Consider the following 57,671-nt stretch of genomic DNA (forward strand, 5'->3'; position numbering starts at 1 on the left):
ACGAACTTAAAAGTCTAAACAGTCTTGCTTCCGATTCGATTAAAACCAATCAAAAATTGGCCGTTTCTGCAAAAAATGCGGTTAGTCAAAAATCAGGAGTAGCCAGTTCACCCCCAGTAAAAACAGCAAATACGAAAGTTACCACTGTACTAAAGGAGACTTCTTCCACTAACTCATGGAAGAATGCCGTTGCAACAACTGTGAAGCCAAAAGAGTTGAATCTTCCCTCTAAAAAGGTATTACTTAATGCCGTCGAAGTTTCACTTCCACTTTTGGATACACCGTATGTTTGGGCTGGCGCAACTAAAGAAGGCTTCGATTGCAGCGGGTTCATTTATTATGTATTTAACGAGGCAGGACTTACTATACCAAGACTAGATACAATTGGTATGCATACCAATTCTTTTAATGTGGACAAGCCTATACCGGGCGATTTGGTGTTTTTCGCAAATACATACCGTAGTGGCATTTCGCACGCTGGAATTTATTTAGGTGAAGGTAAATTCATCCATGCCGCTACGCAAAAAGTTGAAGTTTCTTCAATTGATTCAGTTTACTGGAAAGACAAATTCACAGGCTTCAAACGATTTAATCAGCTTAATTGATAGTTAACAGCTTTCCTATTAGTGGGGAAGCTGTTTTTTTACATTGCGTTAGTGTCGTAAAGTTCCACATTTCTGCCGTACAGTTCATCCTTCTTCTTGCACAATCTTCGACTTTTTTCATCCCATCGAAAATTCTATCTATTCCCTAAGCCAAATGTAAGTTATAATCGAATTGACACCTGTCAAGACACACCATTATACATTGTGTCGTTCTGGGCATATGACTCATACGATAAAAAAAGGGGGAACTAATTCATGAAGAAAAACAGCATGTGGTCGCTTAACTTCACGACTGCCGCACTCGTCCTTATTCCAGCAGCTATCGGCATCAACTACCTTGGAAAGTTGTTTGCTGGTCTGCTTAAATTGCCGCTATGGCTCGATTCAATTGGCACAGTGCTTGCTAGTATGCTAGCAGGTCCGATTATCGGTGCCATTGCAGGGATTGTGAACAATATTATTTACGGCTTCACTGCCGATCCGATTTCATTCGTCTATGCAATTACATCGGCAGTCATCGGTCTTGTCGTGGGAATCATGGCGTATAAAGGATGGATAGCAAACGTAGGAAAAGCACTTGTCCTCGGACTTGTCGTCGGCTTAATCGCCGCCACAGTCTCAACTCCGCTTAATATCATGTTTTGGGGTGGGCAAACCGGGAATGTATGGGGTGATGCACTATTTGCAACAATGATGGCACAAGACATGCCGCTTTGGTTTGCATCATTCGCAGACAGTGTTGTCGTTGACGTGCCTGATAAAATGGCGACGGTTCTAATCAGTTTCCTTCTCTTCAAAGGATTGCCTAAAAATTTGACGCATATGTACGACAACCGTTCGGAAATAGAACGTCTTTAAGGACTACGTAAGCGGCCTGCTTCACTGGGCCGCTTACACTAGATTATACTGTTAGGAGGATTCCCGTGAAAAACATGACACTGTATGTAGATAAAGATTCGTTCATCCACAACATCGATCCGCTTACTAAGCTCTTATTCGTCTTCATATCAATCGCATTGACATATATCCTCCCGACTCATTTATTCGTCATCTGTGTCTTGGCATTTACGCTTCTTCTTCTACTTACCGGCAAAGTGTTCAAGTACATTTTGCCGGTTATTGGTGTCAGCCTACTGTTGATTGTTTCTATCATCATTGTTCAAGGTTTCTTCCATCCCGACCGTGCTACACTTCTTTTTGAAATTGGACCTCTTCCTATTTATAAGGAAGGATTCGCATTCGCACTGCTACTTACCCTCCGTATCATTAATATGGTGTGTGCGTTCGGTGTTCTCATTTTGACGACGAAACCAGATGACCTTGTCGAATCACTTATCAATAAGGGAATGTCTCCTAAAATCGGCTACGTTTTTCTATCAGTTTTACAGATTATCCCACAAATGATTGCAATGACTAGTAAAATTACCGATGCTCAGCGGGCACGTGGAATGGAAACAGAAGGGAATTTACTTACGCGTATCAATTCATTTATCCCGCTTCTAGGTCCAGTTGTTCTCAATTCATTAAACGATACGCGTGAAAGGTCTATTGCGCTTGAAATACGCGGCTTCAATGCCAAAGGAACAAAAACATTTTTGAATGAATCCTTTCATTATAAATACGGTCTCCTCTTGAAAATTATACTTGTCATCCTATTGATCGCCGCTATCGTCTGGAGGGTTGCCTTATGAACAGTATCCGCGTCGAAAATCTAAAATATAAATACCCGAACACCGATACTTTCGCGCTTGACGATATTTCATTCACAGTTAAAAAAGGAGAATTCGTTGGCATAGCCGGCATGAATACCGCTGGAAAAACGACACTATGTTATGCACTCAGTGGCCTGGTTCCCCATTTCTTCAAAGGTGCGTATGGTGGGGATGTTTTCATTGGCGACATGGACGTGCTTGCACATGAAATCAGCGACATTACAGCGAAAGTTGGACTCGTTTTTGAAAATCCTTTTTCACAAATGACAGGTGCAAAATTCACGGTTTACGATGAAATCGCCTTCGGACTCGAAAACTTGGGCATCCCTCGTGACGAAATGCATAGGCGTATTAAAGAAAGTATGCAGTTCCTCGATATCGAAGCATTACGGGATAAAAATCCGTTCTCCTTATCTGGCGGGCAAATGCAACGTGTCGCAATCGCCAGTGTTATCGCCATGAAACCGGATATTTTAATACTTGACGAACCGACATCACAGCTCGATCCTCAAGGTTCTGAGGAAGTTTTCCGCATCGTTGAAAAACTGTCGAGAGAAGGTATGACGATACTAATGGTTGAGCAGAAAATGGAGAAACTTGCCGCCTATTCCGATCGTATTTTTCTCATGCACGAAGGTAAATTGATAGATTCTGGACCGCCTGCTGAAATCTTTTCACGTGATGATTTACAGACTTTCGGAGTCGAACCACCTGTTTATACTTCAGTCGCAAAAGCGCTTCATTTAAAAAACGAGTTGACTGGCCTCTATCCGATTTCACTCGAAGAAATGCCTGTAAGTGGAATTACTATTGGGGATATACGGGCAGTCACCGAATCCTCAACTTCAACAAAAATGGCTAGTCCTGAAATCTCCGTAAAAGATCTCCAGTTCAGCTATAACAAGAATACCCCCATTTTGCGCGGAATTAGCGTGACGTTAAGTGGTGAACCTACAGCCATTATTGGACAAAACGGTGCAGGAAAAACCACTTTCGTCAAATTATTGAAAGCTTTATTAAAGCCAAATGCTGGCGAAATCATCATAAATGGCACGAATACGAAAGACACGACCGCGGCAAAACTTGCGGGCACTATCGGACTCATTTTCCAAAATCCAAATGACCAGATTTTCAAAAATAATGTCTTGGATGAAGTAATGTTCGGTCCGCTCAATGTTGGACAAACGCCTGAAGTTGCACGCTTGAATGCCGAGAAAATGCTTAACCGCGTTGGACTATTAACTAAAGCAGAAGAAAATCCATATGATTTAAGTCTAGCCGAGCGAAAAATGATTGCTGTTGCATCCATTCTTGCAATGGATACAGACATCGTTATTTTCGATGAACCGACAATGGGGCAAGATGCAAGCGGTAAGGCGATGCTAAAAGAAATTATCCATGAGTTGCATGCGCAAGGTAAACTTGTGCTCTGTATTTTGCATGATATGGATTTTGTCGCTGAAACATTTGGTCGAACGATTATAGTGAGTAATGGACAGTTGTTATTTGACGGCCCGACTCGTATTGCTTTTTCAGAAGTGGCTATTCTCCACACTGCTCGTCTTGAACAGCCCCATATTACCCAACTTGCTCATAAGATGGGCTATGATGAGATTTTATTAAAAGAAAATGAATTGATCAACGAATAAGTAAAAGACCGCGTCGCCAACTACTAGGCACGCGGTCTTTCACTTTATAATCGGAATCTTGATATCGTTGCGTTCAAATCATCGGTTAGTTCGCGAAGGGCTGTCACCTTGTCCACTACTTTCCCTATAGACTCTAGTTGCTCTTCTGCTGAAGCGGAAATCTCCTCACTACCTGCCGCCGTTTGTTCCACAACCGCACTAATGTTTTCGGTATTCTCAAGCACCGTAACATTGAACTGCTTCGAATTATTCACGCCTGTAACGAGCTCTGTCAACGCTTCCGTAATATTTCCCATTTTATCTTCGATGTTTGCAAATGTATTGAGTGTTCGGGTTACATTGCCATCTTGCGCTTCGGCAATTTCAACACCTTTTCCAACTGATTCAGAAATTGAGCCAAGTCCGCCTTTGATTAGATTAACCATATCGAATATCTGTGAAGTTGCAGTTGTTGATTCATCAGCTAGTTTCCTTACTTCCGAGGCAACTACTGCAAATCCTTTCCCCGCTTCCCCCGCACGCGCAGCTTCTATTGCAGCATTCAGCGCAAGTAAGTTTGTCTGCGAAGCAATGTTAGAAACCGCCTTAGCCATATCTTCGATTCTTATTGCATAGTGCGTAAATTGCTCAGTCGCATCTTTAATCGATTCCGATGCTACATTATTGCTATCGATAAGTTCCCGCTGTTCATTGATGGCGCGACGCCCTTCCACAATTGCCTCGTTAGCCATAGCTGCAGAATCAGCCGAATTTCTTGCCCGGTCGACATTAAATTCGAACTCCTCATTCATCTGCTCTATGAGCTCAACGGAATGTTGCAAGTCCTCGGAGATGCTTTGGGTTCCCTTTGCAAGCTCTTCCGTCGATAATGTCACCTGGTTGCTCGCTTCGGTAAGATAACGATTTTCCACCTCAAGCTCTTTTGTGTAGTCATCCACTTTTCGGCTTGCCCCGTCAATGGATTGCAATAATGTCCGTAGATGATTGGTCATGGATGTAAATGAGTGATTCAATTGCCCGAGTTCATCTTTTTTATCATACTTAATCGGCTCGACGACCAAATTGCCCGCTGCAATTTCCTCGGCGTTCATCGCCAGCTTCTTAAGTGGATTTGTAATTGCGTTTGCCAGTCGGATAATGATTACCATTGTCCCCATTATGACAAATACGCTACCTATTATTGCGAATGTAATGATGCCTTTAATTTTAGCAGCGAGTGCTTCTTGTAAATAGTCATAATGGGCAGATGTATAGAGATCTACCATATAAATATCATTGACAATCCCCACGTTGCGAAGCGATTGTCGATTGATTTCCGCTGAGTTATTTTCCTCAACAGCTGCAAGTGCTTGCTCTTTCAATAAATGAAATTTCTCTTGTGCCTTCAAAAGTATTGCCCGCGGCTCTATCTCCTTAACAAGGCTTTTCGCAACGGAGAACTTTTCAGCAGTCGACTCCAGTTGTTGACGAACATTGTCTTTATTAGCGTCCGTCATGTTATAAGCAAGTGTATTCAAACTTTGCATCGACGCTTTGGTTTCTGCATTCACTTCATGAACAGCTAACAGCACATTCAGGTAATCGTTACTCGTATTTTGAATCGCCAGCATTCTGACAATAATAACTGCGATCATCAGAATTGATAGGCCAAGCATGAAAAGTGAATTGATCACTATTTTTTTCTTTATTGTCATTTCAACTTTCCCTCCTATCATTTCAGTCCTGATGCGGCTTGTTCAATGAGCGCATCTAACTTACCTTGTTCAACGTCCGTCAGTTCTAGCACTCGAAATGGAGCAAGACCTACTCCGTTTTCCGCCAGCCCCAGTTCGACATGACCGGATTGGATTTCTCCCGACTCCTTATAGGAAAGGATGATATCAAACAACGCACTATCAATATTTTTCATCATGGATGTAATGACGGCCTGTTCTGCATAAAAGTATTGATCACTATCTACACCGATTGCGTAGATACCCCTTTTTTCAGCTTCCTCCAGCATGCCCACTCCTGTGAAACCAGCAGCAGCGTAAAGAACATCCGCCTTGTCGTCAATCATCTTCGAAGCAATCTCTGCTCCTAAGCCATCGTCATCAAAGTTATTGGCATATTCATTGAGAATAACAATATCAGGGTTAACCGACTTCGCTCCTTGGATGAACCCTTGCTCAAACCGTTGAATAACTGGGACCTCCATACCACCGATGAAACCGATTACCTGTGAATTTGAAACAGTTGCCGCTACAATTCCAGCAAGCATACTTCCTTCGTCTTCCTTAAATGTAATCGATGTGATATTCGCAGCTTCCGAAACCGCATCAAAGAGAACGAATTTTTGATCCGGAAAGTCCAGAGCTACCTTTTCCAACTCCTGCTGACCGGTGAACCCTAGCGCAAATACTAAATCATTACCACTTTCCACAAGTTCTCTAAATCCTTTTTCATAAGTCCCTGTTTCCGCAAGTTCCAAGTATTCGACAACAATATCCTCTTCATCCCGCGCCTTCGTCAAACCCTTGAATGCCAAATCTGAAAATGACTGATCTCCAAGACCATTTTCCGAAAGCATAACACCCACTTTCACTTTTCCATCAAGCGGATTTTTTTCCTCAAGGCCACAGCCTGTAAGTATGAGTAAAGCTGTCGTAAGAACAATCAGTAGTTTTAATTTCATCCCTATCACTCGCTTTCATTTACCTTTTCCCTTATATTACATCGGATATAATTTTGATTTGTTGATAAAAAACAGCTAATGTCGTCTGATGTCTTACAACTGCATATTTTCAGACTATACCAGCGAACAATAGCGTGGTGCGACCTACTGTATGTAAACGCCGAACGAGCATATATCTCGCTAAACAAGCAGAAGCACAGCACGAACAATCATATATCTCGCAAAACAAGCATAAGCACCGCACGAACGATCATATATCTCGCAAAACAAGCATAAGCGCCGCGCGCACGATCATATATCCACCCCAAAATCGCGGAATTTCAGCATCCGATGTTTCTCCATTGTCCAAGCACTTTATAATTTCCTACTACAACGAAAAACAGACCGTCACGGATTAAATCCATGACGGTCTGTTTTATTTCCTATATACATACGCTTCATTAGGGAAGTTATCTAGCAGAGTATCCGCCATCAATAACAAGTTCTGCACCTGTAATGTATGCAGCTTCGTCTGATGCCAAGAAAAGTACCGCATTTGCAACGTCTTCAGGTTTTCCAAGACGGGCAAGTGGTGTCATTCTCACAAGTGCTGTTACTACATCTTTTGACGATTCAAGACCTTTCGTCATCGGTGTTTCAATGATTCCTGGGAAGATGGTGTTAACACGTACACCAAATTGTCCGAAGTCCGCTGCAGCTGCTCGTGAAATTGCGCGAACTGCTCCTTTTGATGCAGAATAAGGGTTCAATCCCATTCCGATAAGTGCTGTATAGGAAGAGATATTGACGATTGAACCTTTAGTTGCTTCTTTCATATAAGGAAGTACATGTTTCATACCAAGGAATGGACCGAAACTATTGATATCCGACAGCCTGCGCCAGTCTTCAATTGTAATTTCATTCATTCCTTTTTCCGTAGAAATACCAGCATTGTTAATTAAAATATCGATTTTCTCAAGTTTAGCAACCACTTTTTCAACGGCCGCTTTCCACTCTTCATCGGAAGTGACATTCAATTTAACAGTCATAACTTTTTCATTGTTGCCCCACTTTTCTTCCAGTGCTGCTTCATTAATGTCTGCTGCAATTACAGTAGCACCTTCAGCAGTAAACATTTTGACCATCATTTCGCCCATACCTGACGCGCCACCTGTTACGAATGCAACTTTATCTTGTAATCTACCCATTATGACCACTCCATTTCAATATAGTTTAACGTCTAAACAATAATCCCTTTTAGATCCACTTGCAATCTATTTGCTTTAGTAAGTATGTTGAATTCTGCACATCATTCTTTTCATTGAATACATCTGTACGAATCTCAAACCCTTGTTACTACAGCATTTTAGGAATACACTAGAAAGAGGAAGTTTTTGTATTAAGATCCTGAAAGAAGTGAATCGAATGTTCAAGGATAACCGATATCTTGATTACAATGGAGCCGGATTCCGCAAAGATCTGATTGCAGGAATCACTGTTGGTATTGTAGCCATTCCGCTCGGGATGGCTTTTGCAATTGCTTCAGGTGTCAAACCAGAATATGGACTTTATACAACAATTATCGCTGGGCTTATCGTTGCATTATTAGGCGGATCTCGTTTTCAAATCGCGGGACCCACTGGAGCATTCATCCCGATATTGCTCGCAATTGTTCTACAATATGGCTATGAAGATCTGCTTATTGCTGGATTTCTAGCAGGTATTTTCCTCGTTATTATGAGTTTTCTCGGTGTAAGTAATCTAATTCATTTCGTCCCAAGATCTGTAACCATAGGCTTTACTACGGGGATTGCGGTCATTATCTTTACAGGCCAACTAGGTAATTTCTTTGGAATTACCGGCTTAGAAAAAAAAGAGTTTTTTCACGAAAACATGATTGATCTTGTCAATCAGTTTCACACGGTGAACGTCTTCAGCATAGTCACCGCCTTAATCGGGCTCATCGTACTATTCATATTGCCTAAAATAGCGCCGCGTGTCCCATTACTGCTTATTGCACTACTTATTCCGACCCTCATTTCGATTTTTCTATTTCCGAGTAAAGTTGAAACGATCGGGACAGCCTTCGGTGGTATTCCCAACTCACTCCCGAATTTTCATTTTCCACAAATCACATTGGAGAAGTTGGTCAATTTGTGGCAACCCGCCCTTATTATTGCCGCACTCGGTGCAATTGAATCATTGTTATCTGCTGTTGTTGCAGATGGTATGAAAAGCGGTGAAAAGCATGATTCGAAACGTGAGTTGTTCGGTCAAGGGATCGCCAATATGATAACGCCATTATTCGGCGGTATCCCTGCTACAGGAGCCATTGCCCGTACAGCTACCAATATTCGATCTGGAGCAGTCAGCCCAATATCAGGAGTCGTACAAAGTGTTTTCGTTCTTGCCTTTTTGCTCCTTTTCGCACCGTATGCCTCTTACATTCCATTAGCTGCAATGGCGCCGATTCTTATGTACGTCGCCTGGAATATGAGTGCACGCAAATCATTCACGCATATTTTAATGATCCGGTCGGGGGATTCTCTGGTTTTATTAACGACGTTCCTTTTGACGATTTTCATCGACTTAACGATTGCCGTTCAGGTGGGGATTTTGCTTGCTGCCCTGTCGTTCTTACGTAAAATGAGTGGTAAACTCGATATTAAAGAAGCGACCCTTTCCGATGTTGAAATTATTAAGTTCAGTGATAGCGATACATCTTCATTAGCAAAATATACCGTGGACGGCCCTATTTTCTTCGGTACCGCAAAAGTATTCGAAGACAAATATCCTGCAATTTTCCTAACAGGCGCGAGGAAAATCATTCTCGATTTGGAACACCTATCCGTTATCGATGCGACAGGTGAAGCAGCGCTCTATGCACTACTTGACGATGCCGATAAAGCGGGTATCCAAATTATTATCAAACGCTTGCCCAAAGAAAAGTTGCCCCTGTTCAAAAAGAGCGGATTGTATAACCGAATTGGCGAGGCTAATTTTTTCATGTAACTATCCACAAATCAAAAACATCGCATTGGGCGATGTTTTTTTGTTTAATCATTTAACATAATTAAACCAATTTTCCCAATTAACGAAACTTTATCAATGCGAAGTCGTAGAAGTAGTAGTAGTAGTAGTAGTAGTAGTTTCATATTTAACTTTTGGCTAAACGTCGAAGAACAAGTTAAAAAGGGGAGGTATCATTATGAATCTTAGATTTATTAATAACTATTCTTCATTCCTTGTTAAAAAGAGCGTCCGACGGAAAATTGAAGTCATTCTCTTTGTTATTCTTCTTAGTTCGTTGGTTACGGGCTGTTCTCAAACTGAATCCGTGGATAAAAATGTTGTTGCGATTCAAACTGTTCTTGAACATGAATTTAATGCACCCGATAAAGAGTATATTCGAATGAAGAACGACCCAAGTAACATGACAATTGTAGACCAAAACGGCCTAGTGTCAGCTCCAGAAGAAGATAATGAACTCGAGATTTACCTGGAGGATAATTTCAGGCCTTATTTCACTGATTTTGGATATAGTGGCAAGGTTCTCTTCCTAACTTTACATTCACCGGCTGACGACAACGGCTATCAAATCACCGTCGACAAGATTAATGTGGAACCAGTCGATGGTAGACCGCGGGATTATGACTTTACCGTTCATGTCACGTATCAAAAAGACGGTGGCGATAAAATGAAAGCAGAGATAACGGGTCTCGCAACTTGTCCGGAAGAAGGGAAAATAGGGAAAATCCGCTACAATAAAGATCATTTTCTATTTGGAGAAATTTTAAGAGGCCAATAAAAATAGAAATGGATAATGTGAAAAAAGAGCTAAAACCATTATGGTTTTAGCTCTTTTTTTATTGATTCTAAACGGCGAGCATTTTGGGATTATCTCTTCAGGTCTTTTCTTCTGAACAATTACGGGCGATACTCCCCGATTCAAATTTATTGTTTAAAAACTATTTTAAACACTTAGTTTGACGCCCGTCCCTAAATTCATAGCTCGAATAGAATGTTAGTGAAAGGCAGTGAAAATATGAAATTTTACAACGACATTAATCATGAATGTTATAAATGCAAAAGCGATTGTTGCTCTTGTCAAAAAAAATGTAGAAAATGTTGCAAAGGTGACATCGGGCCGACTGGGGCTACTGGGGCTACTGGGGCTACTGGGGCTACTGGGGCTACTGGAGCTACCGGAGACATCGGACCGACTGGGGCTACCGGCGCTAACGGAGACATCGGACCGACTGGGGCTACCGGCGCTAACGGAGACATCGGACCGACTGGGGCTACCGGCGCTAACGGAGACATCGGACCGACTGGGGCTACCGGCGCTACGGGTGCTAACGGGGACATTGGGCCGACTGGGGCTATCGGTGCTACCGGAGACATCGGACCTGCTGGGGCTACCGGCGCTACTGGAGACATTGGACCGACTGGGGCTAACGGTGCTACTGGAGCTACCGGAGACATCGGGCCGACTGGGGCTACCGGCGCTACTGGAGCTACCGGAGACATCGGACCGACTGGCGCTAACGGTGCTACCGGGGACATCGGGCCTACTGGCGCTACTGGAGACATCGGACCGACTGGCGCTAACGGTGCTACCGGAGACATCGGACCGACTGGCGCTACCGGCGCTACTGGAGCTACCGGAGACATCGGGCCGACTGGTGCTACCGGCGCTACCGGAGACATCGGGCCGACTGGCGCTACCGGTGCTACCGGAGACATCGGGCCGACTGGCGCTACCGGCGCTACCGGAGACATCGGACCGACCGGCGCTACTGGAGCTACCGGAGACATCGGACCTGCTGGGGCTACCGGCGCTACCGGAGACATCGGGCCGACTGGCGCTACTGGCGCTACTGGCGCAGCCGGTGGATTATCCGTATACGGGTATATTTACAATCTAGGTGCTCAGACGGTAGCTATAGAAGCTGATGTTATTTTTGATACAAATGGAATAATCACGGCTGGAATTACGCATGCCCCCGGAACCTCACAAGTTTTATTTACTACACCGGGAGACTACCTGGTTACTTTCTCCGTGTCGGGTGTAGAACCCAACCAATTCGCACTATTTTTAAATGGTGCGCCGGTTGCGGGTACAGTCTACGGTTCAGGTGCAGGCACCCAGCAAAACGACGGTCAGGCTATAATTGCCGTAGCAGCAGGTGATGTTCTTACACTTCGAAATCATTCTTCTGCCGCAGCAGTTACCCTTCAGACTTTGGCAGGAGGCACACAAACAAACGTAAACGCGTCTCTTGTCATTGCAAAATTAAACTAGTTTTGAAAAGATAGGGGACTATCGCAAACTCAATATAAAATTGTCATGCGGTTTTCAAGCTGTCAAGATAGAAAGCCTGACAAAACTTAATAATAACTACCTTGGTATCACAGGGCTCTAACTAAGAATTAAACAATTTCAGACCCAAACAACTAAGGAGCTCTATGACAAAGGTGCTAATAAAAATTTATAACTCTTAATGACTATTAAAGATTAATTTCAGAGTATTCATGTAGTAAGGTGTAAGATTCCTTGTATAAAGTGTATAAAATGTGTTAACAAGTTTTATTGGAGCGATGATTTTGCGTTGCCTCGTAATTTCCCGTTCACCGAAGCTATCACGAATTGTATGACACAATTGGAAAAACATTTTCCATGTCAACTAAAGCATATTTATCTACACCTAAAGAGAAGGCTCCCCGCTATGGGTAGCCTTCTTTTTGAGATTCACACTACTAAGCGAGCACTTTTGTACTCCCCTCTTCCTCAGGTCTTTTCCTCTGAATAAACCAGATGATGCTAATCAACACGAGTCCAATTCCGCTAGATAAAAATTCTGGAATTATTAACATAAGCCCAGCACCTAATAATACAAACCGCTCCCAAATTCTGGAGTTACGGATGAAAAAACCAATGACAGCACTACTTACGCCAATCATTCCTAAAACGGCGGCTAGAACTCCAATAATCAATTTCCATACGACCACATCTACAAGAACCAGCATCGGATTGTAAATGAATATATACGGAATGATGAATGCCGCAATCGCCAGTTTCACCGCAGTAACCCCTGTTTTAAACGGATTGGCTTTTGCTATTCCCGCCCCTGCATAGGCGGCTAGGCAAACAGGCGGCGTGATATCGGCAACAATACCAAAATAGAACACAAACATATGTGCAGCAAGTGGAGCCACCATGAAATCATTAATCAATGCAGGTGCAGCAATTGTTGCTGTTACAACATAGTTCGCAGTTGTTGGAAGCCCCATCCCAAGAATAATGCAGGCAATCATCGTGAAAAAGAGCGCAAGGATTAAGTGGCCGCTTGATAATGCGATAATGCCAGAAGCAAATTTCGCTCCAAGTCCCGTAATACTGACGACTCCTGCTATTATTCCCGCAGTCGCCACCGCGGCGATAACCGGCAAAGCAACCCTTGCCCCCTGTTCAAGGACATTGACGATTTGGCGTACATTCATCCTAGAATCCTTCCGAACTAGCGAAACAAGGTAGGCAGATAAAATGCCAAAGAGTGCTGCCCGTTGTGGCGTGAATCCTGACATGATGGTCCCGATAATAACGAAAAGAGGAATCAGCATATAACCGTCTCTAATAAGTAAATCCTTGAATCGAGGCAATTCGGATTTCGGCAATCCAATAATTTTTAATTTCTTCGCTTCAAAATGTGTTCCTATGAATATACCCGTGAAATAAAGAATTGCTGGAACAACTGCTGCTAACATGATAGTGGCGTATGAAACACCTAAGTATTCCATCATTATAAATGCTGCCGCCCCCATCATAGGCGGCATAATCTGTCCACCAGTGGAAGCCGCGGCTTCCGTAGCACCCGCAAATTCCGGTGTGAAACCGGCTTTTTTCATCATCGGAATCGTGAATGATCCCGAGGCGACTGTATTTCCAACTGAACTGCCCGAAACTGTCCCTTGCAACGCACTTGCCACAACCGCAGCCTTGGCAGTCCCGCCCGTAAATCGTCCAGTTAAAGCGAAGGCGATGTCATTAAAAAACTTACCAATTGGTGTATGAACAAGAATAACACCGAAAAATAGAAAGAGATAAATGAACTTTGCCGAAATCTGTATGGGCGTCCCGAAGATGCCACTCTCTCTGTACCATAGATTTGTCGTTATCCGATCCATTGAAAATCCAGGATGAGAAAGAATCTGCGTCGGGATATACTTCCCTACAAGCGTATAGATAATAGCCACACCTGCTACAATGACAATCGGCAAACCAACTGTCCTCCTTGTCGCCTCGAGAACCAAAGCGATCCCTAGAATGGAAATGATGATGTCAATTGTACTATAGCCAGAAACTCGACTTTGCAATATCGAATCGAAGAAAATGATTTTATGGTAGGTCACATACATCGCAGTAAAAGCTAGCGTAACATCATACCATGGAACTTTTTTATGCGTATTTCTCCATTCCTTTTTTGCAGGATAGAGAAGATAAATAATCCCTAAAGCAGTACCAAGATGTACCGCCCCTTGTTTTTGGGAAGGGAGCGTACCAAAATAGCCCGTATATAGATGAAAAACAGTGAGTGCAACGCCAAGAAATGTTACGGCCCATGCCCATTTTCCAATTTGAGTGCGAAACTGATTTTCTTTATCATACTTCTCTAGGATTTCTTGTGCGTCATTTTGCTGGGTAGCTTTCAATTGGCGTACTCCCTTCCTATTTAATTATGCGGCTCTATAATTCATTTCAAATCACCAAGACTTTTAATTTTAGTCTTTTCTCTTGTGACAATCTGAATAACTTCAGGATAGATATGGCCGATGAAAGCCGCATTTTTCACTTCGTGCCCTTCAAACTCAGCTTCCCCGTTCAATGCTTGCAGTGCCGGAACGTGTACTGACATACCAAGATCCATATGTCCATCCCGAATTGTGGATAAATTCTCCACCGAAGCACCCGTTTCGGTATTCGTTACATTCATGCCATCGATATATTTGTTCCAGAGGTTGGCCATCTCGCCGCCAAGAGGATAATACGTCCCGCCCTGACTACCTGTTCCAAGTATAAATTCTTTCTTTCGCTTCGTTGCATCAGCAGTAAGTTCAGCAACTTCATTTTCAACTGTCAGCCCTTGTTCTTCGTAATATCTTTTCGCTCCCGGATGGATTAAAAGCCCTTCCGCCCCGCGCAGTGCATTTTCCAATGTCATTTGTTGCGCTTGAGCATGTGTATTTTCGCTAGCATTCTCAATCATACTTTTCGCAATCTCATATCCTAGTTCTTCATCAATCGTATCCGTGCTCCCCATCAGAATCGCGTATGCAGTCACAGTTTCAATATCTTCCGTAAGAAAATCATACGTTTCTTTCGGGATTGTAAGTCGTCGATAACCTGAATTCTTTTCAATATGTTCAATCGCTTTATCCGACAGTCCAAGCATTTTTACATCGCCTGCAGATGCTTGGAGGCTTTCAATACTTGCAGCCGGAAGCCCGAGAATACCAATTGACACATCGATATTTCCATCTTGAACACCGTCCGCTGCATCTCCAAAGCCTTCTTGGTATGCCTTATAGTCTCCATCTTCAAGCCCATATGCCTGCAGAATCAGCTTCGCCACATTATTCGTTTCACTCGCCGCTGGTCCAATGGCAATATTTTCACTTCCCCCGCCGCATGCAGATAAGACTAGTACCATTCCTATCGCCAAGAAAAATAATACATGTACTTTTTTCTTCCTCACCTTATAACCTCCCTGTTTAATTTCTATTTAACGTGTGGACTTTTTCAAATTAGATGTTAGACCCGTAGATTGCTAAGTTCATTTTACGTAACAGCCGTTTGAAATATTCATATTGTCATCAATCCATATATGGGTTTATATGACTTTTAGTGCATAAACTTTAAATTCAGATAAATCGCCAACAAAAAAACGTCAACCAAGCACATAAATGCTCAGATGACGGTTCTTCTTATATTTTCTACTCTACATTATTGACGAGTACTGTCGCAATTTCAGGGAAAAATGATAGGACGACCATAAAGACTAGCATAATAACAGCGTAGGGTATGACACCTTTAACGATTTCACTAATCGTATTCGATTTATCCAACCCTTTTAAAACGAACAGATTCAACCCTACCGGAGGAGATATCAATGCCAGTTCCATATTAATCACCATGATGATTGCAAACCAGATTGGATCGAAACCGAGTGCAATGATGATTGGGTAAAGAATCGGCAATGTAATAACAAGAATCGAAACCGTCTCGAGAAACATTCCCAAAATCAACAATACGATATTGATCAAAATAAAGATTATCCACGGGTTAATATCCTGGGACGTTGCAAAACTCACAATCGTTTGTGGTATTTGTAAAATCGTTAGGATAAATCCTAAGAGCATAGCACCGATTATGATAAATAAAATCATCGTGTTTGTTTTTACTGTTGCTAACATGATTTCTTTTAAGTTACTAATCGTCAAATTTTTATAAACAAACGCAGCAATTGCGAAACTGAAAACGACGCCCACTGCGGCTGCTTCTGTCGGTGTAAAAATACCTGCATAAATTCCACCGATAATGACGACAGGCAATAATAGTCCCCATATCGCTTTCCTCGATGCCTCAAGCCGTTCCCCCCATGTAGCAGGCACATCTTTAATATGTCTCGTTTGATAGGCAGAAAAGATCATAAATGCTATCGTTAAAATAATTCCCGGAATGATTCCCGCGATGAAAAGTTTTCCAACGGATTCACCAGTTACTGATCCATAGATTATCATCGGAATACTTGGTGGAATCAAAATACCTAGTGTTCCACCTGCTGCAAGCAGTCCTAATACATGGCGCTTATTATAGCCTCTCCTCACCATTTCAGGAAGCGCAACGGACCCTACAGTTACCGCGGTTGCGACACTTGAGCCGGATATCGCGGAAAAAATCGTACAACAGAAGAGCGTTGCAATTGCGAGTCCTCCAGGAAAATGACGGAACCATCTACTTGCCATTTCGTATAAATCCCGCCCGACACCACTAATCACCAATACTTGGCTCATTAATACGTACATAGGAAGCGCTGTTAGCGTAAAGTCATCCAACGACTTATAGGCGATTATAGGGACTTGCATAAAAGCGAATGTGCCTCCGTTAAAGAAAAACATGCCCGCTACCGCTAATAATCCAAGGGTGAATGCGACGGGAAGACCGAGCACTAGAAGGATACCCATTCCTCCAGTAAAAAAGAAACTCATATGTTCTCCCCCCCTTTATGTATGCCGCCATCAATAATTTGCATGATAAATGCAATACATAGCAGCGTCCCTCCTACCGGGAGAAATAACTCCGGTAGGTACATAGGGACACGCAGTAAGGATGCAGATGTCACTCCCAGTTCGAATGTTTTCGCAACGTGGAAAAAGCTATACAATGTAAAAATCATGCTAAATACTAATCCTAATGCGTTTGAAATATATGCTAGAACCGTTTTCATGCGGTCATTCACATTGTTAATCAATAAATCTACTGTTATATGAGAATAGGTCCTAACTGCAAAGGCACTTCCCAAAAAACAGCTTCCTATTATTCCATATATTGATAATTCTGTTGCCCATGAGGTCGGCTTATGAAAAAACGATCGTGAAATTACTTCATAAAATGTCATTACCGTCGTAATAAGAATTAAAATCCCGGCAATATACGCTCCCCATCTAATTAAATGATCAAAAAAGTTGTAAACCTTTTTCACAAGCACTTTCCTCCTTTAAATAAGAGTACTTTTATTTCTTATCTGTCATTTCAAGCAACTCTTTACCCAGATCCCCCGTGTGTTTCGTGAATGCTTCCCGAACCGGGTCTGCAGCTTCTTTCCATTCCGCCAAATCTTCTTCCGGAACGACGTAGACTTCCATCCCCTTCTCTTCTAGCGCTTTAGCTGATTTAGAATCTTCCTTTTCTGCTTGCTCACGAATCCAAACTTCAGTTTCCTTTGCAGTTTCTTCAATTAATGCTTGCGTCTTTTCAGGTAAACCATCCCAATAATCTTTATTGACTGCCAATAAGAATTCGAGGTATGCGTAATTATTAATTGTCAAATACTTTGTTACTTCATCATATTTACGCTGTAACATTGCGGTAGTACCTGATGTTGCACCGTCAACTGTGTCGCGTTGAAGAGCCATGTACACTTCTCCGCCACCCATAAACACAGGAGATGCGCCATAAGCTTTTATCAGTTCGGATGGCAAATCACCAATACTTCTAATTTTCAGTCCTTTAAAGTCAGCCGGTGATTTTAATGGACGTTTATTATTTGCAAACTGGACGTAACCATAGTCAGCAAACATTAACACTTTCGCGCCTTTTTCTTCCATTGCACCTCGTAACTTATCTCCAAATTCACTGTTCACGGCTTCGCCTACTGCCGAATAATCATTAAAGACGTAAGGAACGTCGAATATCCCCATTGCAGGAACGGTTGATGCCCATAAAGTCGAGGAATTCACGACCATTTCGACTCCGCCTGACAATAAGGACTGATTCATATCCTTATCACTTAATAATTGGCCAGCCGGGTATACCTGCACATCTACTTTGCCATCCGATTTTTCAGTTACATCTTTTGCAAACTTTTCAATCCCTATAGAAATATGGTGATCCTGGGGCAAGTTATAAGCAAGACGGATTGTCGTAGCTTCGAATCCATCCCCTTTCGTAGCCGCATCGACTTCGTTTGCTTCATTACCGGACTCACTACATGCCGATAACAGTAACACTGTAATAATTGAATAAATCATGATTGACATCCACTTCTTCATCTTCTCATCCCCTTATCTTTTTTCTTTCAACGTGTCTGATACGTCCCAACGGTTTTTTTGAAGACAAACTCGCGGCATAATCCGCAGCATCCAACAATTTCTCAAAATCCACGCCTGTGTCAATATTCATTCTTTCAAATAAGTACACGAGATCCTCAGTAGCCAAATTTCCCGCCGCCCCTGGCGCAAACGGACATCCACCAATCCCGCTTGCAGCAGTTTCAAATATTCTTATTCCCGCTTGATAAGCTGAGTATGCGTTGGCCGAACCGAGCCCTCTTGTATCATGCAAGTGGATAGCAACCGGTGTATCGCTTGCTATCTGTAATACTTTCCCCATTAAACGTTCTACTTGATCCGGAGTGGCGATACCGATTGTATCCGCAATACCAATGCGATCCGCTCCTGCCTCTTTAGCCTCCTGGACAAGGGCAAGTACCTGCTCTTCCGAGACATCTCCTTCATACGGACAGCCGAAACTGACCGCAATAGAAAAACAGGTTTTTACTCCATCACTTTTTGCTTGTTTAACAACAGTCTTAAACTGATCCAAATTGTCCTCTATCGACATGCCTATATTTTTGTTATTGAATGTCTCTGTTGCGGAACTCACCCAGTTAATCTCCGAAAGCTGATGGATTCGTGCACGCTCATACCCTTTTAAATTCGGTATAAGTGCAATCGGTTCTAATCCTTTAAATGAAGATACTGCCTTTATGACAGCAGACGCATCGGCCATTTGCGGAACTTTTTCTTGGCGAACAAATGATGTTACTTCGACTTTTGAAACTCCGGATTCAACCAGCATTTGTACAAGAGTCGCTTTTTCCTCCGTCGATACAGACTTCGGATCATTTTGTAAACCGTCTCGCGGACTGACGTCAATTATTGTTACATCCGGCATTTAAACGACTCCCTGCTCTTTTAGTCTTTTAAAGTCTTCAATAGAGAATTTCATGAATTCCGTATATATCTCTTCGTTGTGTTCCCCAAGAGTTGGTCCGTTCCACTCAATTCCACCTGGTGTACCAGACAATTTCGGTACGATTCCAGGTACTAAAACTTTTCCTCCATTCGGCAACTCAACTTCACACAACATGTCACGAGCTTTATAATGTTCATCCTCAACAATTTCTTGGATTCCATAAATAGGTCCTACAGGCACTGACACTTCATCCAGTATTCTTTGCACTTCTTTTAGCGAGTGCTGTTTCGTCCATTCTTCGATTGTCTCATCAATGAACGTTACATCGTCCGCACGTCCTTGATTGGATCCGTAGTTAGAATCGTTGGCAAGGTCTTCCCTTCCAATGGCAGTCATGAGCCGCTGAAATATCTTATCTCCGTTTCCGCCAATCACTACGTGTTTTCCATCAGCACATAAATACGTATTGGACGGCGCGATGCCTGGCAACGTAGTGCCTGTTCTCTCCCGAACATGTCCGGTAAGATCGTATTCCGGAAGAATTCCTTCAAGTAAACTAAAAACAGATTCATATAATGCTACGTCTACAACTTGCCCTTTCTTTTCAGAATCTTCATCCCTCGCCCGCAGTGACATTAGCGTACCTATAACTGCATACAAACCAGCCACCATATCACCAAGTGCAATGCCAACACGAACAGGCGGAAGTTCCGGATACCCCGTCAAATACCGGAGACCTCCAATCGCTTCTGCGACACTACCGAACCCTGGCTTTTCTTTATATGGTCCCGTTTGTCCGTATCCTGAAATACGTGTAAGGATAATGGATGGATTGATTTTCTGCATTTCCTCGAATCCAAGTCCCCATTTTTCCAACGTACCCGGTTTGAAGTTTTCGAGAACTACATCCACTTTTCCGATAAGGGTTTTCACGATGTCCTGTCCCTGTTTTTCTCGCATGTTTACAGTGATTGACTTTTTATTTCTACCTTGGACGTACCACCAGACTGACGTATCCTTATCCATAACACGCCAATTCCGAAGTGGATCACCATTCGTTGGTTCTTCCACCTTAATTACTTCCGCTCCAAACTCTGCAAGTATTTTCCCTGCAAATGGTGCTGCAACTATATTTCCTAATTCCAGAATTCTAATTCCATCTAATGGTTTTCTAGTCATTTTTTGAACCTCCTACTATTGCATAGCTGACTTCATAAATAATGTATAATCGTCTTCAATATGTTGTTTCATCAGTTTTCTAGCACTTATGTTATCTTGGTCAACAATTGCTTGGTAAATTTGTCGATGCTCCGCACTTGCATCTACCACGCGCTTCGGATCGAATTCAAGTATAGCTTTCCGATAAAAACTGTTCACACCTCTTAATTGCGAAGTCATTGAGATAAGAAATGGGTTACCACTTGCACGGACGATTGATTCATGAAAACTGACGTTAACATCATGCACATTTTTCAAGGAATTATCGGACGTTACTTTCTCCATTTTCAATATATTCATACGGATTTCTTCTAACTGTTCCGATGAGCGCCTCTCTGCCGCGTAATAGGCGGCGAGTGACTCCATCTCAACCCTGCATTCATACAAGTATCTGAAATCTTCAATTGAAGGTTCTACAACTGTAACTCCACCTGATTTGTTGACAGACAACAGACCATCTTTTTCGAGCATCCTAACGGCTTCTCGAATTGGACTTCGACTCACTTGCAGTTCTTCAGCAACTTTTTCTTCTATGAGCCTTTCCCCCGGTTTAATGCGCCCGAGAATAATATCTTCTTTTAAATACTCATAAACTTGCGATTTTAAAGTTGATTTCTTAATCTCAATTTTTGTCATAAGCTAATTCCTCTTTCCGTCGACTGTATACAATTATCTCTATAGTCAGAATAGGGTTATTATTTTAATTAGTCAACACTATTTTAATATAGTTAACTACCAGTATCTTTATGAACTATTAACATATTACAAACTAAAAAGACCTTCTTACACTGCCGCAATTGGCACAGTGCAAGAAAGTCTTTTTAGTTATTCAAATACGATGCTTTTTTCAACGTTTCCGCCAATACACGTGCTCCAATATCAAGCGCTTCTTTGTTGAACGTCATATCTGGATGATGAAGCCCTGGACTAAGATCTGCTCCGATGCCAATCATTGCGGCTTTTAAGTTCGGATTATGGATCGTATAGAAATGGAAATCATCACTGCCCGATGTAATAATGTCAGATGCATATCCCTCTTCCCCAACTGTTGCCAAGATAGCTTCACGTGCAACAGTTGTAGCTTCTTCAGACACTTCTGCTGCCGGTGTATAGTCACTCCATGCCAATTTAATTTCCACACCGTGCATCTGTCCAATTGCTTGGATTCCCCGGGAAATACGTTCCTTCAGCTCCCCCAACACCACATTCGATTGTGCTCTAGCATCGATTGCAAACGTTGCAGTTCCCGGAATGATATTGAGACTATCTCCGCCCGCCTGCACTTTTGTCAGTTTTGCTGAGTACGCTTCGTAAGGTGAAAAATGGATTGTTTTCACAAACTGGGCAATTGCAAATAACGGATCGAGTGCATTGTTTCCTTGCTGAGGACGTGCACCATGCGCATCGTCGCCAATGATTTTGCCCTCAAGGAATACCGCCGCCCCGTGATGAATTGCTGGTGTCACTTTTCCATATGGAATTTCTTCCTGTGGACGCAAATGCACACCAAACAAATATGAAACGTCGTCGACCGCTCCTCGCTCAATCATCGAGTTTGCACCATTGCCCTTTTCTTCTGCTGGTTGGAAAATAAATCGGATTCGGCTGCCCAGTTCCTCCTGTTGTAAATAACTAAGCGCACCTAACACCATGGATATATTCGCATCATGCCCACAAGAATGATTCGCCTTATAGACACCCCCGACTTCCTGCCACAATGCATCAATGTCGGCGCGTACCGCGATAATACGATCTCCTTCACCGATTTCCGCGACAACACCCGTTACATCGTCAAATGTATGATGTTTTACATTCATTTCAGTTAATATTTCTGCTAGTTTTGCAGTCGTCTCTACTTCTTTCCAACTCACTTCTGGATAGGCATGAAAATGTTCAAACCATTTTCCAATTTGCTCTTTGATTACCAATTAAAACACTCCAATCATTCTATGTCTCACCGTTATATTATTAAATACTTCACATCTTTCAGAATAACCTATTTTCTAGAAAATATAAAGGGGGTGCTGGAGATAGTTATGATCGGTTAACAGACCGGTATGATTGGTTCAACGCTATATATGCTCGGTTAGCACTCCGTTATGATTGGTTCAGCTCCATATATGACCGGTTAGCGGAATATATGATCGAGGTAGCAACATATATGCTCGGTCAGCAGAATATATGATCGGGGCAGCAACATATATGCTCGGTCAGCGGAATATATGATCGGGGCAGCAACATATATGCTCGGTAGCGGAATATATGATCGGGGCACCAACATATATGCTCGGTCAGCGGAATATATGATCGGGGCACCAACATATATGCTCGGTCAGCGGAATATATGATCGGGGCAGCAATATATATGATGGGTCGGCGGAATATATGATCGGGGCAGCAACATATATACTCGGTCAGCACGCCGTTATGATCGGGTCAACGCATATATGCTCTATTGCTCTCTCAAAACCAATTAAAAAAGTTGCCCCAAATATCCCAGGGCAACTCCATCACACTATTAAATTACAATTTCCATTTCACTCTCGCATAAATAGCGAGCATCATGAAGTTCACCGCGGCACTAATGACCGTACCGTATGCAATTGCTGAAGCACCGTGCGAGTCAATCATCAAATAAATAACTCCGAGATTAATCGCAAAGACACTTATCAAACTGAATATGACAGGCACCATCGAATTGGCTTTTGCGTAATAGAATCGAGTAATATACGTGTTTGCAGCAAGGAAAAACATCGACAGTGTAAATACACGGAAAAGCGATACCGTTAGCAGTATATCCTTCTCCGTCATTTCTCCATATCCGAAGACAAGACGGACAAGTGGATCTGCAAAAAAGTAAGCTATCATAGTTGCCGGCACAAGCAAAGCAACTAAATAAAGCATCCCTTTTTTATAGAGGGCACGGATTGTATCCATATCCCCTTCACCCTCTTTTTTACTGAGGAGAGGATAGATTACGGTTGTTACGGCAGTCATCATTATCGCTTGCGGAAAGCCAGTTAATTTCGAGGCATAGTTGACCGCCGCAATTGTCCCGTCACCAAACTCGCCAGCTACAATTCTGTGAATAACAGCATAAAATTGTAGTGATGCACCACCGAACAAAATTGGCAATGCAATCACCCATAAACGTTTCGTATCAACAGACATGGCAAATGAAAGCTTCAAAGAATAGAGTTTTGATTTTCGAAGTCCTACATATAAGAACACACCCATTAATAACGCACCAACCAGTGCACCAATCCCATACGATTCAGGACCAAAATAACTTGTTAGAACAACAGCGATTCCGACAAAAGACGCATTATATAGAAGGACTGCTAAACTGGACAAGTTAAATTTACCGTTGACGTTCATTACTCCACTCATCCATGTCGATAACACCAGAATAATAGAAGACGGCATCATCCAAAGGTAAAGAGTTCGCGTCAGCGCAAATTTTTCAGCAGTCATATCTTTGAAAAACAAATGCAAGATAGAATCTGTAAAGATCATCAATATGGCCGTAATCGCAACTGCTGCTACAAGAACCGTCGTAAATGATTTTCGCACGAACAATGCTTTATCCGTCCTTGTAGAATGGTAGACAGATATGAACGCTGTCGTCAACGCACCTCCAACCACTAGGTAAATGAAATTCGGGATAGTATAGGCTGTAATAATCGCATCCGCAGTTGCCGAAGCACCGTATTGATTACTAATCGCCATTTCCCTTGCAAACCCAAACAGCCTCGCAACAATGTTAATAATCGCAACTCCGCCGATAATTTTCATCATTTTACTCACTATGATCAACCTGACCTTTCTCGGCTGAACGATAAATCGACAATAAGTCCTCTAAAATCGTCTCATATGAATGTTGTGAAATTTTTGCCTGCACTACTGTTTCATCAATGACATTGGAATTCTCATCGAGCGCACTCCATAAACCTTTCGCCAATGAATCCGGATTTTTCGGTTCAACCAAAATACCTGCCCGGTCTTTCAACAAATAAGAAAGCCCTCCAACGTCCGTTGCGACAACTTTCGTTCCAGCCGACATTGCTTCGAGCGCAACCAATCCGAACCCTTCATGATAGGAAGGAAGTACAAGCGCATCAGCCGCCGACATCCATAGTGCCAAATCCGCTTGACCAAGAGGTTCTTTGAAATGAATGTCTTCAACATCCTTTTCTCGGATGAACGACCGTAACTCCTCAACAAATTGACCGTCTTTCTGCGAACCAATTACGTACAACGAACTATCAGGAAACGACATTTTCAGTGAATCAAACGCTTCGACAAGTTCAAGAAGGCCTTTTGCTTGAATCACATTTCCGACAAAGATCAATATTTTCTCTTCCATAGGAAGAGTAAGTTTTTCCCTCGCCTCTACTTTAGCTACATAGTTAAAAATGGATGTATCGACACCCATACTCATGACATGAACATTCGCTTCCGGAACATCGAAGTTATTTATCACATCTTCCCGAAGTTTGTCGCCAACAACGATGACCGATTCCGCTTGTCGTAAAATGTTTTTTGTCATATCGGCAATGCGCTGACTCCTCGCAGCCATTTTATCGATATCTCCACCATGAACAGTCACAACGTAAGGAATACCAAACATCTTTTTCCCAATCAATGAAATAATTCCTGTTGGAAATGCATAATGCGCATGTGTTAAGGATAATTTCTTACGATTTTTCATCATGTATAAAACAGAACGGAAAAACCATGTCATGTATTTTTTCAATGCCTGTATTTTCCCTTTTCCAGGATTCTGAATAGCAACCACATCGACATCAAGACCAGCAGACTGAAGAAGGCCAACCTGATTTTTCACAAAAATACCGTATGTTGGATGTTGCATTGACGGATACATATTGCTGAATACGACTATTTTTCTCATTTCATTTCTCAACCCCATCTTTCAATAACCTAACGAGCTAGACCTTTATTTAGATTCAATAATTATAGCATATCATCTTACATTCGACCTCTTGACAGCCAATACCGCAATCCAACACTATTTACTAACCACAACAAAAACACCATTTGATAGAATAGAATCCCGTCAAATGGTGTTTTAAGACTACTTATGAGTATAATACTAGCCTTGTAATGCTATTGTAATGTAACTGTAACCGAATTAAAGGTTTAGCTATGCTAAGATGTTGAAAGATAAAGCACACGCTATTATATGTGCGAAAGGGGAAATTGAGAAAAGAATGAAACGTTTTTTATTATTAATTTTTGCAAGCATACTATTTTCAACGTCTATCCCGTCCATGGCTTCAGCAGATTCTGCAACTAATCTCGTAAACACAGCTCGATCATATATAGGTACACCTTATTCATATGGAGGGACAACCACTTCCGGTTTCGACTGCTCAGGATATACGCAATATGTATTTAAACAACAAGGAATTTCCATTCCTAGAACGGCTAGCCAACAGTATGCTATGGGAACATCTGTTGCAAAAAGCGAGTTGAAAACAGGCGACATTGTATTCTTCAATACAAGCGGCAGTGGAGTTTCACATAATGGAATTTACATTGGGTCCGGTCAATTCATCCATTCGTCTACAAGCAAGGGTGTCATGATTTCTTCCATAAACGACCCTGCCTACTGGGGTAGCCGTTATATCGGCGCTAAACGAGTGAATGATTTCACACCAGGTTCTCTCGTCGCATCGGCTGACGTACCAACAGCAGTTAAAAAAGCAGTTACATACGCTTCTCGTGCTGAAATTGCACAAACACTTGTCGATGAACTCGGCTTGAAAAAAACGAGCACTAAATCTTCTTTTTCTGACGTAGCTACAAATCACCCACAACTTGATGCTATCATTGCAGTATCGGATGCAGGTATCTTCTCAGGAAATGACGGCAAATTTGATCCTAGTGGTGAAATGACACGTGCACAACTTGCTAAAGTACTTGTAGAAGCATTTGATCTTAAAGGATCTACAGTTACTTCCTTCAAAGATGTTCCAAAAGATCATTGGGCAAGTGAATATATTAACATTCTTTATCACAATGAAATTACGACCGGTTATGGTGATGGTAATTACGGTCTAAGCGATAAAGTTACTGCAAGTCAGTTCAAGAAGTTCACTGATCGTCTCACTAATTAATTTCTCATTCACCGGATGTTCCACTTAAAGGAACATTCGGTTTTTTTATATAAAAATTCAATTATAGTTATTTATTAGTATAGCAATAATTGGACATCACTGTTAAAATGAATCTACAACTCTAGTAATACAAGGGAGGACACAATGAAAACAATTAAGTGGGCAGCAGTGGTAATGATGATTTTCACACTCGTTTCCATGGTCCCGGGACAATCTTTCGCTAAAACTCAATTCACGGACGTAACAACTGATAAGGAATACTATGAACAGGTCAATTACATAGCTGATCTTGATATTATTAAAGGATACTTAGAAAATGGGGTTTCAAAATTTAAACCGGGTAATAACTTAACACGTGCCCAGGCCGCTAAAATGCTGGTCATTGCTGCAAAAAAGCAGAACATCCCTGCCCCGTCTTTACAGTTCAAAGACGTTAAGCCTGGTACCGAGCAATATGAGTATATAAGCCGCGCCGTTTCACTTGGCTATTTTAAAGCGGAATCTAACGGAAGCTTCAAACCAAACGAAAACTTAAAGCGTGGCGAGATGGGTAATGCACTCGCGGTTGCTTTCAATCTTTCAGAAAAGATTTCAACTGAAAAACCAATGATGCTTACAGATATGAAGAGTCATCAATACGCTGAACGTATCAATGGACTTTATTATGCTGGAGTAACAAAAGGTGATGCTGGAAAGTTCCTGCCTAACGATTTCTTAACTCGTTCACAGTTCTCTCTATTCCTAGCTCGCGCAATGAATGATAAGTATGCTTTACCCGTTAAACTACCAGATCAAACTTCAAGTACGTATTTTGCAAGAGTGGCAACAAGTGGAGAAACGCTGAACGTACGCTCACTTCCATCAGTGAATGGGAATATCGTTGCACAGCTAAATAATAAAGATATCGTTGAAGTTGTCGGTAAAACAGGAGACTGGTTACTAATCCTTCTGGATGACGGTGAAGGCTATATCAACGGTAAATATACTGTAGAAGCTGGAACGGAAACACCCGATGACAATGTTGTTACACCTGAAAAACCGACAATTCCTGAAGAACCCAGCGTGACTGGCGACCTAATCGGAAAAGTAACGGTGAAAAGCCTAAACATGCGACAAGCTGCTGGCACTAGCTCCCCTGTTATCGCTGCGTTAACACTAGGGCAAAAAGTTGAAGTGCTATCACTCGATGGTAACTGGGCAAAAATTCGTGTGAATTCTAAAACAGGGTTCGTTAGTAAAACATATTTAAAACTACTCAACCAAAAAGGCAATCCACTTGCTAATCGCATCATCATCTTAGACCCGGGTCACGGAGCACATGATCCCGGTGCTTCAAAAAATAAGGTATCAGAAAAAACCATCACGTTAAAAGTTGGTAAACTTGTAGAAGCAAAATTGAAAAAAGCAGGCGCAAAAGTAATTATGACACGTTCAAATGACACGTTCCTTTCACTTGAACAACGCACTGAATTTGCCAAGAAAAATTTTGCCGAAACATTTGTATCGATTCACGTAAATTCAGCCGCCGCGACATCAGCAAAAGGAACTGAAACGTACTTCGACTCATCTTCGAATGCTAACTCAGTAGAAAGTAAATCTTTAGCAACTTACATTCAAAATAATATTGTTAAAAGAGCAAATATGGTTAACCGCGGTGTGAAAGACAATCGTTTTTATGTCATTAAGAACAACAATATCGCAGCTGTCCTCGTCGAACTTGCTTTCATCTCAAATGCAGATGACTTTAAAAAGCTGACGAGTGATGCCTATCTGGAAATATATGCTGAATCAATCTATCAAGGTCTAGTACAATACTATTCAGCTCAATAATAATATATACCGAAGAGAGTGAAACTACTCTCTTCGGTATTTTTTTGTGAATTTACACAAAATTGTTTTGTCCATTACTGAGCCTAATGGTACAATTGGATTACAGACTATTTCGTCATTAGTTCATATATTTATATGATGATAAAATAGTATAAAAAAAGGAAAAGAGGGTTGTACTTTGTCTATTAAATACTCTAAAAGTGCTACAGCAACTATGCTTCTATTAAGCTCAATTGCTATTACGCCTGTCATGGCTGCCGAAACACCCGTTGCTGCAACTGGGGACTTCTCGATGACGGTGCTCCACACGAATGACACGCACGCAAACCTTGCTACGACTGCGGAACGTGCAGCACTCGTCAAAAAAATTCGTGAAGAAAAGCCTTACAATGTCCTGCTTGATGCAGGCGATGTTTTTTCTGGAACACTTTACTTCAACGAATTTGAAGGACAAGCTGACCTCGCTGTTATGAATTATCTTGGGTACGATGCCATGACATTCGGCAACCACGAGTTCGACCTTGGCTCCTCTGCAGAAGGGCACAAAGCGCTAGTAGATTTCATCAAAGGTGCGAAATTCCCATTCATTAGTGCGAATACTGATTTCTCGGCAGACCCGCTTTTCGATGGTCTTCAATCTAAAACAGTCGAAGCAAAAGCCGAAGACGGTAAAATCTATAACGGAATTATTAAAGAAGTGAATGGTGAGAAAGTCGGTATTTTCGGACTAACGACTGAAGAAACAAAAGACATTTCGAGCCCTGAAAAAGTGATATTTACGAACTATATTGTGGAAGCGAAAGAAGCGGTTGCTGCATTTGAAAAAGCCGGTGTGAACAAAATTATCGCACTTACTCATATAGGATATAATGACTCTGACAATGTCGACAACGATCTTCTTCTTGCTAAAAACGTGCCAGGTATCGACATTATCGTCGGGGGGCACACGCATGTTAAACTTGACGAACCTTTCGTAGTTAATAAGGATACTGAACCTGTGCTTATCGTTCAAGCGAATGAGTACAATAAATTCTTAGGTCAACTTGACATCACATTCGATGATAAAGGTGTCATTAAAGATTATAGCGGTGTCCTTCATGCTGTCGGCGGTGAAAATGCCGCAGTTGACGCAGGCGCAGCAGAACTTATTAAACCTTTTTCTGATAAAGTAAAAGAGACTATGGAAAAACCAACTGGCGCCACGGCTGGCGTATTCCTTAGCGGTCTCCGTGATCTTGGCGGTGTTCGTGCAGGTGAAACCAATCTAGGGAATATCATCACGGACGGTATGCTCGCTAAGGCGAAAGAAATCGATCCTTCGACTGTTATCGCATTCCAAAATGGCGGCGGTATCCGGACTTCAATTCCACAAGGACCGATTACATACGGTCAGGCTATTTCTGTACTGCCATTTGGTAATACACTTGCATTGATGGAACTAAGCGGTGCAGAATTGAAATCTGTTTTTGAAAGATCTGTCGAGAAGTACCCAGAGGAGGATGGTGGCTTCCTTCACGTTTCTGGAATGAAACTGATTTTCAATCCCGCAGCTGAAATCGGCAATCGAGTCATCTCAATGGCAATCGATGGCAAGGAAATAGAAGCTGACAAAACATATAAAATCACAACTAACGTCTTCACTGCTCAAGGTGGCGACAACTATGAAGTTCTAAAAAAAGCATATGCAGATGGACGTGCCAGTGAGCCAGGCTTCTCCGACTGGGAAAATTTCGCAGATCATATGAAATCCATCGGCACAATCAACTCTGGAATAGAAGGCCGTATCCTAGCAAAAGTCCCTTATAGTGACGTTGCCTACGATAGCTGGGCTTATCCTTACGTATCAGATCTTTATTACCGCGGAATTTTGAAAGGTACAGATGCGACATATGGTCCAGAAAAAGAAATGACACGTGCACAAGCTGCTTCTTGGATTGTCCGCGCACTTGACCTGAAAGCTGATGGTTCGGCACCATTTAACGACATCGAAAACTATGCTGCTGATACAAAAGCGGAAATTGTTGCAGCATACGAAAATGGATTGATTAAAGGCGTTAACGGCAAGTTCATGCCTAGTGAAAAAGTGACGCGTGCACAATTCGCGTTGATGCTAGAACGCGCGTATGAAAATTACACAGGTAAAAAATACACAGCAGCTGCAAAAGCACCCTATGCAGATTTCGGTAACTATGGCTCGGAAGCAGTGAACGCTATCTCTATGCTTCACGAACTCGGAATCACTACTGGGTCTGACGGTAAATTTATGCCTGGTCAATCTACATCACGGGAACATGCAGCGAAAATTGTCTCGAACTTCATTTACAATGTAAAACAAGCGAAGAAGGCTGAATAAAAAAAGCGACATTCAGCCTCGGAGGGGTTAGCGCCTGAAGTCTAGGTACTGCTCGAGGTTCAAAAAATTATACTGTCTTTTAATTATTGGCCTAAAAGCGTTCTTGTACACTTCTCATAGTGTGCAAGAACGCTTTTCTTTTCATTAAAATGATGGAAGACCTACTTGTGATTCGACCCATCCCTCGTTATACATTCCATCCAATTCCGCATCTTTTTGTGGAACAACAATGTACTTTCTGTTGCTATCTCTTATCACGGCAGTAGGGAAAAATTCAGCCTCCCCTATTCCTATGTATTGCTTCCCTGCGAACTTCGTATGATCCACAGAAACTCTTGCGATACCACCTACATTCGTCGAGTCAAACTGCTGCGCTGAATAAAAATTACCAAGTGAATAAAACACTTTCGTTTTCTCTACCTCATCGTATTTTTGCAACACATGTGGATGATGGCCGAAAATTATATCCGCACCAGCATCAGCAATGAGCCCCGCAAACTCCTCTTGCGCTTCCGATATTGTTAATTGATATTCTGTCCCCCAATGCATGGAAACAACCAACACGTCCACCAGGCTTCTAAGTTGGACAATTTCCTCGCGCATCTGTTGCTGCTCAGTGACGGAGACTAAATATTCTTTCCCTTGCGGAATTGGGTTGCCATTCGTGTTGTGCGTATAGCTTAGAACGCCAATCCGAACGCCATCAACTTCCACAATTCGATCTTTCTCCTTGTCTTCACTAGATGTATATGCGCCAACATAGGGCATGCCATACTCTTTAATATTGCTGATTGCTTTCCGCAGACCTGCTTCTTTCAAGTCAATTGTATGATTATTCGCGATCGATACCATGTCAACGCCGGTCTTTTTCAAATCTCGGATAATATGTTTTGGACTGTTAAAGCTCGGATAACCAGATAGTCCTAGCTCCACACCACCCGGCATTGACTCCTGGTTAGCCAGCAAGAAATCAATACCTGTCAGTCGGTCTTTCACGGCCGCAAATGCAAAATCATAATTATTGTAAGTATAGAGCGGATTATGAAGAAGAATATCGCCAATCATACCAATGGTTACCGTCTTCATATCAATCTTTATATCTAGCGTGACCGGTATACTACGTTCGGCAAAATCGGCAGGTACGGTAATCTCAGTGGACTTCTCCCCCATATAATCACGTAGGCTAAACCCGCTTAGAATAAACATTATAATCATTAGCACAAATACTTTCCTTTTCACTAAACTATCCCCTGTCTTGCTAATTTTAGATTTTCACTACTATCTATGTTGAACAAATTAATACGGCGTATACGCTTTACAAGGGATTTTGGGAGGCCACTGAAAAAGCCCTTGTAATTGGAATCAATTAGGATTCCCACTAATACCGCTTCGACGCTTTGTGGATGCCTCCCGCGATACCACGAAGACGCGCCTGCGCTGGATGGTCTATGTGTGAAAGAGCTTTTCATTATCTGTGATGAAATCTGCAAGTTGGAGCACGTCTTTCTTGAAAATAAGTAGTATCAAAAAGTAATCACCTTATAATCTCAGCATATACATCTCGAAATTACATTTCTCTCGATAATGAACAACCTAGCGCAGGCGCGGCAAAGGGGTCGCCGAAGCCGTAAGACTGGATGCGAAGCGCTAATCCAGGCTTATGGCGAAAGGCATCCCCAAAGCGCCAAGCGTTCTTCAATCCACACTCCGAATTACACCTCTCTCATTATGGTGCACCACAGCAAATTCAATGGGATTCTTTAATTCAACATATATATCTAACTCATTATAGACCGGAAGTTAGCGCTGAATAGCGTTTCGTAGAAATTAAAAGACTATGGTAAAGAAAAATGAGACACTTTGGGGGAGTGTCTCATTAATTATATTACTTATCTTTCTTACCATTTTCTGCACTATCCTTAAATTGTTCAACTTGCTGTTTTTCACTCATTTTTGGTTCGAAGTCTGGATACGGCTTCCCTTCTGGCATTCCCGTAAATCCAGTGTCATTTTCTTTTTTCAAATCTTGCTGCTTTTTTTCAGACATTAAAAACACTCCTTTTTATCGATAGTATTATTAATACCCTAAAAGCCCTTCTTTCAAGCTGAAATAGTGAAAAGGCATTTTGATTTCCAGTTTTCCCTACCTATACACTTTTTCGGCATGCCAATAAATGGATACCATTCTTAAGCGGACTTAACTTTTTTGTGACTAGAATATTGACGTAGCTCCACTTTACTAAGGTAAAGAGAAGCACCTCTTATAGTATTAAAAAATTTGAAAAGAGTAATGTTATGAAAACCGCAAGTAATGCACCTATGCTCCAAATTTGTTCACACCCTCTCAGATCAACTAAAACTAAACAACTCACTAATTACCGAAGTCATCCACGACATTATATTCGCATCAAAAAGAACGGGAAATAGCTAGTTATTCCTGGATGTAGTTCATGAAAAGTATCCGGTCAGCAACCTAAAAATAAGTAAGCCTACAATAAGAACCAATGCCCGCTGAAGGCTCTTACCCGATATCTTATCTTCTTTTTTCGCTTCAGCCATCATCATAGCGCCAAGCAAGAATACTGCTGGAAGGAGCGTGATAGTAACAATCGTCATGAAACTTGCAGAAAACACAGGAATTGTAATCTCCTTCTCTTGTAATACGAAATATATCGCTATTGTAATCACGCTTATTAAACCTAATATACCTGCAGTCCATTTTGCCGTTGAAAACTCCATATTTAATTTCTCCTTTTTTCAGTTAATAAAACCATGCCATTATTTGTAGAAAGATCATCTTCCCATCTCCCCCTACTAACAAAGCCATTGGAATTTCTCAGGGACAAGTATTCGTTACTACCTTCGGTGAGCCAATTTGAACGGAAGAATTGCACTGACTGATTTGTTTAGAACAGTTATGTATTGACCTTTTCTATTGAAGCTTGTTCTCATTCTCGCTGCAACCAGCAAGTACAAAAATAAATCAGTCTATTATTATAAACAATAACGTCCTCACAATTTGTCTAACCTCCCAAAAACCTACCTATGTAAATCAAGTTTCCTTTTTATCCAGATTTAGCCAAACAACTACTCTATAATTATCATTTCACTATTAAATTGTCAAAAATATTTTATTATGTCGCCGAAGAAAATGATTAAATAGACCATAGGCATTTAGACTTTCTCAACTATTGTTTAAATGAATCACTTATTTTTAGTGAATTATATTTATTTTTCAATTAAAAACCTTTCTAATTGCACTAGTTTTTAAAAATAATTAAATAACCGTGACTTTCGCATCTTTATTTGAAACTATTCTAAATAAAAAGTCTCTGTTAAAAGATACTTGAAACTAAGATATATAAAAAAGCGAACAACATGTTCGAAGACTTGTTGTTCGCTTTGCCTCTTTGTTGTTATTCACACCCTAAAATGCTTCATTTCCATTTGGAGATCTTCGGCAAGTTTTGCCAGTGCTTGCGCGCTAGATGAAATCTCTTCATTGACCGCCAACTGTTCTTCTGTTGCTGCGCTTGTATCACCCGCAGACGCAGCCGCCTCGCCACTCAACTGTGCGATTTCGCCAGCACCATAGCTAACTTCGTCTGCCATCGCCTGGATTTCTTCAATTGCGGCAGATACTGTCTCGACTTTTGTTGCCACATCGCCGACAGCGTTCTGAATTTCCTCAAAGACCAGACGCGACTGTTCAGTTGCAGCGATACCGATATCTACGCGCTCGCTGCCAGCGTTAATGGAAGTGACTGCCCGTTTGGACGCGTTTTGGATCATGCTTACCATTGTGCCGATTTCTGTAGCAGAGGTCTTCGATTGTTCTGCCAGTTTTCGGACTTCCTCTGCTACAACTGCAAAGCCTTTGCCGTATTCTCCTGCACGCGCGGCTTCGATTGCCGCATTGAGTGCAAGCAAATTCGTCTGCTCGGCAATAGAAGTGATGAGAGTCGTAATTTTCTGTATTTCATTTGAATGCTGCGCCATTTCCTCCATGATTACGGAAGATTCCTGGATTGTCGTATGAATTGTTGTCATTTGAACTGATACTTCCCCGACTACACTTGAACCCGTAGTAACAAGTTTTGATACAGTTTCCGTTGATTGCAACATCTCTTCATTATTACTCGCAATTTCTGCAACCCCTAATGATAGTTCTTCCATGGAAGAACTAGATTGTTCAATAATTCTCTGTTGCTTTTCACTGCCCATTAACTGATTCTCAGCAGTCTTAGCAACCATTTCAGAAGATGCTAAACTTTCTTCTGAGCTTGCGGACAATTCTTCTGACTGAACCGCTAACTGTGTAGCAGAAAGATTGATTTTACGTACCATATTTGCTACATCTGTCCCCATTTTGTTGAATGCAGCCGCCATATCCCCAATTTCATCTTTGTTTTTAACTTTTAGTAAATCAATTGTTAAGTTTCCTGATGCAATTTCATTCAACCCATCCGTTACTACACGAACAGGACGCGCGATACCCCGGCTGATGAATGTTGAAATGACAATACCTAGAAGCGTTGCAAAAATAATAATTCCAATTACAAAGATAATTGTAGCCATCATGAAGCTTTCCAACTCAGCACGAGTTTTCTTTTGCTCCTCAAATTGATCCGCTTTGATGATTTTTGCATTTTCCAGAACAAGAGCGCCCACATTTGCCGAAGCTCGTCCAAGTTCCGTCGCTTTACGATCTTTTCCTTCTTGGACATTCAGTACAATCTCATCTTGCAGGTTTAAATATTTCGTACGTGCTACCTCAAGATCTTCCAGTAAGGCTTTATGTTTTCCAGTCTTAAATAAGACGGTTAATTCTTGATACAATTCGTTGAAACGGTTAACATTTTCCGTCCGCGATTCCAAATGCTTATCGTCTTTGAAAAGCATAAACCCTCGCACATCATCTTGGATTTGATTGTGCTTCAAGATGAATTCATCTACCAATTCTACTTTTTTTACACGATCATCCAATAAAAAAGTATAATCTGAGCCAATCCGAATTGTTGACCATAAACTCAGGCCCCCCACAATTACAAGTAATGTCAATATCGTTGCAAAACCCATCCATAATTTTTTCGCTACAGTAAATTTCATCATTTCCCCCCACGATCTTTTAGCCTATTCAAATTATATAACTATTGACGGATAATAGCATTACTTATATACTAATTCGGAATAATTAGAATAATATACCTACTATCTTTTCAGATTAATTTACCACCACTTCTTGTTACAGTGAATTATACTTATTTACTAGCTCCTAAACGCAGTTTACTTTGCGAAATACGTTGTCTTCATTCGCAATTATATTTTTTTCCCAGTATCCGTCTCAGCCAACCATTCGCTAATTAACAAAAGCGCGAGCGGCTTTCTAGACCCGAAAAATTCTGGGGGCCTTAAGGTAAAGGTAGACGTTCTAAATTCATGAATTCGCGTGGATACAGGGGTTGCGGGTTGGGGGACCAGATGTAAATCTCGACGTTACAACTTATCACCAGTACGAAATTTGATAATTTCCTAGGCAATAAAAAACGTACAAAGGAATTTTCTCCCTTTGTACGTTTTCATTCAGTACATTATTTCTGTTTCAATGAATACTTCGCGAAACCTTCATCAGTTGGAGACAGATAGTCAATACCGCTTCCTTGTGGGATGATTTCTTTCGCTTTTCCAGACGTTTCAAATGTAACATTGATACTTTCATTCAATGGTGCGAATGCCCAGTTGCTGTCTGCAGATGGGTCAATTGTACCTACATCAATCATGTAGTCCATGATTGCCTGACGATTTTCATAAGCGTAATCGATTGAATCTGTAGCATTGCGTACACCTGGGAAATCTCCGCTTGCACGATAGTTATTCGTCACTACGAGGAATTTTTGTTTTGAATCAATCGGTTTTCCATCATACTGCAAATTGACAACTCGATTAGCTGAGTCATTAATCGTTTTTCCATCGTAATCATATTTAGCAGGTTGAGTGACGTCAAAATCATATGTGACTCCATCGATAACATCGAAGTTATACGTACGGAACTCTTCGTTAATTAAGTTTTGTTGTTCTTTAGATGACGGGTCGATTTGGTTAAATTGGCCTGCCGACATTTCAAGCCATTCTTTAACATCTGCGCCTGTCATAACAAGCGCGAACACTGTATTGTCGAATACGTAAAGGTCTGCCACGTTTTTAATGGCAATTTCACCTGTTGGAATTTCAGTGTAATAGTTTGCTCCATTACGACCACCTGCTTTAAATGGGGCGCCCGATGATAGGACAGGCAGTTTCTCGTATTCAGTGCCCTTAATCTTATCTTCAACGAACCATTTTTGTGCATTTGTCACAATTTGAATTGAAGGATCGTCTTTCACAAGAGCAAAGTAACTATTAATTGGTGCCGTAGTTTTACCTACTGGACTGCGCACATACTCTATTGTTCCCTCATGTGCTTCTTTTACTGCATCGATTACTTTTTGAACAACTTTATCTGATTTTTTATCAATTTCCCGCACTGCACCTTTGCCTTTGATAACAGCCCATTGATCGCCTGATTTTTTTAGTTCAAGATCAATTACGCCCAAGTGACTACCAAATTTACCTGGCATCACGACAGGTGTTCCGTTCACTGTTCCCTGTTCCATATCAATATTTTTAAGATCCCCAAAATCACCTGGGAATACTGCATGGTTATGACCTGTCAAAATTGCATCTACACCATCTAGTTGTGAAATTTGATACGTTACATCATCTTCATCAACAGTATGGATTTCATCTCCCATTCCTGAGTGTGACAAGACCACGATAATATCAGCGCCTTGCCCCTTCATCTCGGGGATGAATTTCTCAACTGTATTCGCTGCATCTTCTACAGTCACTTTACCGTCAAGCAGTGCACGGTCCCAACGAACGATTCCCGGTGCAACAACACCGATAACGCCAACTTTCAACGTATGCGTTTCGCCTATCCCATCGACAACTTCTTTATCGAAAATAGCATAAGGTGTGTAGCGATTATTCTTCGTTTTTGCATCATAGACATTGGCGTTCAATACCGGGAATGGCGCTTCCTCCAATACCGAATCCAAATAATCCAAACCATAGTTGAACTCATGATTGCCTAATGTACTTGCATCATAATTAAGTGACTCGAGGGCAGCCAGTGCCGGATGAAGTTCACCTTTTTCTAGCTTGTCTACGGTTACTTTATAACCACCAAGTGGCGTTCCTTGGATTAAATCTCCGTTATCGAACAGGAGATTGTTTGGCTTTTCTGCACGCGCATCTTCAATTAAGACCGCTGTCTTCGCAAGTCCGACTTCATTCGATACTTTGTCCTGATAATAATCATAGTTAACAAAGTTCGTATGCAAATCGGATGTTCCTAAAATGCGCAGTGAAACTGAATTCGTTGGCGGTTCCACATTATATGCACGTAACAACCGATCAATAATTTTAGTAACTTGTACCTTTGTTACGAGCTTCTGAGGTTTTGCCGTGCCGTCTTCAAACCCTTGTAACAACCCGAGTCCGACACTTCTTGAAAGCTCCACAAATTCGTTTGTCTTAAATGAACTTTTGTCTTTGAATTTATCAAGCAAATCAGTAGAAAAAACTTCTTCTGACTTGATGGCCCGGGACGCAATCAGAAATGCGTGCTCACGTGTCAGCTTTTGACTCGGCTTGAAAGTTGTTGAAGTAGCTCCTTTTATGATGCCCATTTTCTGTGCGGCTTCCACGTAAGGCGCCAATTGTGCATCTACATCTGTAAATTCGAGCGTCTCGCCGTCATTTAATTCAAATTCAAGTGCTTTAACGATTGCTGTGATATATTCACCCCGGGTCACATCTTGCGTTTTCGTAGCTGCATTCGCTTGAGGTGTAAACAATAACCCACTGAATGTGAGTGCCAAAATAACAATCCACAACCCCGTCTTTTTTAATAAAGACATTCGTCCATCTCCCTTATTTTGTATTCATTTCCGTGCGAATACACGGAATGACAAAGTTGTTCTAGTAAGCTAGCCAACTCACTTTCTAGCATATCACGGAATCCGAAATATCCCGCACTGATTACACTCACTTTTTCGAATAATACGAAATAAGCCCCTATTTTATTTTGTTCAAATAGGGGCTTATTATCTATAGTTCTATTTCTTCGTTTTATTGGCAATCTCCATTGCTCGGTTTGTTCCTTCAGCTGCTTTATCAAGTACTTCTTGTGGGTCCTTTCCTTGATAAAGATCTTCCAATGCAGTGACAATCTGCTGGCGTGATTCCGGGAAGACTGAAATAAGCGCTCCTTGTGTCGCGAGGCCCGGCACTGTGTCTTGCAACTGATCTACCGTTACTTTGTACTGCGGAAATTCCGCCCACTTCTCTTTTACGTTCTCTTCATCATAAGCTTTTGGGTTAATGGCGAAATAGCCTGTATCCAAATGCCATTGTGCCTGCACTTCTGGCGTTGTTAAGTATTTCATGAACTCCCATGCCGCTTCCTGGTCTTTTTCAGCGATGCCTTTGGACATCCAAAGTGAAGCACCGCCAATAACAACACCGTTTCGCTTCACTTCATCCGCATGCGGAATATAGGCAACACCTACGTCAAATGGCGCATTGGTAATGGCTCCTGCTACTCCTGCTGATGAATCCATGTACATAGCAACTTTTCCAGATGCGAATGCTGCGCGAATATCATCCCAGTTCGTTCCGAAGTTACCGAATGTACCAGCTTTGTTCATAGTATCCAAGAAGCTAAAGACATTAAGTCCTTCTGGCCCGTTAAAGAGCGCTTCCGTTGCGTCACCTGAACGACCATTGTCTTCATCGACATATAATCCGCCTTGCGTTGCAACAAGCTGTTCAAAGAACCAACCATACGTCAACATAGAGAATCCATACATCTCACCCTTTTTCAGTTTTGCTGCCGCATCAATTACTTCTGAAAACGTTTCGGGTGCTTTTTCAGGGTCAAGTCCAGCTTCCTTGAACGCATCTTTGTTATAGACCATTACCGGCGTCGATGAGTTGAATGGCATCGAATAGAGCTCACCGTCAACTTTATAGTAATTTAAAATATTCTCTTCAAGCTGAGATAAATCATAATTATCTTTGTCGATGAACTTCTGCATTGGCTCAATATATCCGCTGTCGATCATGTATTTTGTACCGACTTCGAATACTTGCGTAATAGCTGGAGCGTCTTTTGTCCCACCGACACCACGTAACTTTGTCAGCGATTCTTCATAGGTACCTTGGAATTCGGCTACCACTTCATACTTATCTTGTGAGTCATTAAAACCTTTGACGATTGAATCGAGTGACTCCTGTCCTGTACCGGACATTGCATGCCAAAATTCAATGGACACTTTTTCGTCGCTTTCTTCCGTTTCTGTTCCTTCGCTAGTAGCAGGTTTGGACGTTTCGGTCTCATCATCTTTTGTACTACTATCACTGTTCGTACACGCTGCGAGAACGGCCAAACTCAAAATAAGAAGCCAAACGAACGATAATTTCAACATTTTCATCCTACTGAGCACCCCTTTGTCATAATAGTAATCATTATTTTAAAGCACCTTGAGATAAACCTTTCTGCAATTGCTTCTGCCCGATAAATAACAATAATAATGTCGGAATAATTACTACGATAACACCTGCCATAACCACCCCCCATTCAGTTCCCGTTTCTTGGGATTGTAATTGCTTTAAACCGATTTGAACGGTTCGCACAGATGTATTTGTCGTGATAAGTAACGGCCATAAATACATATTCCAAGTCGTTAAAAAGCCATATGCACCAAGCGTGACAAGACTCGTTTTTGAGACAGGCAAAATCACACGTCGGAAAAAGGCGAATTTACTTAAACCAGCAATTTGAGAGGCTTCGTGCAACTCTTTCGGAATTGTTTTGAAATGTTGCCGTAGCAGGAATGTCCCAAATGCCAGTGCAAAAAAGGGTAACGTCAGCCCTTGATACGTATTGAGCCAATCGAGTTTTTGGATTGTGAATTTATTTGGAATCATTGTTGCTTCCCATGGGATCATCATTGTCGATATGAACAGGAAGAAGATGAAATCGCGCCCTTTGAACTGGATGAAAACGAAGGCATAAGCAGCAAGACTACACACCGCCAGTTGCCCAAGCATCACGCTTACGGAAACGATGAAACTGTTCAATAAGTAATTCAACAATGGCAACCTATCAAACACTTTAATGTAGTTATCCAAACTAAATGACTGTGGTAAAAACTTCCCCTGCAATAGTTCGGGTCCTGTCATAAATGAAATCAAAAACGCATACATAACTGGAAAGAATACAAGAAAAGACGTAGTAATTAGCAGGAAATAGATCCAAATCTTTTTAGGAAGGCTTGTTGTCATTGGTAATGAACCCTCCTTTCCCCTAGTTTAAATTGAAGAATAGTCACAATCAGAATAATGATAAACAATGTGACTGCCTGTGCACTCGCCGTTCCAAACTGGTAATTGATAAAGGCTTCGCGGTAAATGGAGTAAACAATTAGATTCGTCGATGCCGACGGACCGCCTTGCGTCAAAATATCAATCTGTCCAAACGATTGGAACGCATTAATAAGTGATATGGTAATGATGAAAAATAGTGTTGGCGACAACATCGGAAGTGTAATTCGACGCAATCGGTAAAAGTATCCTGCCCCATCAATCCTGGAACTTTCATAGAGATGTTCATCAATATTTTGTAGCCCTCCGAGTAATATGAGAAACGAAAAGCCGATGTTCATCCAAATCGTCGAAATGGAGACGGATAGAAGTGCCCACTCCGGATCAAGCAGCCACTGTATTTGTGGCAAATTCAGCATGCTCAACATCCGATTGAACATCCCCATACTAGGATTAAACATGAATAACCAAATCACGGATGACGCTGCAACAGAAATTCCCATTGTTGACGAATATACTGTTCGAAAGAATCCTATCCCTTTCAGTTTTTCATTCGCTAACAAGGCAAAAAATAACGCTAAGATGATGCCAATAGGTACTGTGTATAAGACAAACAACCCGGTTGCTTTCATACTATTGAGAAATGCAGTGGACTCTAGTAAATACGTATAGTTTTCAAAACCTACCCATATCGCGGCGTTTCCATTTTGGTCTGTTAAGAAAAAACTTAAGTAAATTGTTCTAAACATCGGATAAAAGACAAACACTGAAAAAAGGACTATCGATGGCAGTAAATAAAGAAGCGCTGTTCTGCCATTCGTCGTCTTTTTCCAGATTCCCGGCTTTTCAAGCGAAGTCATACAAGCACCTCTTTGCCGAATACGAAGTTTCCAAGGTCCGTCGGCTTTTTGATTAAATCACCAGTTCTAGCTTCAAAGAGACAGAATGCGCCGTAGTCAATAAGGATTGGAATTGAATCTCCAATGTCGATATGCCATTGTCCACTCCATTTGGCCATCCATTCATTGGTACCCAATTTAAATGAAAACACGGTTTCATTGCCCAAAATCTCAACGTTCGTTACGACGACATACAGCTTATCCTTTTCTGGCGTATCTTTTAAGGCTGGTCGTAAATGTTCCGGTCGGATGCCCGCAACAAGTTGATACTCAGGGATACCAATAACTTCCTCAGACGGTACGGGCAAACGCAGTATATCTCCAATGACGATTGCTGAAGCTTTTTTATCGACATCGGAATATGCTAAATTCATTGGTGGTGAACCGATGAACGTGGCGACAAATGGATTGGCCGGATTGTTGTAAATATCAATCGGTTTTCCGACTTGTTGGATCTTTCCTTCATGAAGGATCATAATACGGTCCCCCATCGTCATAGCCTCAACTTGGTCATGCGTCACATAAATCATTGTAATACCTAGCTTCCGCTGGATCCGTCTGATTTCCGTACGCATATGAGCCCGCAACTTCGCATCCAAATTAGATAACGGTTCATCCATCAGGCAAATCGGCGACTCACTCACAATTGCCCGGGCAAGCGCAACTCGCTGCCGCTGACCACCTGATAGTTCACGTGGCTTCCTTTTTAAGTAATCGGTGAGCCCCAACATCTTCGCCACTTCAGTTGCCCGTTCTCGCTGTACAGCTTTCTTCACTTTTTTCACATCGAGCCCAAACGTAATATTTTGTTGAACTGTCAAATGTGGATAAAGCGCATAGTTTTGGAATACCATTGAAAGGTCACGCTTATCGGGTGATAAGTGGTTGGCAACCTGATCACCGATTTTAAGCGTGCCACTCGTAATATTCTCAAGACCCGCAATCATCCGGAGCATCGTGCTTTTCCCACAACCGGAAGGACCGACAAGGACAAAAAACTCGCCAGGCTCAATGGTTACGTTTATATTGGAGATAACATCCACTTGTTTATCGTATGACTTTGATAAATTAATAAGCTCCACTTTTTTCACAAGTTCAATCCCTTTCCATTAGAAAACCCAATTAAGAAAAGCGCAAGGCGCCGTCCAGCCCCGACAGGCATAAGACGGTTTGCGAGGAGGCGTACTTCAGCCCCCACAGCAAAACGGCTTATGACCCGAGGGGTTGGCGCCTAGAGCTAGACACTGTTCTAAATCAAAAAACAGATACTTTCTTATCTTTTTAAAAGGCGATAAGTTCAACTCTCTGGTATACCTTTCTATAAAAAGAATCTATTCCCTGCATTTTTATCAGAATCTTTACAAACATTTACATTCGTATATAGTAATAATTCAACAAATAGAATGTTCTTTCAACACCGCTTTGTCGCTTGGTGATGGCCTCACGCAATAAGCCCGTCAGAAGATCCCTGTTGGTCTTATTGCTACGGCTCACACTTGTCGCTCCTTCGCTAGAGTTGTTCGTTATACGGGTGAGGTACACCACCTAGTTAATTCTAAATATGTAGTCACGAATATATAGATTAAATAAGGAGTGATTGCGATGAAAAGAGTAATGGTGGTGCTTCTATTGCTTTTACTGTCATCTGGTTCTACGAAGCCCACTGTTGAACGTGCGTCTTTACCCGATGATGAATTCCTTGTCATCGCCCATCGCGGTGCATCCGCATATGCACCACCTCACACGTTAGCCGCCTATGAGTTAGCTGTGCAAATGGGTTCAGACTATATCGAACTTGATTTACACATGACAAAGGACGGAAAACTCGTTGCCTTACATGACTCCTATTTAATGTTTCAGGATACTGAACAAGCTGTTGCTGATGTGACATTTAATGAACTTCAACTCTATTTGCCGGGTGAGGAATTTAATGAAACGAACCCTCGGTATGCTTCACCTATTTATAAGCAATTGCGCATTGTTGAATTAGAGGATATCTTTCTCCATTTCGGTGACTCGGTCAATTACTATATTGAAATGAAATCGCCCAATAAGTATCCAGGTATCGAAAAAGAACTCCTAAGGCAACTTCGAGCTAATAATCTTCTCTCAAGTGATGATGGTATACCAAAAGTAGTCATTCAATCATTTAGTGAAAATAGTTTGAAGAACATATTCGACATGGAACCATCTATTCCGCTTATCAAATTATATTCATTCGACAAGGAAGCACATCTTTCAAAAAAGAAAGTACGGCAGCTACTAAAGTATGCATCAGGTGTAGGTTTGAACGTGGATTCAGTGACAAAGAAATTTATAGACGCGATGCATAAAGAAGGATTGGACGTCCATCCTTTCACCGTCAACGACGAAAAAACAATCCGTAAACTTTTAAAACTTGGAGCAGATGGTGTGTTCACAGATAAACCTGATATCGCCGTTCGTGTAAAAAATGAAGAAAGCAGTTTGGATGCCGACTAGGGTCCAAACTGCTTTTCATATTATATGTTGACTGGGTCTCTAAGTATTGTTTTCAAGACTTTTCCGCTGGCATTCCGCGGGAGTGTATCGAGAAATTCGATAGCAGCTGGTATTTTAAAGGAGGCAAGCTGGCTTTTACAAAAATCGATAACTGCTTGTTCAGTAAGCTTATTCCCTTCTTTTAATACGATGTACGCTTTCGCCACCTCTCCGTATATTTCATGAGGAATACCAACGACTGCTGCCTCGAGTACCTCTCGAATGGCATATAACACTTCTTCCACTTCTACCGGATATACGTTTTCTCCACCGCGGATGATCATATCCTTTTTACGATCCACAATATAAAGCAGTCCGTCTTCATCAAAACGACCGAGATCACCACTGTACATCCAGCCATCTTTTATCGTTCGTGCAGTTTCTTCTTCATTTTTCAAATAGCCTTTCATCACTTGAGGGCCTTTCACAGCGATCTCACCCACCTGACCCGTCGGAAGCGGTTTACCAAACTCATCCATTACCTGTACTTCGGTTTGTGGCAATGGTTCGCCTACAGAACCGATTTTTGACAATGCATGTTGATCTTTTAACGTCGTCGCACCCGGTGAATTTTCCGTCTGCCCATACAAGTTTTGTACGTTGACGTCTGGGAACAATGCTTTCACTTTTTTCACAAGTTCATAAGGCATCGGCGCTGCTCCATAGCAGAGCAGTCGCAAATTGGATAGATCCGCTTTTTCCAGCAACGGCGTATTCAGAAGAATACTGTACATTGCCGGCACGCCAAAGAATATCGTCGCGCGTTGTTGCTCCATCGTACGAATTGTTGCTTCTGGAGAAAACGCTTCCTCAATGATGACCATTCCACCTTGGTAAATGACGGGTATGCTAAATACATGACTTGCCGCACAATGGAAAAGCGGAGCCACAATATGCATACGATCATCCTGATCCATTTCCATCGATTCACTCCATATTTCAGCGATTGCAGCAACGTTTCTATTGGTTAGCATAACGCCTTTTGGCCGACCGGTTGTTCCCGATGTGTAAAAGACGACCGCTGTATCAGCATCTAATGCTTCTCGTCGTTCGGCATGACGGCGTTCACCGTCGATAATCGCTTCGAATTCACGATTGGTAACCATTTTATGTTGTAACGCGGGTAATTTCCCTTCGAGTAAATCAAACACAGATGCCAGCCGCTCATCATAAATGAGTCCTTTCGCTTCTGAATGCGCTAAAATGTAGTTCATTTCCGGTGCAGTTAACTTTGTATTGATGGGTAGCGCTGTAAATCCGCCTATTTGGCATGCATAGTAGCCTATTAAAAAGGAATCCGAATTCATGAGACAAAATGCTAAAATGTCATCTTTCACATAACCTAAATCTTGAAAATGCCCTGCTAGATTCTCAGCTTTACGATAGAATTCCCCGTAAGAAAGTTCTTTTCCATTAAATGATGTAATAACTCTTTCTGGATATGCCTCGGAAATAATCTTCAGTTTCTCTGCAATAAACATCGCCAAGCCCCCTTTAATGTCCCTTGATAATTATTAGATAATTATAAATAGCAAAACACCTTAATGCAAGATAATTGGTAGTAAGTACAAATCCTTTAGTATGTTGAAAATGTATTATAGGATAGTAATAGCCTGATTTCATTATTAATACGACTACATGAGCTGAGATAAAGATTCCCTTAAAGTCCGCTTCGGTGCTTGGGGATGTCTTCGCTTTGTTTTCACCTGTAATCTATGCTCAATATATATAGAAACAGAAAGGGGCGATAAGAGTGGCATCTGCGCTAAATAAAATATTTTGGGGGACACTCCTTGTTTTTCTAGATTTTCATATTAATCATTTCGATATCTTTCCTGATTTCCTTGGTTATCTATTCATCTACCTAGGTTTAGCAGGATTAGTCTCCTATTCGAACCACTTTTCGAAAGCTAAACTTTATGTATTACTACTCGCAGTAGTGTCTGTTCCGTTAATCTACAAATTCGAAGAAACTTTTGTGGGACAGCCGCAACTGACGACAACTACTTTTTTGCTAATGGGCATGTTTACAGTCATCACGCTTATCCACTTGGGATTCGTCTATCACCTTATGCGCGGGCTACTAGAAATCACACAAGAAGTCTCATTCCAACCACTTGAGAAGAAAACGGACCATTTGTTGCGTTTCTATATCATTCTGACAGTCAGCTCGCAAATTATTCCACTTTTTATATTTATCTTACCCGAAGTGGCTTTGTTGCCAATCATACTCGTACTAGCGATTGTGTCCTTTATTGTCGAAATCATGTTACTTGTGTTGATTCGTCAATTTCGGTCAAAAAGCTTAGAACAAGACATGAATTGAAAAAATCCTGTAAGAAGTTATTTCACTTCTTACAGGATTTTTTATAGGGTTATTTATTTACACTAAATCATGCATTCGATACACAAACCGAATGGTACCACCGTTTTTCAATTGGGCCACTTTCGGCAAATCAGCTTTCGCAACCGTACCGATTGTCGCATATCCTCCCGTCGTTTGAGCATCTGCCATTAGAATAATTGGCTGACCATTCGTCGGGACCTGCACAGTCCCAAACTGAGTCGCTTCGCTGACAATGTCTCCACTCTCAATAAACTCAAGTGGGGGCCCGTTGAAATAATATCCCATTCGATCTCCCCCGCGATACGTATAGCTGGAGTTTAGAAATGTATTCACACTCGATTTTTCAAATAGGTCCATATGCGGACTTTTGAACAATTCAATCGTAATGTCTTCAGTATAATTCGGGATTTTATCAACAAGTAAACCACGGTTCAAGCGCTTTTGTTTTAATGAATTCGCATAAAGGAGAGTCTCTTTTTTGACGGTCTCACCAATTAACCCCCTCGGATAACTGGAACTGCTACCCAAAATCTCCTTAACAGCATACCCACCATCCGGAATGATGTACGCAATCGCACCGCTAATCGGTTTAGTAAATGAAATCGTTTGCCCTTTCCAAATCTGAAACGTTTTCCAAAGTGGTGCTGGCGTTTCTCCGTCAATCATTGCACCTAAATCTGCTCCTGCAATGACAATTTTATGATCGGTTAATACCTCTATCATTAAGCCGCCTAAGAAAAGTTCTAGCGCATTTGTGCCTTCATCATTCCCAATAATATCTTGGCCTAACTGGAATGCCTCTCTATCCATTGGTCCAGCAACTGGCATACCGAAACGCCGGAAACCGAATCTACCTTGGTCCTGTATCGTAGCATAGACGCCAGATTTGACGACCCGAAATAACGGAATCATATCGCGTCTCCTAGTGCACTAACACGAACATTAACAGACGCCAACGCTCGACGAATTTGACGGGCATGGGACGCCACACCCTGTCCATCGCCATGGAAACAAATTGTATCTGCTTGTAATGAAATCATTTCTCCAGTTATTGTTTGCACCTGCTTGTTTAACACAATATCCATCACTTGTTTTTCAATTTCTTCATATGTATGGAGGACAGCTTCCGGCAATAACCTGGAGCACAATGTACCTTCTGTCGTATACCTGCGATCTGCAAATGCTTCACCCGCCGTTTTTAGGCCGATTTTATTCCCAGCCTGCAATAACTCACTATTACAAAGCCCATATAAATACGCATTCGGTACAGCATCATAAACGGCTTCTGCAATTGCATCAGCAACAGTCCGGTTAATCGAAGCAGTATTATAAAGGGCACCATGCGGCTTCACATGGTTAAACGTAACACCTTGTATGTCGCAAAATTGTTTGAGTGCACCGATTTGATAGACAACTGCATTGTAAATTTCACGGGGGGACATCATCAGCTCTCTTCTTCCAAACCCCTGTAAATCGGGATAACCGGGATGTGCGCCAATTGAAACCTTTTGTCTAGCCGCTTGGTCTACCGTTTTCTGCATAACATTAAAGTCACCAGCATGAAATCCGCACGCAACATTGGCGGATGTTATCGAGCTGAAAAGGGCTTCATCTTCCCCAATCTTAAATTGACCAAAACTTTCACCGACATCTGCATTTAGATCAATTCGCATTATAATCCCTCCTTTACAAACTGCATAATCATTTCAGGTTCACGCGCTAACTCTTCTTTCATCTCATTAAAGGTTTCAAGAGATATGGAACGAAATTTCAATTGATCACCTGCACGTATTAAAAACGGTTCAACGCGTTTCAAACAGTATAGATCGACTGGTGTCCGCCCAATTATATTCCAACCTCCAGGAGACTCTATTGGGTAAATACCTGTCTGCGTGCCTCCAATTCCTACGGTCCCTTTAGGTACGCTTAATCGTGGCTTTTTCAAACGCGGGACATGGAGTACCTCCGGCAATTCCCCGAGGTACGGAAATCCTGGTAAAAAACCAATCATATACACCTTATAGCTTGTGCCTGTATGTATGGCGATTACCTCTTCACGTGTCAGCCCTGTATGGTTGCAAATCCGCGGTATATCTTCACTAAACAAGGTGTCATAACAGACTGGTATTTCAATGGTACGCGTGTTTACACTCAATATACTGTCAGTTCTGTTCACCCACTTTTTCAGTAATTGTTCAATGATTACACTAGGGTTTACAAGTTCTTTACGATAAAAAACAGTTACCGTTTTATTACTCGGTACGACCTCTTCAAGTAAATGATTCCTGTCACTTTCAACAACCTGACAAAATTGCTGGATTGTGTGATAGATTTCTCGGCTCGTCTCCGGGCCAAAGTCGAAACGTATTGTTTGTTCGTTCATAACCATTGCACGGGGGATAATTTGCTTGTTAGGATTCATCAGCAGATAGCACTTCGATGCATACGGCGACGCCTTTTTTCAAATCTTCATGTGACCAGCTTGGAATTTTGCCATGTTCAATCGCCAATTCATGTGAAGCAGGTATATGAAGAAAACCCGATTTCAACGTTGGGCGTTGTGTTGCTGCATAATACAGTCCTTCATACATGACGTTGTTGCATAGATATGTGCCTGCAGTATTTGAAACTTCAGCCGGCAGCCCTTCTTCTAGTAATCGATTCACCATTGCGCGAACTGGCAGTGTTGACATATATCCAGCTTCACCTTGCGCTTGAATTTGTTCATCAACAGGCGTATTACCATTATTATCAGGCTCGCCGTCTTTCACATTAATTGCAATCCGTTCAGGCGTCATTTTAAAACGGCCTCCCGCAAGCCCCAGTGAAATCACTGCATCTGGTTTTAGCGCTTCAATATGAGTAAGAAGTTGCTCGCCGGATGATTGGAAGTCTACCGTCAATACTTCACTGTGAATTTTGTAATTGCCGATCACTTTGCCATGCAGTTCTTCTACGATTTTCATCGTCGGATTAACAGTGAATTTTAAAAAGGGCTCAAATCCTGTGAGTAAGAGTGTTTTCATTATGATGACCTGCTTTCTTATAATTGGATAGGACGTTGACGACTCATTTTGAGACCTGCCCTTTCTATCTGCACCTGCGCTTGGAATAAGGTATCGATAATCGCCAAATCAAAAACTTTATGCGCATTGATACAGTCCAAAAGCGCTTCTCCATTGACGATTTCATCGGCTGCTTCTGAAATAATATCTGCCGCAACCCATTCAGGATAACGCATAATCCCAACAGATTTATACGTTGGTGTCACAGTTGTTTCTGTATAGAAATGGATTCCTTCCGCTTCTTCAATTGGGAAGATCTCAGGAAGCCACTGATTTCCATATTTAATAAAACGTTGTTGCCAATAGTCATTCTCCACTGCGATTTTGGTATCTTTTATAACTCCACTTACATTGCTAACGATTTTATCCAAATTCCTTTGGTGCAGTAAATGGTTAACCTCCGGAGAAGTGCGGCCAATGCCGTAAATCTTAGCGCTCGGGAGAAAATAGGATACTGGAAATCTAGGTGGACTATTGTAACCTGCAAAAGGTTGAACCCATTCATGTGCTGGTATTCCGTGATCATCAACGATAATGTCCGGTGCCCATTTCCGCATAATTTCGGGGTAAACATTCGCTTCACCAAACATTGTTTTTTGAAAACGAATATGCGCAAACTCCAAACCGACTGCATTATACCTTGCTGCATGGTGCTTCCATTCGGGGTGTTCATACATTAACTCTTTAACCAGTTCATAACCATCCGGGTTAGCCAATGGTATTACAACAACATTCATTTCCTTATAAAGATCTTTAAATTGAAGATCCAAATTGTCTACTAATTCCAAGATGGCAGGTATACTCGAAATTTCATTCGCATGATGGCCTGCTTCTATAAATATTGTCTTTTTCATTAATGTCATTTTCAATGTGGATTCAAATACTTCACCGGTCGGCTCATAACACTCTATGACTGGAATGGCATGTCCATTATAAGAATTAGCCGGGTAGACTACCTTGTAACTCTTTTGTTCTTTTAACCACATATTTACCTCTTCGTGAATATGTTTAGTCGGGAAATTAAATCGTTCAATTCGCTTATAAATCACTTTGTTATCCACATTCATTGACGCTTGGTCAAAGGCACCATCAGTAGTAAATGTGACACTGGAAGTGGTTACATCTACGGTATGTTTATCATCCCATTGATAGATACGAATCCTAGCTTCCGGTTTCTCCCCTATGCGTACATGCATATAGGGATGGACGCCACCGGGTGCATTAAACGGTTTACCTTCTACTTCAATACCCATTTGCGCAAAATAGTCGAGCGTATTAAAATACAAATCCTCATGTAATGCTTCAAGTGATGAAATCCGTTCTTCATCAACCGGAAGTTTCTGTTCTTCTTCACTCATCCAGACGTCAAGTTCAATCCGATCAAATAACGGTCGTACATGCCCTTGTCCTTCATTGTAGAGTTCAACAGATTTTCGTAGTTTCGGTAAAATTTCTTCCGTATAATAGCGGTAAAATTGTGCCCGATCTGTTTCGATGATTTGTTCTTCAATTACCTCACCATGACGAATGATACGGATCGCACTTGTTGATGGATAAACAACATGTTCACCATCAACATAGTTCATTTTCGATACAGGTACTTGCAGCTTGCCAAGTAGTTTTTTTACGTTATTCTGTAACATACCGTACACGGCGTAAGTACCTTCTAATTCGCTATTTAAGGTAAATGTAACATCATCAGCACGGATAGCCGTTATTTCTTCGATATATCTATCAATCGGATAGATTTCTTGAATCCAACGTATTGGTAACTCCAAAGCTTGTGCACGCTCTTCTTTTTGTACTTCAATGACCAGTTCTCGGATGTCCTCAGTTAGTTCCGAAATCAGTTCTTCCTGTATCCAATGAAACCCCGTTTTAAATGACGATCTAACTCGGATTGAGTTCATTGCAGGATAATCCGACTTCAATTGTGCAGCCAGCTGTTCACGGATTTCACGCGGCTCAGATAGATACACTTCAACATCCGCATGCTCTAAGTTTGTTAAAGATTGCATTGCACGTATCACACGTTCAATTTCCCCTTCATCCGACCAACTTTCTTCTATTAATAATGGGGACTGTGGCTTGTCATCAATAACGTGTTGCTCCCAGTGACCAAATGCACCGCCCTCACTCCAATGGTTGCTTTCTGCCAATGTGCGAAGGGCATTCGGTACATCTGTTTTCGTACCCGCCAATCGAATTCGATTCTTTTCTTCCAACGTCAATACTGATTGCTCTCCGGATGCAACTGTAAACTGGATATGTGCCCCATCCTGTCCAGTTAAAGCGTGTTGGATTTCAGTGCTATGTAAAGCAGTTCTTGCCGCAAAATGACACAATTCTTTCAACAATAATGTTGTCATCATCTGCTCTTCTACTGTGATTTGTAAGCTAAGTGTCCTAGTTGGTGAGGCTTCTGTATGTTGACCAAAACCTGAGAAACTCCAGATGTCACTTATGCTTTCAACATCAGTATAAAAATGTTCGTTCTTTTTATCCGTTAAATCAAACTCACCAAATGCTAACTCTCGTAACAATGACGACAGTTCCTGTTCATTTTTAAAGGTTAAGACCAGTTTTCCATCCAAAAATGTAGCCGTTGTCGTTTCTTCTGAATGCTCAAATGACATCGTCACTTTCTGTCCAACTTCTTCAAAAAACGTAAATGACAGCGCTGTTGTTTCAAACCCCGCTCTTGCGCAAAAATCGATAAGTCCTTCTGGCAATAAGCCTTCGGGTAAATCAATGAACAAAGATATACCATCCACGACGCCGTCTCTATTTTTATCAACAAGCATGCCCTCTAGTGACCATAGTGCGGAAATCTGACTCATTTGCTCATCCCCTACATTTTCATATTCGGATCATACTTATCGCGAAGCCAATCTCCAAGTAAATTAAAGCCAAGCACTGTTAGCATAATTGCTATACCTGGAAATACGGATGTCCACCATGCCGATGTTATGTAGTTTCGGCTATCTGCAAGCATACCGCCCCATGACGGAATCGTTGGATCTACACCTAGACCAAGAAACGTAAGCGATGCCTCGAGTAAAATGAACTCTGCAATATACATTGTTCCCAGTACTAAGATAGAGGACATAACGTTCGGTAAAATATGTTTCCGTATTATTGTAAAGTTTGTTCCTCCAATTGCCTTTGCTGCATGAACGAATTCCTGCTCTTTCAACGAAATAACTTGACCCCTAATTAGTCGAGCAAAACCTACCCAATATGTTATTCCTAAAATAATAATAATCTTCCAAACGCCCGTCCCAAGAACACTCATAATTACGATAGCAAACAAAATGAATGGGAATGCGAGTTGAATATCTGCAACACGCATAATTAAATCATCCAACCATTTACCAAAGAATCCTGAAATTAGCCCCATTATTGTACCGATAACAAGGGATATTAAGACCCCAAAAAATCCAACCATCAATGAAATTCGCGCACCATAAATGATGCGGCTAAATAAATCCCGGCCAAGCTGATCAGCTCCAAGGAAAAACGTTGATTCTCCTGAAGGATCGGCCCAAAATGGAGGATCTAATCGAGAGGTCAGACTTGCTTTAGACGGATCGAACGATACAATCCACGGAGCGAATAGTGCTGAACCGACCGCTAGAAACACTAGAATCATTCCAACAAAGCCAGCAGGGTTTTTCTTAACAAAACGGAAAAAACGTTGCAATATTGTTTTCTCTGGACGCGTTTCAACTTCTTCGATTTGCAACTTTGTCATGATTTACCACCTCTTCCAGCTTTAATCCGAGGGTCTATCAATGTATAACTTAAATCTACAATTAAATTAACAACAACCATGATAATCGCAAGGAAAATCACTCCACCTTGAATGACCGGATAATCTCGTTGATTGATGGCATCAATGATTAAACGTCCGATGCCTGGCCACGAAAATACTTGTTCAACAATAACCGTTCCACCAAGTAATGAACCGAACTGTAACCCTAAAAATGTAATTGTCGGCAATAAAGCATTCCGGAATCCGTGTTTGATAATGACGGACCATTCACTAATTCCTTTCGACCTCGCAGTTGACATATATTGCTGATTCATCACTTCCAACATTGATGATCGGATTAATCTAGCCAAAATACCCGATAAAATCATTCCGAGTGTAATTGACGGCAGGATAAGTGATGAAAGACCATCGAATCCTGAAGACGGCAACCATTTTAAATTTACAGCAAATATCAAAATCAACATTATCCCAAGCCAAAAGTTAGGGAAAGATATACCTATTAATGAAAATATTCTTCCAAAGAAATCAACAGGTGTTCCACGTTTAACAGCCGATATTATTCCTACTGGAAACGCAATCAAAACCGCAACAATTATTCCACCAAGTGCTAACACTAGTGTAGCCCCAAGCCTTTCAAAGATTAATCCTATAACCGGTGTGCCGCTTCGGAATGATTCACCAAAGTCCAATGTGACTATACCTTTAAGAAAAATACCATATTGCACGTACAATGGTTTATCCAATCCGAGTGCAGTTCTGACTTCGGCTATCGCTTCTTTAGATGGTTCACCTGCTGAAAACATGACGGACACAGGATCCCCGGTCAATCGTATTGAGAAAAATATAATAACGGAAATAGCTAAAACGACTAGAACTGTATGAAATAGCCTCCGGGTAAGGTATGCAATCATTTTCTTTCCTCCGTCCTCTTTAAAAGAAAGAGATAGTATGAGGACCATACTATCTCTATATGAATTGGTTATTGCCTAGCGGTAACCAGCTTATTTGACAGTAACTTCTTCAAGACGCATACGATCTTCATGCGGTGGTTGGAAGTTTTCCAAACGCTCGTTTACTGCATATAAATCTACTGCTTGATACAAGTTCACTTCAGGTGCTAAATCATACAAGAGTGTTGTCAATTCCATGAAAATTTTATGTCTCTCATCTTGGTCAACTGTTGTTCGCTGTGCAGCCAATAATTCTTCTACTTTTTCATCTTTAAAAGATGGGTTCCATTGTTCGCCTTCGTGGTACATTAAGTACGCTGTATTATCGAAGTCCAATGTCCAACCACCCCAGCCTTGGCGGTACATATGGCCTGCTTTACCGTTTGGAATTAAATCTGAAATTAATGTTGTATTATCTACACTGTTTATATTCATTTTCAATCCGACTTCTTCCAGATAAAATGCAACTGCCTGTGTGATTTCTTTAAAGTTTCCATCATTCCCAGGAATGAATACATCTAGTTCTGTTCCTTCAGCAACTCCAGCTGCTTTTAACATTTCTTTTGCTTTTTCAGGGTCATATGCATACGGTTTCAAATCTGGATTATTACCAAATGACAATTCACTTTGATACGTACTGATTGGAATACCATAGCCACCTAGAATTTCTTCAATAATTTCATCTTTGTTAATTGCGTAGTTAATCGCTTGTCTTACTTCTTTTTTATCAAGAGGTGCATTTGCTGTATCAAAACGTAAAGAGAATACAGTCGGTGTTCCAACTTCTTCAAGCTTTAAAAAGTTTGTGTCTTTCACTGTTTTTGTTTGCGCAACTTCAACACGTTTCATAATATCAATTTTTCCTGTTTGCAGTTCTGCAAGTCGTGTAGAAGCTTCAGGTATAATTTTGAAGGTTACTTTATCAAGTTTTGGAAGTCCTTCTTTCCAATAGTCTTCATTTTTCTCCAGAACTACTTCTTGATCACGCTTATAACCTGTCATTTTAAATGGACCTGTACCTACCGGTTTATCATTAAACTCTTCATCCGAAACTTCTGTCACATAACCTGGTGGTACAATGACTGCTCCATATCCGGCTAGTTTGGTAAGCAAAACTGGATCTGGGGAATTCAACTTCATCGTAATTGTGTATTCATCTTTTACTTCGACAGAGTCAATAGAGGTATAGTTTGAATACTGAGGCCCTTTTTGTCCCTCTTCACCCAGTAAACGATCGAACGTAAACTTCACTGCTTCTGCATTGAATGGTTCTCCATTATGAAACACAACGCCTTGACGTAATTTGAACTCTAGCGTACTGTCATCTAAGTATTCCCAGCTTTCTGCAAGTCCCGGTTGCAACTCCAAATCAAGATCCCTTTCTACTAGTCCTTCGAATACTGATATTGCAACAGTACTCCAGTCTAGCAAGAACGTATCGATAGGATCCCAACTTTGTGGATCGCTATTAATACCAACGACTATTTCATTTCCGCGATCAGCCGCGGGATTCTTCCCATTAGCTTCTTTCTTAGTTCCTTCTGTTTTGTCATTTCCGCCGCCTGAACAAGCTGCTAACACAAGCATTACTACCAATAACAATGAAACAACTAGATTTTTATTCTTCGTCATAATTTCTCCCCCATACTATGATTTTTTAAGTGCATTTCTATACGGATACAGATGGGTATAGCCTATTTTCTCCGATATATTTGCCGCTGCCTCCCAAAGAGATTGTAAGAAGTGATTCGCGTTCTCTTTAGGCAGGGATACAGGAAACCCTGCAATACTGATTGAGTATTCTACCTCGCCATGACGATTAAATATTGGAACTGCAATCGAAACAGTTCCTTCTTCAAGCTCCGACAGACTATAAGCGTATCCTTCACTTCTAACTTGCTTAATCAAGGACCATACTTCTTCTGCCGACTTTGGAGTCTGGCTGGCATAATTCGTAAGAGGCATTGATAATATCGCGTCTATTTCTTCATCTGGCAAAAATGATAGTAATGTCCTCGTGCATGCTCCTGCATAAAGCGGGGCATGTCTGCCGACACGCGTGTACAATCTAACTGGCCGAGTGCTTTCCACTTTTTCAATGTAAACGCCATTATTATTTTCCCGTGTAATCAGTTGAACAGCCTCATTGAACTGCATTTGCAATTGCCGCATAAAAGGAAGTGCAATATTTCTTATTTCCAAACCGCTTGCCACACGTTCGCCTAGCTGTAGTAACTTCAAACCAAGCGAATAGCTGTCACCATCTATTATGGCGCCGTTCCTTTCAACAGGTGTCCGCTGTAAGAAACCTACCTCTACCAATGTCCTCAAAAGTCTTAGTGCTGTTGGTTTCGGAATTTCTGTATAAGCTGAAATTTCATCTAACCGCCAGTAGGGATGATCTTCTGTAAATAAATCAAGCAATTGCAACCCTTTTTCCATCGTTTTACTCATACATGCTCTACCTCGGCAGTCTTATATAAATGACAAGAAACTGAATGATTTTCATCCATAAGTTGAAGTTCCGGCTTCACCGTTTTACAGACCTCCATACAAGAAAAACATCTTGGATGGAATGTGCAGCCATTCGGTGGACTCGCTGGACTCGGAACATCCCCCCTTAAAATAATTCGTTCTTTTTTCTGAAGTGGGTGCGGACTAGGAAGCGCTGATAACAAAGCTTTTGAATAAGGATGCAGTGGATCGTCGTATAACTTATTCTTCTCTGAAACTTCCACCATCTTACCTAAATACATAACACCAATACGAT

General features: G+C 41.5%; 46 protein-coding genes (2 of these 46 running past the window's edge). 12 read left to right on the forward strand and 34 right to left on the reverse strand.

All coding sequences use genetic code 11. The features are described 5' to 3' along the window. From H7992_RS19230 to H7992_RS24860, 4 genes are all read left to right on the forward strand, one after another. Positions 1-605, forward strand: partial view of a C40 family peptidase gene (locus tag H7992_RS19230; RefSeq protein ID WP_187045623.1) — the 3' portion only. The gene continues 148 nt to the left of window position 1, outside the view; 605 of the gene's 753 nt are visible here — the last part of the coding sequence; its start codon lies beyond the left edge, outside the window; the stop codon is at positions 603-605. A gap of 255 nt (positions 606-860) precedes the next feature. Continuing rightward, complete coding sequence (locus H7992_RS19235; protein WP_187045624.1) at positions 861-1,463, forward strand: ECF transporter S component; 603 nt, start codon at positions 861-863, stop codon at positions 1,461-1,463. A 74-nt stretch (positions 1,464-1,537) separates the two neighbouring features. Beyond that, positions 1,538-2,296: an energy-coupling factor transporter transmembrane component T family protein gene (locus tag H7992_RS19240; RefSeq protein WP_370570009.1), complete on the forward strand. Its 759-nt coding sequence runs from the start codon at positions 1,538-1,540 to the stop codon at positions 2,294-2,296. Beyond that, positions 2,293-3,966, forward strand: a complete 1,674-nt coding sequence (locus H7992_RS24860; RefSeq protein WP_187045626.1) for an ABC transporter ATP-binding protein — start codon at positions 2,293-2,295, stop codon at positions 3,964-3,966. The genes H7992_RS19240 and H7992_RS24860 overlap by 4 nt, the downstream gene beginning before the upstream one ends. Before the next feature lie 44 nt (positions 3,967-4,010). Here the strand turns inward: H7992_RS24860 and H7992_RS19250 are convergent, their stop codons facing one another. From H7992_RS19250 to H7992_RS19260, 3 genes are all read right to left on the reverse strand, one after another. Continuing rightward, entirely contained in the window at positions 4,011-5,660 is a 1,650-nt protein-coding gene (locus tag H7992_RS19250; RefSeq protein ID WP_067212167.1) for a methyl-accepting chemotaxis protein, read from the reverse strand. Between the two features lie 17 nt (positions 5,661-5,677). Further along, a complete protein-coding gene (locus H7992_RS19255) occupies positions 5,678-6,640 on the reverse strand; it encodes a BMP family lipoprotein (RefSeq protein ID WP_187045627.1) in 963 nt (320 codons plus the stop codon). A gap of 449 nt (positions 6,641-7,089) precedes the next feature. Then, a complete protein-coding gene (locus H7992_RS19260) occupies positions 7,090-7,827 on the reverse strand; it encodes an SDR family NAD(P)-dependent oxidoreductase (protein ID WP_067212172.1) in 738 nt (245 codons plus the stop codon). 217 nt (positions 7,828-8,044) lie between these two features. Here H7992_RS19260 and H7992_RS19265 point away from each other — a divergent pair, with 217 nt between their 5' ends. The 3 genes from H7992_RS19265 (at position 8,045) to H7992_RS24985 (ending at position 11,924) form a co-directional block, all read left to right on the forward strand. Then, on the forward strand, positions 8,045-9,631 hold the full coding sequence (locus tag H7992_RS19265; RefSeq protein WP_187045628.1) for a SulP family inorganic anion transporter: 1,587 nt from the start codon (positions 8,045-8,047) through the stop codon (positions 9,629-9,631). Positions 9,632-9,827: 196 nt separating this feature from the next. Then, a complete protein-coding gene (locus tag H7992_RS19270; RefSeq protein ID WP_067212175.1) occupies positions 9,828-10,427 on the forward strand; it encodes a hypothetical protein in 600 nt (199 codons plus the stop codon). A gap of 237 nt (positions 10,428-10,664) precedes the next feature. Then, positions 10,665-11,924, forward strand: a complete 1,260-nt coding sequence (locus H7992_RS24985) for a BclA C-terminal domain-containing protein (RefSeq protein WP_222617989.1) — start codon at positions 10,665-10,667, stop codon at positions 11,922-11,924. Between the two features lie 455 nt (positions 11,925-12,379). On the opposite strand, the gene H7992_RS19280 is transcribed toward H7992_RS24985, so the two are convergent. The 11 genes from H7992_RS19280 to H7992_RS19330 all read right to left on the reverse strand — a co-directional run bounded on the left by H7992_RS19280 (position 12,380) and on the right by H7992_RS19330 (position 25,506). Further along, positions 12,380-14,332, reverse strand: coding sequence for a TRAP transporter permease (locus H7992_RS19280; protein WP_187045630.1), 1,953 nt, complete (start codon positions 14,330-14,332; stop codon positions 12,380-12,382). Positions 14,333-14,373: 41 nt separating this feature from the next. Then, positions 14,374-15,375: a TAXI family TRAP transporter solute-binding subunit gene (locus H7992_RS19285; protein WP_255428485.1), complete on the reverse strand. Its 1,002-nt coding sequence runs from the start codon at positions 15,373-15,375 to the stop codon at positions 14,374-14,376. Between the two features lie 238 nt (positions 15,376-15,613). Next, positions 15,614-16,888, reverse strand: coding sequence for a TRAP transporter large permease (locus tag H7992_RS19290; RefSeq protein ID WP_187045631.1), 1,275 nt, complete (start codon positions 16,886-16,888; stop codon positions 15,614-15,616). After that, a complete protein-coding gene (locus H7992_RS19295) occupies positions 16,885-17,382 on the reverse strand; it encodes a TRAP transporter small permease (RefSeq protein WP_187045632.1) in 498 nt (165 codons plus the stop codon). Before H7992_RS19295 ends, H7992_RS19290 begins: the two co-directional genes overlap by 4 nt. Positions 17,383-17,413: 31 nt before the next feature. Beyond that, positions 17,414-18,451 carry a TRAP transporter substrate-binding protein gene (locus H7992_RS19300; RefSeq protein ID WP_187045633.1) on the reverse strand — a complete coding sequence of 346 codons (1,038 nt, stop codon included), beginning with the start codon at positions 18,449-18,451 and terminating at the stop codon, positions 17,414-17,416. Positions 18,452-18,455: 4 nt separating this feature from the next. Beyond that, on the reverse strand, positions 18,456-19,355 hold the full coding sequence (locus H7992_RS19305) for a hydroxymethylglutaryl-CoA lyase (RefSeq protein ID WP_187045634.1): 900 nt from the start codon (positions 19,353-19,355) through the stop codon (positions 18,456-18,458). Further along, on the reverse strand, positions 19,356-20,555 hold the full coding sequence (locus H7992_RS19310) for a CaiB/BaiF CoA transferase family protein (RefSeq protein ID WP_187045635.1): 1,200 nt from the start codon (positions 20,553-20,555) through the stop codon (positions 19,356-19,358). 15 nt (positions 20,556-20,570) lie between these two features. Continuing rightward, positions 20,571-21,230: a GntR family transcriptional regulator gene (locus H7992_RS19315; RefSeq protein WP_187045636.1), complete on the reverse strand. Its 660-nt coding sequence runs from the start codon at positions 21,228-21,230 to the stop codon at positions 20,571-20,573. A gap of 185 nt (positions 21,231-21,415) precedes the next feature. Next, entirely contained in the window at positions 21,416-22,522 is a 1,107-nt protein-coding gene (locus H7992_RS19320; protein ID WP_187045637.1) for an amidohydrolase, read from the reverse strand. A 595-nt stretch (positions 22,523-23,117) separates the two neighbouring features. Next, positions 23,118-24,392 carry a murein biosynthesis integral membrane protein MurJ gene (murJ, locus tag H7992_RS19325; RefSeq protein ID WP_255428713.1) on the reverse strand — a complete coding sequence of 425 codons (1,275 nt, stop codon included), beginning with the start codon at positions 24,390-24,392 and terminating at the stop codon, positions 23,118-23,120. Position 24,393: 1 nt separating this feature from the next. Beyond that, a complete protein-coding gene (locus H7992_RS19330) occupies positions 24,394-25,506 on the reverse strand; it encodes a glycosyltransferase (RefSeq protein WP_187045639.1) in 1,113 nt (370 codons plus the stop codon). A gap of 319 nt (positions 25,507-25,825) precedes the next feature. On the opposite strand from H7992_RS19330, the gene H7992_RS19335 reads away from it, so the two are divergent. From H7992_RS19335 to H7992_RS19345, 3 genes are all read left to right on the forward strand, one after another. Further along, positions 25,826-26,734: a C40 family peptidase gene (locus H7992_RS19335; protein WP_067214046.1), complete on the forward strand. Its 909-nt coding sequence runs from the start codon at positions 25,826-25,828 to the stop codon at positions 26,732-26,734. Positions 26,735-26,878: 144 nt separating this feature from the next. Beyond that, complete coding sequence (locus H7992_RS19340; protein ID WP_067212187.1) at positions 26,879-28,564, forward strand: N-acetylmuramoyl-L-alanine amidase; 1,686 nt, start codon at positions 26,879-26,881, stop codon at positions 28,562-28,564. 178 nt (positions 28,565-28,742) lie between these two features. Next, positions 28,743-30,917: a 5'-nucleotidase C-terminal domain-containing protein gene (locus H7992_RS19345; protein WP_255428486.1), complete on the forward strand. Its 2,175-nt coding sequence runs from the start codon at positions 28,743-28,745 to the stop codon at positions 30,915-30,917. A 144-nt stretch (positions 30,918-31,061) separates the two neighbouring features. Here the strand turns inward: H7992_RS19345 and H7992_RS19350 are convergent, their stop codons facing one another. The 9 genes from H7992_RS19350 to H7992_RS19390 form a co-directional block, all read right to left on the reverse strand. Further along, on the reverse strand, positions 31,062-32,156 hold the full coding sequence (locus H7992_RS19350; RefSeq protein WP_187045640.1) for a CapA family protein: 1,095 nt from the start codon (positions 32,154-32,156) through the stop codon (positions 31,062-31,064). A 646-nt stretch (positions 32,157-32,802) separates the two neighbouring features. Next, positions 32,803-32,964, reverse strand: coding sequence for a hypothetical protein (locus tag H7992_RS19355; RefSeq protein WP_187045641.1), 162 nt, complete (start codon positions 32,962-32,964; stop codon positions 32,803-32,805). Positions 32,965-33,365: 401 nt separating this feature from the next. Then, positions 33,366-33,656, reverse strand: coding sequence for a hypothetical protein (locus H7992_RS19360; RefSeq protein ID WP_187045642.1), 291 nt, complete (start codon positions 33,654-33,656; stop codon positions 33,366-33,368). Positions 33,657-34,337: 681 nt separating this feature from the next. Then, positions 34,338-36,029 (reverse strand): methyl-accepting chemotaxis protein, encoded by a 1,692-nt coding sequence (locus H7992_RS19365; RefSeq protein WP_187045643.1) that lies wholly within the window; start codon positions 36,027-36,029, stop codon positions 34,338-34,340. 479 nt (positions 36,030-36,508) lie between these two features. Beyond that, a complete protein-coding gene (locus H7992_RS19370) occupies positions 36,509-38,878 on the reverse strand; it encodes a bifunctional 2',3'-cyclic-nucleotide 2'-phosphodiesterase/3'-nucleotidase (protein ID WP_187045644.1) in 2,370 nt (789 codons plus the stop codon). A 198-nt stretch (positions 38,879-39,076) separates the two neighbouring features. Continuing rightward, a complete protein-coding gene (locus tag H7992_RS19375; RefSeq protein ID WP_370569909.1) occupies positions 39,077-40,453 on the reverse strand; it encodes an ABC transporter substrate-binding protein in 1,377 nt (458 codons plus the stop codon). 34 nt (positions 40,454-40,487) lie between these two features. Continuing rightward, entirely contained in the window at positions 40,488-41,306 is an 819-nt protein-coding gene (locus H7992_RS19380) for a carbohydrate ABC transporter permease (protein ID WP_067212201.1), read from the reverse strand. Further along, a complete protein-coding gene (locus H7992_RS19385) occupies positions 41,303-42,205 on the reverse strand; it encodes a carbohydrate ABC transporter permease (RefSeq protein WP_067212202.1) in 903 nt (300 codons plus the stop codon). Before H7992_RS19385 ends, H7992_RS19380 begins: the two co-directional genes overlap by 4 nt. Continuing rightward, positions 42,202-43,335 (reverse strand): ABC transporter ATP-binding protein, encoded by a 1,134-nt coding sequence (locus H7992_RS19390; protein ID WP_187045645.1) that lies wholly within the window; start codon positions 43,333-43,335, stop codon positions 42,202-42,204. Before H7992_RS19390 ends, H7992_RS19385 begins: the two co-directional genes overlap by 4 nt. A gap of 511 nt (positions 43,336-43,846) precedes the next feature. On the opposite strand from H7992_RS19390, the gene H7992_RS19395 reads away from it, so the two are divergent. Then, positions 43,847-44,725, forward strand: coding sequence for a glycerophosphodiester phosphodiesterase family protein (locus H7992_RS19395; protein ID WP_187045646.1), 879 nt, complete (start codon positions 43,847-43,849; stop codon positions 44,723-44,725). A 20-nt stretch (positions 44,726-44,745) separates the two neighbouring features. Here the strand turns inward: H7992_RS19395 and H7992_RS19400 are convergent, their stop codons facing one another. Next, positions 44,746-46,245 carry a class I adenylate-forming enzyme family protein gene (locus H7992_RS19400; RefSeq protein ID WP_187045647.1) on the reverse strand — a complete coding sequence of 500 codons (1,500 nt, stop codon included), beginning with the start codon at positions 46,243-46,245 and terminating at the stop codon, positions 44,746-44,748. Positions 46,246-46,517: 272 nt separating this feature from the next. Between H7992_RS19400 and H7992_RS19405 the strand changes: the two genes are divergently transcribed. Then, a complete protein-coding gene (locus H7992_RS19405) occupies positions 46,518-47,090 on the forward strand; it encodes a hypothetical protein (RefSeq protein WP_187045648.1) in 573 nt (190 codons plus the stop codon). Between the two features lie 57 nt (positions 47,091-47,147). Here H7992_RS19405 and H7992_RS19410 read toward each other — a convergent pair whose 3' ends face one another. The 10 genes from H7992_RS19410 to H7992_RS19455 form a co-directional block, all read right to left on the reverse strand. Next, on the reverse strand, positions 47,148-48,023 hold the full coding sequence (locus H7992_RS19410; RefSeq protein WP_187045649.1) for a 5-oxoprolinase subunit C family protein: 876 nt from the start codon (positions 48,021-48,023) through the stop codon (positions 47,148-47,150). Then, the gene (locus H7992_RS19415) at positions 48,020-48,787 is read right to left on the reverse strand and encodes a LamB/YcsF family protein (protein WP_187047973.1); all 768 of its coding nucleotides are present in this window, start codon (positions 48,785-48,787) and stop codon (positions 48,020-48,022) included. The genes H7992_RS19410 and H7992_RS19415 overlap by 4 nt, the downstream gene beginning before the upstream one ends. Further along, positions 48,784-49,533, reverse strand: coding sequence for a 5-oxoprolinase subunit PxpB (gene pxpB / locus H7992_RS19420; protein WP_187045650.1), 750 nt, complete (start codon positions 49,531-49,533; stop codon positions 48,784-48,786). The genes H7992_RS19415 and pxpB overlap by 4 nt, the downstream gene beginning before the upstream one ends. Then, complete coding sequence (locus H7992_RS19425) at positions 49,523-50,137, reverse strand: pyroglutamyl-peptidase I (protein WP_187045651.1); 615 nt, start codon at positions 50,135-50,137, stop codon at positions 49,523-49,525. The genes pxpB and H7992_RS19425 overlap by 11 nt, the downstream gene beginning before the upstream one ends. A gap of 17 nt (positions 50,138-50,154) precedes the next feature. Then, a complete protein-coding gene (locus H7992_RS19430) occupies positions 50,155-53,016 on the reverse strand; it encodes a M14 family metallopeptidase (RefSeq protein WP_187045652.1) in 2,862 nt (953 codons plus the stop codon). Between the two features lie 11 nt (positions 53,017-53,027). Beyond that, the gene (locus H7992_RS19435; RefSeq protein WP_187045653.1) at positions 53,028-53,930 is read right to left on the reverse strand and encodes an ABC transporter permease; all 903 of its coding nucleotides are present in this window, start codon (positions 53,928-53,930) and stop codon (positions 53,028-53,030) included. Further along, the gene (gene nikB, locus H7992_RS19440; RefSeq protein ID WP_187045654.1) at positions 53,927-54,862 is read right to left on the reverse strand and encodes a nickel ABC transporter permease; all 936 of its coding nucleotides are present in this window, start codon (positions 54,860-54,862) and stop codon (positions 53,927-53,929) included. Before nikB ends, H7992_RS19435 begins: the two co-directional genes overlap by 4 nt. 90 nt (positions 54,863-54,952) lie before the next feature. Further along, a complete protein-coding gene (locus tag H7992_RS19445; RefSeq protein ID WP_187045655.1) occupies positions 54,953-56,533 on the reverse strand; it encodes an ABC transporter substrate-binding protein in 1,581 nt (526 codons plus the stop codon). Between the two features lie 15 nt (positions 56,534-56,548). Then, complete coding sequence (locus tag H7992_RS19450; protein WP_187045656.1) at positions 56,549-57,355, reverse strand: IclR family transcriptional regulator; 807 nt, start codon at positions 57,353-57,355, stop codon at positions 56,549-56,551. After that, positions 57,352-57,671, reverse strand: the 3' end of a protein-coding gene (locus H7992_RS19455) for an ABC transporter ATP-binding protein (RefSeq protein ID WP_187045657.1). The gene runs 679 nt beyond the window's last position; the window shows 320 of its 999 coding nt (coding positions 680-999); its start codon lies beyond the right edge, outside the window — the gene reads right to left on this strand; its stop codon occupies positions 57,352-57,354. The genes H7992_RS19450 and H7992_RS19455 overlap by 4 nt, the downstream gene beginning before the upstream one ends.

It is taken from the genome of Sporosarcina sp. resist (assembly GCF_014302295.1).
GTDB lineage: Bacteria > Bacillota > Bacilli > Bacillales_A > Planococcaceae > Sporosarcina > Sporosarcina psychrophila.

Coding starts and splice junctions, on each gene's coding strand:
- H7992_RS19235 (WP_187045624.1), top strand. CDS start 861: ATGAAGAAAAACAGCATGTGGTCGCTTAACTTCACGACTGCCGCACTC.
- H7992_RS19240 (WP_370570009.1), top strand. CDS start 1,538: ATGACACTGTATGTAGATAAAGATTCGTTCATCCACAACATCGATCCG.
- H7992_RS24860 (WP_187045626.1), top strand. CDS start 2,293: ATGAACAGTATCCGCGTCGAAAATCTAAAATATAAATACCCGAACACC.
- H7992_RS19250 (WP_067212167.1), bottom strand. CDS start 5,660: ATGACAATAAAGAAAAAAATAGTGATCAATTCACTTTTCATGCTTGGC.
- H7992_RS19255 (WP_187045627.1), bottom strand. CDS start 6,640: ATGAAATTAAAACTACTGATTGTTCTTACGACAGCTTTACTCATACTT.
- H7992_RS19260 (WP_067212172.1), bottom strand. CDS start 7,827: ATGGGTAGATTACAAGATAAAGTTGCATTCGTAACAGGTGGCGCGTCA.
- H7992_RS19265 (WP_187045628.1), top strand. CDS start 8,045: ATGTTCAAGGATAACCGATATCTTGATTACAATGGAGCCGGATTCCGC.
- H7992_RS19270 (WP_067212175.1), top strand. CDS start 9,828: ATGAATCTTAGATTTATTAATAACTATTCTTCATTCCTTGTTAAAAAG.
- H7992_RS24985 (WP_222617989.1), top strand. CDS start 10,665: ATGAAATTTTACAACGACATTAATCATGAATGTTATAAATGCAAAAGC.
- H7992_RS19290 (WP_187045631.1), bottom strand. CDS start 16,888: ATGAGTTTCTTTTTTACTGGAGGAATGGGTATCCTTCTAGTGCTCGGT.
- H7992_RS19300 (WP_187045633.1), bottom strand. CDS start 18,451: ATGAAGAAGTGGATGTCAATCATGATTTATTCAATTATTACAGTGTTA.
- H7992_RS19305 (WP_187045634.1), bottom strand. CDS start 19,355: ATGCCGGATGTAACAATAATTGACGTCAGTCCGCGAGACGGTTTACAA.
- H7992_RS19310 (WP_187045635.1), bottom strand. CDS start 20,555: ATGACTAGAAAACCATTAGATGGAATTAGAATTCTGGAATTAGGAAAT.
- H7992_RS19315 (WP_187045636.1), bottom strand. CDS start 21,230: ATGACAAAAATTGAGATTAAGAAATCAACTTTAAAATCGCAAGTTTAT.
- murJ (WP_255428713.1), bottom strand. CDS start 24,392: ATGATGAAAATTATCGGCGGAGTTGCGATTATTAACATTGTTGCGAGG.
- H7992_RS19330 (WP_187045639.1), bottom strand. CDS start 25,506: ATGAGAAAAATAGTCGTATTCAGCAATATGTATCCGTCAATGCAACAT.
- H7992_RS19335 (WP_067214046.1), top strand. CDS start 25,826: ATGAAACGTTTTTTATTATTAATTTTTGCAAGCATACTATTTTCAACG.
- H7992_RS19340 (WP_067212187.1), top strand. CDS start 26,879: ATGAAAACAATTAAGTGGGCAGCAGTGGTAATGATGATTTTCACACTC.
- H7992_RS19355 (WP_187045641.1), bottom strand. CDS start 32,964: ATGTCTGAAAAAAAGCAGCAAGATTTGAAAAAAGAAAATGACACTGGA.
- H7992_RS19360 (WP_187045642.1), bottom strand. CDS start 33,656: ATGGAGTTTTCAACGGCAAAATGGACTGCAGGTATATTAGGTTTAATA.
- H7992_RS19365 (WP_187045643.1), bottom strand. CDS start 36,029: ATGATGAAATTTACTGTAGCGAAAAAATTATGGATGGGTTTTGCAACG.
- H7992_RS19370 (WP_187045644.1), bottom strand. CDS start 38,878: ATGTCTTTATTAAAAAAGACGGGGTTGTGGATTGTTATTTTGGCACTC.
- H7992_RS19375 (WP_370569909.1), bottom strand. CDS start 40,453: ATGAAAATGTTGAAATTATCGTTCGTTTGGCTTCTTATTTTGAGTTTG.
- H7992_RS19380 (WP_067212201.1), bottom strand. CDS start 41,306: ATGACAACAAGCCTTCCTAAAAAGATTTGGATCTATTTCCTGCTAATT.
- H7992_RS19385 (WP_067212202.1), bottom strand. CDS start 42,205: ATGACTTCGCTTGAAAAGCCGGGAATCTGGAAAAAGACGACGAATGGC.
- H7992_RS19395 (WP_187045646.1), top strand. CDS start 43,847: ATGAAAAGAGTAATGGTGGTGCTTCTATTGCTTTTACTGTCATCTGGT.
- H7992_RS19400 (WP_187045647.1), bottom strand. CDS start 46,245: ATGTTTATTGCAGAGAAACTGAAGATTATTTCCGAGGCATATCCAGAA.
- H7992_RS19410 (WP_187045649.1), bottom strand. CDS start 48,023: ATGATTCCGTTATTTCGGGTCGTCAAATCTGGCGTCTATGCTACGATA.
- pxpB (WP_187045650.1), bottom strand. CDS start 49,533: ATGAATCCTAACAAGCAAATTATCCCCCGTGCAATGGTTATGAACGAA.
- H7992_RS19425 (WP_187045651.1), bottom strand. CDS start 50,137: ATGAAAACACTCTTACTCACAGGATTTGAGCCCTTTTTAAAATTCACT.
- H7992_RS19430 (WP_187045652.1), bottom strand. CDS start 53,016: ATGAGTCAGATTTCCGCACTATGGTCACTAGAGGGCATGCTTGTTGAT.
- H7992_RS19435 (WP_187045653.1), bottom strand. CDS start 53,930: ATGACAAAGTTGCAAATCGAAGAAGTTGAAACGCGTCCAGAGAAAACA.
- nikB (WP_187045654.1), bottom strand. CDS start 54,862: ATGATTGCATACCTTACCCGGAGGCTATTTCATACAGTTCTAGTCGTT.
- H7992_RS19445 (WP_187045655.1), bottom strand. CDS start 56,533: ATGACGAAGAATAAAAATCTAGTTGTTTCATTGTTATTGGTAGTAATG.
- H7992_RS19450 (WP_187045656.1), bottom strand. CDS start 57,355: ATGAGTAAAACGATGGAAAAAGGGTTGCAATTGCTTGATTTATTTACA.